The sequence below is a fragment of the Pandoraea sp. PE-S2R-1 genome (assembly GCF_002179865.1).
GTDB lineage: Bacteria > Pseudomonadota > Gammaproteobacteria > Burkholderiales > Burkholderiaceae > Pandoraea.
Map to the genome: position 1 here is coordinate 1 of NZ_NGUR01000016.1, position 57,671 is coordinate 57,671.

51 protein-coding genes (1 of these 51 running past the window's edge) are annotated in these 57,671 nt (G+C 61.4%); 42 read left to right on the top strand and 9 right to left on the bottom strand.

Features of this window, described 5'->3' with window-relative positions; all coding sequences use genetic code 11:
- The 4 genes from CDV44_RS22720 to trpS all read left to right on the top strand — a co-directional run.
- A partial coding sequence (locus tag CDV44_RS22720) for an indolepyruvate ferredoxin oxidoreductase family protein (RefSeq protein ID WP_141118792.1) occupies window positions 1-2,155 on the top strand: 2,155 nt, incomplete at its 5' end.
- Window positions 2,156-2,303: 148 nt separating this feature from the next.
- Window positions 2,304-2,477 carry a hypothetical protein gene (locus tag CDV44_RS28105; RefSeq protein WP_170936081.1) on the top strand — a complete coding sequence of 58 codons (174 nt, stop codon included), beginning with the start codon at window positions 2,304-2,306 and terminating at the stop codon, window positions 2,475-2,477.
- Window positions 2,443-2,961, top strand: a complete 519-nt coding sequence (locus CDV44_RS22725) for an AAA family ATPase (protein WP_249277674.1) — start codon at window positions 2,443-2,445, stop codon at window positions 2,959-2,961. Before CDV44_RS28105 ends, CDV44_RS22725 begins: the two co-directional genes overlap by 35 nt.
- Before the next feature lie 226 nt (window positions 2,962-3,187).
- On the top strand, window positions 3,188-4,216 hold the full coding sequence (trpS, locus tag CDV44_RS22730) for a tryptophan--tRNA ligase (RefSeq protein ID WP_087690855.1): 1,029 nt from the start codon (window positions 3,188-3,190) through the stop codon (window positions 4,214-4,216).
- Window positions 4,217-4,324: 108 nt separating this feature from the next.
- Here the strand turns inward: trpS and CDV44_RS22735 are convergent, their stop codons facing one another.
- The gene (locus CDV44_RS22735; RefSeq protein WP_087690857.1) at window positions 4,325-5,374 is read right to left on the bottom strand and encodes a hypothetical protein; all 1,050 of its coding nucleotides are present in this window, start codon (window positions 5,372-5,374) and stop codon (window positions 4,325-4,327) included.
- 373 nt (window positions 5,375-5,747) lie between these two features.
- Here CDV44_RS22735 and CDV44_RS22740 point away from each other — a divergent pair, with 373 nt between their 5' ends.
- Window positions 5,748-7,127 (top strand): DASS family sodium-coupled anion symporter, encoded by a 1,380-nt coding sequence (locus CDV44_RS22740; protein ID WP_087690859.1) that lies wholly within the window; start codon window positions 5,748-5,750, stop codon window positions 7,125-7,127.
- A gap of 99 nt (window positions 7,128-7,226) precedes the next feature.
- Here the strand turns inward: CDV44_RS22740 and CDV44_RS22745 are convergent, their stop codons facing one another.
- The 5 genes from CDV44_RS22745 to CDV44_RS22765 form a co-directional block, all read right to left on the bottom strand.
- Window positions 7,227-8,459 (bottom strand): amidohydrolase family protein, encoded by a 1,233-nt coding sequence (locus CDV44_RS22745; protein ID WP_087690861.1) that lies wholly within the window; start codon window positions 8,457-8,459, stop codon window positions 7,227-7,229.
- A 117-nt stretch (window positions 8,460-8,576) separates the two neighbouring features.
- Window positions 8,577-9,866, bottom strand: coding sequence for an MFS transporter (locus tag CDV44_RS22750; RefSeq protein WP_087690863.1), 1,290 nt, complete (start codon window positions 9,864-9,866; stop codon window positions 8,577-8,579).
- Between the two features lie 215 nt (window positions 9,867-10,081).
- Window positions 10,082-10,984, bottom strand: coding sequence for a LysR substrate-binding domain-containing protein (locus CDV44_RS22755; RefSeq protein ID WP_058376609.1), 903 nt, complete (start codon window positions 10,982-10,984; stop codon window positions 10,082-10,084).
- Window positions 10,985-11,027: 43 nt separating this feature from the next.
- Window positions 11,028-12,425: a class II fumarate hydratase gene (gene fumC / locus CDV44_RS22760; RefSeq protein ID WP_371328804.1), complete on the bottom strand. Its 1,398-nt coding sequence runs from the start codon at window positions 12,423-12,425 to the stop codon at window positions 11,028-11,030.
- A gap of 273 nt (window positions 12,426-12,698) precedes the next feature.
- The gene (locus tag CDV44_RS22765; RefSeq protein ID WP_087690865.1) at window positions 12,699-13,574 is read right to left on the bottom strand and encodes a LysR family transcriptional regulator; all 876 of its coding nucleotides are present in this window, start codon (window positions 13,572-13,574) and stop codon (window positions 12,699-12,701) included.
- Between the two features lie 238 nt (window positions 13,575-13,812).
- On the opposite strand from CDV44_RS22765, the gene CDV44_RS22770 reads away from it, so the two are divergent.
- On the top strand, window positions 13,813-15,321 hold the full coding sequence (locus CDV44_RS22770) for a CoA-acylating methylmalonate-semialdehyde dehydrogenase (protein ID WP_087690867.1): 1,509 nt from the start codon (window positions 13,813-13,815) through the stop codon (window positions 15,319-15,321).
- A 140-nt stretch (window positions 15,322-15,461) separates the two neighbouring features.
- Window positions 15,462-17,096 (top strand): GMC family oxidoreductase, encoded by a 1,635-nt coding sequence (locus tag CDV44_RS22775; RefSeq protein ID WP_058376605.1) that lies wholly within the window; start codon window positions 15,462-15,464, stop codon window positions 17,094-17,096.
- Window positions 17,097-17,158: 62 nt separating this feature from the next.
- Here CDV44_RS22775 and CDV44_RS22780 read toward each other — a convergent pair whose 3' ends face one another.
- The 3 genes from CDV44_RS22780 to CDV44_RS22790 are packed head-to-tail and all read right to left on the bottom strand — an operon-like array spanning window position 17,159 to window position 19,989.
- Entirely contained in the window at window positions 17,159-18,004 is an 846-nt protein-coding gene (locus CDV44_RS22780) for a hypothetical protein (protein WP_249277675.1), read from the bottom strand.
- Window positions 18,004-19,209 (bottom strand): methyltransferase domain-containing protein, encoded by a 1,206-nt coding sequence (locus tag CDV44_RS22785; protein WP_087690869.1) that lies wholly within the window; start codon window positions 19,207-19,209, stop codon window positions 18,004-18,006. The genes CDV44_RS22780 and CDV44_RS22785 overlap by 1 nt, the downstream gene beginning before the upstream one ends.
- 6 nt (window positions 19,210-19,215) lie before the next feature.
- Window positions 19,216-19,989: a phytanoyl-CoA dioxygenase family protein gene (locus tag CDV44_RS22790; RefSeq protein ID WP_087690870.1), complete on the bottom strand. Its 774-nt coding sequence runs from the start codon at window positions 19,987-19,989 to the stop codon at window positions 19,216-19,218.
- A 587-nt stretch (window positions 19,990-20,576) separates the two neighbouring features.
- On the opposite strand from CDV44_RS22790, the gene CDV44_RS22795 reads away from it, so the two are divergent.
- The 35 genes from CDV44_RS22795 to cheA form a co-directional block, all read left to right on the top strand.
- Complete coding sequence (locus CDV44_RS22795) at window positions 20,577-21,356, top strand: ABC transporter ATP-binding protein (RefSeq protein ID WP_058376604.1); 780 nt, start codon at window positions 20,577-20,579, stop codon at window positions 21,354-21,356.
- An 8-nt stretch (window positions 21,357-21,364) separates the two neighbouring features.
- Entirely contained in the window at window positions 21,365-22,114 is a 750-nt protein-coding gene (locus CDV44_RS22800; protein ID WP_058376603.1) for an ABC transporter ATP-binding protein, read from the top strand.
- Window positions 22,115-22,209: 95 nt separating this feature from the next.
- Window positions 22,210-23,409, top strand: coding sequence for an ABC transporter substrate-binding protein (locus CDV44_RS22805; RefSeq protein WP_087691186.1), 1,200 nt, complete (start codon window positions 22,210-22,212; stop codon window positions 23,407-23,409).
- 88 nt (window positions 23,410-23,497) lie between these two features.
- Complete coding sequence (locus tag CDV44_RS22810) at window positions 23,498-24,382, top strand: branched-chain amino acid ABC transporter permease (RefSeq protein WP_087690872.1); 885 nt, start codon at window positions 23,498-23,500, stop codon at window positions 24,380-24,382.
- Between the two features lie 11 nt (window positions 24,383-24,393).
- Complete coding sequence (locus tag CDV44_RS22815; RefSeq protein ID WP_087690874.1) at window positions 24,394-25,392, top strand: branched-chain amino acid ABC transporter permease; 999 nt, start codon at window positions 24,394-24,396, stop codon at window positions 25,390-25,392.
- A gap of 239 nt (window positions 25,393-25,631) precedes the next feature.
- Complete coding sequence (locus tag CDV44_RS22820; RefSeq protein WP_087690876.1) at window positions 25,632-25,928, top strand: hypothetical protein; 297 nt, start codon at window positions 25,632-25,634, stop codon at window positions 25,926-25,928.
- On the top strand, window positions 25,922-26,701 hold the full coding sequence (locus CDV44_RS22825) for a TSUP family transporter (protein WP_087690878.1): 780 nt from the start codon (window positions 25,922-25,924) through the stop codon (window positions 26,699-26,701). The genes CDV44_RS22820 and CDV44_RS22825 overlap by 7 nt, the downstream gene beginning before the upstream one ends.
- A gap of 174 nt (window positions 26,702-26,875) precedes the next feature.
- Entirely contained in the window at window positions 26,876-28,021 is a 1,146-nt protein-coding gene (locus tag CDV44_RS22830) for an ABC transporter substrate-binding protein (RefSeq protein ID WP_087690880.1), read from the top strand.
- Between the two features lie 302 nt (window positions 28,022-28,323).
- The gene (gene hpaR, locus CDV44_RS22835; protein ID WP_371328805.1) at window positions 28,324-28,761 is read left to right on the top strand and encodes a homoprotocatechuate degradation operon regulator HpaR; all 438 of its coding nucleotides are present in this window, start codon (window positions 28,324-28,326) and stop codon (window positions 28,759-28,761) included.
- 334 nt (window positions 28,762-29,095) lie between these two features.
- Window positions 29,096-30,151: a branched-chain amino acid ABC transporter permease gene (locus tag CDV44_RS22840; protein ID WP_058376596.1), complete on the top strand. Its 1,056-nt coding sequence runs from the start codon at window positions 29,096-29,098 to the stop codon at window positions 30,149-30,151.
- Window positions 30,152-30,169: 18 nt separating this feature from the next.
- Window positions 30,170-31,966, top strand: coding sequence for an ATP-binding cassette domain-containing protein (locus tag CDV44_RS22845; RefSeq protein ID WP_058376595.1), 1,797 nt, complete (start codon window positions 30,170-30,172; stop codon window positions 31,964-31,966).
- Window positions 31,966-32,712: an ABC transporter ATP-binding protein gene (locus tag CDV44_RS22850; RefSeq protein WP_058376594.1), complete on the top strand. Its 747-nt coding sequence runs from the start codon at window positions 31,966-31,968 to the stop codon at window positions 32,710-32,712. The genes CDV44_RS22845 and CDV44_RS22850 overlap by 1 nt, the downstream gene beginning before the upstream one ends.
- 1,765 nt (window positions 32,713-34,477) lie before the next feature.
- Entirely contained in the window at window positions 34,478-36,442 is a 1,965-nt protein-coding gene (gene mnmG / locus CDV44_RS22855; RefSeq protein ID WP_087690881.1) for a tRNA uridine-5-carboxymethylaminomethyl(34) synthesis enzyme MnmG, read from the top strand.
- A gap of 11 nt (window positions 36,443-36,453) precedes the next feature.
- Window positions 36,454-37,134 (top strand): 16S rRNA (guanine(527)-N(7))-methyltransferase RsmG, encoded by a 681-nt coding sequence (gene rsmG, locus CDV44_RS22860; RefSeq protein WP_087690883.1) that lies wholly within the window; start codon window positions 36,454-36,456, stop codon window positions 37,132-37,134.
- Window positions 37,131-37,721 (top strand): lipocalin family protein, encoded by a 591-nt coding sequence (locus CDV44_RS22865; RefSeq protein WP_087690885.1) that lies wholly within the window; start codon window positions 37,131-37,133, stop codon window positions 37,719-37,721. Before rsmG ends, CDV44_RS22865 begins: the two co-directional genes overlap by 4 nt.
- 184 nt (window positions 37,722-37,905) lie before the next feature.
- A complete protein-coding gene (locus CDV44_RS22870; protein WP_058376589.1) occupies window positions 37,906-38,676 on the top strand; it encodes a ParA family protein in 771 nt (256 codons plus the stop codon).
- A gap of 27 nt (window positions 38,677-38,703) precedes the next feature.
- Complete coding sequence (locus tag CDV44_RS22875; protein ID WP_087690887.1) at window positions 38,704-39,603, top strand: ParB/RepB/Spo0J family partition protein; 900 nt, start codon at window positions 38,704-38,706, stop codon at window positions 39,601-39,603.
- A gap of 80 nt (window positions 39,604-39,683) precedes the next feature.
- The gene (locus CDV44_RS22880; RefSeq protein WP_087691188.1) at window positions 39,684-40,811 is read left to right on the top strand and encodes an SLC13 family permease; all 1,128 of its coding nucleotides are present in this window, start codon (window positions 39,684-39,686) and stop codon (window positions 40,809-40,811) included.
- 243 nt (window positions 40,812-41,054) lie between these two features.
- Window positions 41,055-41,558: an ATP synthase subunit I gene (locus CDV44_RS22885; RefSeq protein ID WP_058376587.1), complete on the top strand. Its 504-nt coding sequence runs from the start codon at window positions 41,055-41,057 to the stop codon at window positions 41,556-41,558.
- Between the two features lie 67 nt (window positions 41,559-41,625).
- Entirely contained in the window at window positions 41,626-42,477 is an 852-nt protein-coding gene (gene atpB / locus CDV44_RS22890; protein ID WP_087690889.1) for a F0F1 ATP synthase subunit A, read from the top strand.
- A gap of 83 nt (window positions 42,478-42,560) precedes the next feature.
- On the top strand, window positions 42,561-42,827 hold the full coding sequence (gene atpE, locus CDV44_RS22895) for a F0F1 ATP synthase subunit C (protein ID WP_010807762.1): 267 nt from the start codon (window positions 42,561-42,563) through the stop codon (window positions 42,825-42,827).
- A 122-nt stretch (window positions 42,828-42,949) separates the two neighbouring features.
- Complete coding sequence (locus CDV44_RS22900; RefSeq protein ID WP_058376585.1) at window positions 42,950-43,420, top strand: F0F1 ATP synthase subunit B; 471 nt, start codon at window positions 42,950-42,952, stop codon at window positions 43,418-43,420.
- A 2-nt stretch (window positions 43,421-43,422) separates the two neighbouring features.
- Window positions 43,423-43,953, top strand: coding sequence for a F0F1 ATP synthase subunit delta (locus CDV44_RS22905; RefSeq protein ID WP_058376584.1), 531 nt, complete (start codon window positions 43,423-43,425; stop codon window positions 43,951-43,953).
- Window positions 43,954-44,004: 51 nt separating this feature from the next.
- Window positions 44,005-45,546 (top strand): F0F1 ATP synthase subunit alpha, encoded by a 1,542-nt coding sequence (gene atpA / locus CDV44_RS22910; RefSeq protein ID WP_058376583.1) that lies wholly within the window; start codon window positions 44,005-44,007, stop codon window positions 45,544-45,546.
- A gap of 88 nt (window positions 45,547-45,634) precedes the next feature.
- Window positions 45,635-46,522, top strand: coding sequence for a F0F1 ATP synthase subunit gamma (gene atpG, locus CDV44_RS22915; RefSeq protein WP_087690891.1), 888 nt, complete (start codon window positions 45,635-45,637; stop codon window positions 46,520-46,522).
- 61 nt (window positions 46,523-46,583) lie between these two features.
- Window positions 46,584-47,975 carry a F0F1 ATP synthase subunit beta gene (atpD, locus tag CDV44_RS22920; RefSeq protein ID WP_058376581.1) on the top strand — a complete coding sequence of 464 codons (1,392 nt, stop codon included), beginning with the start codon at window positions 46,584-46,586 and terminating at the stop codon, window positions 47,973-47,975.
- A 148-nt stretch (window positions 47,976-48,123) separates the two neighbouring features.
- Window positions 48,124-48,543 carry a F0F1 ATP synthase subunit epsilon gene (locus CDV44_RS22925; RefSeq protein WP_058376580.1) on the top strand — a complete coding sequence of 140 codons (420 nt, stop codon included), beginning with the start codon at window positions 48,124-48,126 and terminating at the stop codon, window positions 48,541-48,543.
- A 264-nt stretch (window positions 48,544-48,807) separates the two neighbouring features.
- Window positions 48,808-50,526: an AMP-binding protein gene (locus CDV44_RS22930; protein WP_087690893.1), complete on the top strand. Its 1,719-nt coding sequence runs from the start codon at window positions 48,808-48,810 to the stop codon at window positions 50,524-50,526.
- A 202-nt stretch (window positions 50,527-50,728) separates the two neighbouring features.
- Window positions 50,729-51,946: a Bcr/CflA family multidrug efflux MFS transporter gene (locus CDV44_RS22935; RefSeq protein ID WP_087690894.1), complete on the top strand. Its 1,218-nt coding sequence runs from the start codon at window positions 50,729-50,731 to the stop codon at window positions 51,944-51,946.
- A 473-nt stretch (window positions 51,947-52,419) separates the two neighbouring features.
- On the top strand, window positions 52,420-52,737 hold the full coding sequence (flhD, locus tag CDV44_RS22940) for a flagellar transcriptional regulator FlhD (RefSeq protein WP_010807753.1): 318 nt from the start codon (window positions 52,420-52,422) through the stop codon (window positions 52,735-52,737).
- A gap of 66 nt (window positions 52,738-52,803) precedes the next feature.
- A complete protein-coding gene (gene flhC / locus CDV44_RS22945) occupies window positions 52,804-53,418 on the top strand; it encodes a flagellar transcriptional regulator FlhC (RefSeq protein WP_058376577.1) in 615 nt (204 codons plus the stop codon).
- Between the two features lie 117 nt (window positions 53,419-53,535).
- On the top strand, window positions 53,536-54,396 hold the full coding sequence (gene motA / locus CDV44_RS22950) for a flagellar motor stator protein MotA (protein WP_058376576.1): 861 nt from the start codon (window positions 53,536-53,538) through the stop codon (window positions 54,394-54,396).
- Between the two features lie 12 nt (window positions 54,397-54,408).
- Window positions 54,409-55,416 (top strand): flagellar motor protein MotB, encoded by a 1,008-nt coding sequence (gene motB, locus CDV44_RS22955; protein ID WP_058376575.1) that lies wholly within the window; start codon window positions 54,409-54,411, stop codon window positions 55,414-55,416.
- 29 nt (window positions 55,417-55,445) lie between these two features.
- Window positions 55,446-55,826 (top strand): response regulator, encoded by a 381-nt coding sequence (locus CDV44_RS22960; protein ID WP_058379975.1) that lies wholly within the window; start codon window positions 55,446-55,448, stop codon window positions 55,824-55,826.
- A 48-nt stretch (window positions 55,827-55,874) separates the two neighbouring features.
- Window positions 55,875-57,671 carry the 5' portion of a chemotaxis protein CheA gene (cheA, locus tag CDV44_RS22965; protein WP_087690896.1) on the top strand. Its footprint extends 408 nt past the window's final position, so the window shows 1,797 of its 2,205 coding nt (coding positions 1-1,797); it begins with the start codon at window positions 55,875-55,877; its stop codon lies off the right edge, out of view.

A 57,671-nucleotide genomic window follows, 5' to 3' on the forward strand; every position in this document is an offset into this window, starting at 1 on the left:
CGGCGAAGGTGTCGACTGGGCCGCGCACTCGAACTTCACCAAACGTCCTCACGTTTTCCAGAATCTGGGCGACGGCACGTACTTCCACTCGGGCTTGCTTGCCATTCGTCAGGCGGTCGCCTCGAAGGCGAATATCACCTACAAGATTCTCTACAACGACGCGGTCGCGATGACCGGCGGGCAACCCGTCGACGGTTCGATTTCGGTGCCGCAGATCGCGCGTCAGGTCGAAGCCGAGGGGATTGCCAAGCTGGTGGTGGTGAGCGACGAGCCGGAGAAGTACGTCGGACACGAAGGTCAGTTTCCGAAGGGCACGACGTTCCATCACCGCAGCGAACTCGACGCCGTGCAGCGCGAATTGCGCGAGATTGCGGGCGCGACCGTGCTCATCTACGACCAGACCTGCGCGGCGGAAAAGCGCCGTCGCCGGAAGAAAAACGAATTCCCGAATCCGGATCGCCGTCTGTTCATCAACGAAGCGGTTTGCGAAGGCTGCGGCGATTGCGGCGTGGCATCGAACTGCCTGTCGGTCGAGCCGGTGGAAACGGCCATGGGCCGCAAGCGCCGCATCGATCAATCGTCATGCAACAAGGACTTCTCGTGCGTGAACGGCTTCTGCCCGAGCTTCGTGTCGGTCAAGGGTGCCGCGTTGAAGAAGGCGCTCGCTGCGGCGTTCGATCAGGCCGCGTTTGAAGGGCGTCTGAACGCGCTGCCGCAGCCGGCTGCGCTTGCTGGCGATGCACCGTTCGACATCATGGTCACGGGTGTGGGCGGTACGGGCGTGGTCACGATTGGCGCGCTCATCACGATGGCGGCGCACCTCGAAGGCAAGAGCGCTTCGGTGCTCGACTTCATGGGCTTCGCGCAGAAGGGTGGCGCTGTGCTGTCGTTCGTGCGTTTTGCGAACACGCCGCAGGCACTCAACCAAGTGCGTATCGACACGCAGCAGGCCGACGTGCTGCTGGCCTGCGACATGGTCGTGGGGGCGAGCGCCGATGCGCTGCAAACCGTGCGCCGCGACCGCACGCGTGTGGTCGTCAACACGCATGCGATTCCGAACGCGACGTTCGTGCAGAACCCCGATGCCAACCTGCATGCCGACGCGTTGCTCGCGAAGATGCGTCATGCGGCCGGCAACGAGAAGCTCGACGCGTGTGATGCGCAGGCGCTGGCGCAGCGCTTCCTCGGCGACACGATGGGCGCGAACATCATCATGCTCGGTTTTGCGTGGCAGTTGGGTCTCGTGCCGGTGTCGCTGGACGCGCTGCAACGTGCGATCGAACTGAACAACGTTGCCGTGCCGATGAACCAGTTGGCGTTGGCTATCGGCCGCCTCGCGGCCGGTGACCCGACGGCACTGACGCAAACGACGGCCAAGGCCGTGAATCAGCCGGTGCATGCGCCGGTGGCGGCGGACATGTCGTTCGACGAGCTCGTCGCGCACCGCGTCGACTTGCTGACGAAGTATCAGAGCGCGGCGTATGCGGCGCAGTTTGCGAGCTTTGTGAAGCAGGTTGCCGATGCGGAAACGCGGGTGGCGGGTGCGCCGGGTCGCGTGTCGCGCGCCGTGGCGCAGCAGCTTTCGCGTCTGATGGCGTACAAGGACGAGTATGAAGTGGCGCGTCTGTATGCCGAGACATCGTTCACCGATGCGCTGGGCGAGACGTTCGACGGCAAGCCTGGCCGCGACTTCCGTCTGGAGTTCCACATGGCCCCGCCGCTCATCGCGCGCGGCAAGGACGGTGGCGCGCCGAAGAAGGTCACGATCGGCCCGTGGTTGTGGCCCGTGTTGCGCGGCATGGCGAAGCTGCGCGGTCTGCGCGGCGGTGCCCTCGACGTGTTCGGTTACACGCTGGAGCGCCGCATGGAGCGTCAGTTGATCGCCGACTACCGTGCGACCATCGGTCAGGCGCTGGCCGGTCTGAACGCCGATACGCTGGCGGACGTCGCAGCGTTGGCGGAAGTGCCGGCGAAGATTCGCGGCTACGGCCATGTGAAGCTGGCGAATCTGGTGATGGCGAAGCGTGTCGAAGCGACCATTGCCGGCCGTCTCGACGTGACGCCGGCCACCGGTGATGCCGTGACCGAGGCACTGGCCCACGCGCGCAGCAGCGGCAAGTCCCTCAAGGGCATTCCGGTGGTGACGGCGCGCTAAGCTAACGTACGCAATAGGCAAGATAAAAAGGGGGGCTTCGGCCCCCTTTGTTTTTGCGCGAAATGGGCGATGATGTCGCCTGAGTTATCAGCCTTTTGCAGGGCCAATTGCCGCGAGGTAAGTGAATATGACGAAGCGTAAGCCATCCATGAACGACGCCGAAAATACCACCATCACCCGCGCCGCTGAGTTGGATGTGGATAGCCCGCCACTCACCGATGCGCAACTGAAGAAGATGCACCCGGCGCGCGAGGTACTGTCGCGGGAGCTCGGCAAGGACAGGACCGATGCGATCCTTAAACGTTTCGAACCTGCTCATTGAAACCTCCATGATGGAAATCGAGATCATTGATCCCGACACGTTTCTGGAGACACCCGCAGGGCGTGTGTGGACACCGGAGCGAAGTCAGGCTGCGTGGGCGAGCAGTTTCGCAGCGCTTGAGGCCGCAGTGAGCCATCGCAAGGCGGTCTTGCCGTGTGTGCTCATCGTCTGCGGCCTTCAAGGGGCCGGCAAGTCGCATTGGATCGCGCATCATGCGCGCAGTTACGCCCCATGTGTTTGCTTCGATGCTGCATTACCCGGTGCGAGACATCGCAAGCCGATCGTCGACGTCGCCAGCCGGCACGGCGCCGCAGTTCACGCCGTCTGGATCGACACGCCCCTCGACGTCGCGAAAGCACGCAACGCGCAACGTCCCACGGATAAGCGAGTGCCTGACGCGAGCATCGAAAGTGTGGCTTCGCTCTTTGAGCCACCAACGGTGGAGGAGGGATTGGCTTCCGTCATCCGAGTGGAATGGCATTAGCCCATCGGGATTCGGATTCACCTTCAGACAACGCCGTTTCCATACCGGCATCCGGCCAACGCGCTACCATTCGGGAGTTACGGTTTACGCGAGTGGGTAGACTCGATGCCGGCTGGGCATGCGACGGAGGGTTTTGGCGCGGCTCGGCGGGTGTGGCCGGCCCACCAATCTGCTAAGTAGCCGGTTGAGTCGTCGGTTCAATAAGCGGTTGATTATGGAGAGAAAAATGAGTGTTTCGAAGTCGCCTGCGGACCGCAAGGTCATTCTCACGGGTGACCGCCCGACTGGCCCGCTGCATTTGGGTCACTACGTCGGCAGTCTGAAGAACCGCGTCGCTTATCAGCACGAATACAAGCAATTCGTGCTCGTGGCCGACGCACAGGCGCTCACCGACAACACGGATGATCGCGGCAAGGTGCATCGCAACGTCTCGGAAGTGGCGCTCGACTATCTGGCCGTCGGCATCGACCCGGATGTGACCACCATCTGCGTGCAGACGTGGCTGCCCGAGCTGACCGAACTCACCTTCTACTACCTGAACCTCGTCACGGTGGCGCGCCTCGAGCGCAACCCGACCGTGAAGCAGGAAATCGGGCTGCGCAACTTCGAACGCGATATTCCCGCCGGCTTCCTCACCTATCCGGTGAGCCAGGCCGCCGACATCACGGCGTTCCGTGCGACGCTGGTGCCGGTGGGCGAAGACCAACTGCCGATGATTGAGCAGACGAACGAAATCGTGCGGCGTCTGAACCGTCTGGCCGATCGCGAAATCCTGGTCGAAACGAAAGCCCTCGTGCCGCCGATCGGCCGTCTACCCGGGATCGACGGCAAGGCGAAGATGAGCAAGTCGCTCGGCAACGTGATCAACATTTCGTCCTCGCCGGACGAGATTCGCAAGGCCGTGAAGAACTGCTACACCGATCCGCTGCACCTGCGCGTAGAAGACCCGGGCCATCTGGAAGGCAACGTCGCGTTCGCATATCTCGATGCGTTCGACGAAGACAAGGAAGGCGTGCAAGCCATGAAAGACCACTACGTGCGTGGCGGTCTGGGCGACTCGAAGGTCAAGGCACGTCTGGAAGAGCGTCTGCAAGAGATGCTGCGTCCGATGCGCGAGCGCCGCGAAGAATTCGCGAAGAATCCGGATTACGTGTGGGATATGCTGCGTGCCGGCACCGAACGTGCCCGCGAAACCGTGTCGCAAACGCTGGACGACGTGCGCTCGGTATTCGTCACGCCGGGCTGGAAGAAGTAACGTCTTACGAGCAAGACACAAGCGCGATATTTACGTGAAGCACGCGCTTCAGATGTCGAGAGGGGCAGTCCGAGAGGGCTGCCCCTTTTTTTGTTGATGCCATCAAATTTACGTCGAGCGGGCAGCTTCAAAATCTTTTCGCATGCGCTCCATCGTGGCATTCATCGCGTCCATTGAGGAACGAAGGTTGCTGATGTCATTCCCCATCGTTGTCGTTCGTTTATCGATATCGTCCGTTGCGCGTCCGAGACGCCTGACGTCATTGCGCAAGTTTCCCGTTTCTTGTGTGAGATGTTCGATGCCTTTGAGCGTGCGATAGGAATTTACGGTGTTCATGCGTTGCTCCAGTTGTGTGATGGTCAGATCGTGCAGCTTGTCGATGGATTTGGAGAACTCGTTCCAGCCGGCATCTCGCTGGTAGAAGCGTTGATTGAGAATGGTGTTGAGCGCACTGGCTAACGTGTATGCGATGCCGAAGGCCACGGCTGCGACAGCGATTGCCCCGCCAGACAGCACGAACGCAGATACCGTGATGGCGATGGACGTGGCCGCGAGCATCACGATCACCGCAGCTTTTGTGTTGAGCCGATTCTTTGACGAGGGCAGGCATTTGCGGGCGGCGTCGAGGTGCGTGCGTAATTCACTGAGCAAAGTGGCCTGTGTCACGCTGTTGTCCGCGCTTTCCTTGCTTTCACACAGCGTCGATGTCGTCTTCAGCAGAGCGTTCAATGCGCCGTCTATTTGCCGCAGACTCTCGTGGAGATTGCGTACCGACTTCGACAGATTTTCCGCATCGTGCCGATCGTTTTGCTTGCGCGCATACCGGCGAAAACAATGCAGCGGATTTTGATGACGACCCGGCGTGCCGGTCTTGTCCCACACGGTCGCATCGAGCTTCTTCATCGCCTTGTCGAGGCCCTCGATGGCGACGTCGATTTGCGCTGGCGGGACTGCCTCGAAACGATTTTCGCCCAGTTGCCAGGCAACGTTTTTTACTCCCTCAAGCTTTGCGACGATGTCGCGATGTAATCCGTTGGTTGACCGCCCTGCGGCAACCGAGGGGTGATGCACTTTGGTGTCAAGCAGCGACGCATCAAACGGGGAATAGACATCGGAACTCCAAGGTTTCCATGGGGTGAATGAAAATTCGGATGACATGTTGAGTGGCTTCCTCCGACGGCGTTTGCAGTTTCAGGAAATGCTTCGTCACGTGCCGACGCTATCTGACGTAGCCGGGCCAATTTTTCTGCCGTTCGATGCGACGCGCTTTCGGTTTCCCCGTTCGTGTTTCGCCAAGTGGACATTGCCGGTCCCCTCTGCGCTCCCCCTGATTCCCCGCCCAAAACGTGTTTGGGCCTTTTCCTTGGCGTTACTTCGGCAAATTGGCATCTAACGTACGCGCGCGAGTCACGGCTGCTTTGCTCCCCCGGGGTGAAGTGCCGGGCGAACTCGCCGTGTGGCCCTCGATCACCCCCCCAAAGCGGTCAGGGCGCCGCCAATCAAAACGACTACATGGATCGAGGTATAGGAGATGAACGATATTGTTGGAAAGGTGGCACGCACCTGGGCCGTGTCCACACGCGATATGTGGGTGCTGGCGGCCAGTGCCCTGATGATGGTGACGATGATTCTCGTCTTGCCGTTCGAAGACAAAACCAACCGCGGCCTCGCATTGGCCGCTTTCGTCGCGGTGTTGTGGCTATCGGAGGCCGTGCATCTCACCATGACGGCGTTGATGGTGCCTGTGCTGGCGGTTCTGCTGGGCATTCTGGAGACACCGGCGGCCTTGCAGTCGTTCGCACATCCCATCGTGTTTCTGTTCTTCGGCGGGTTCGCGCTGGCGACGGCGCTGCGCGTGCAGGGACTCGACCGTTTTCTCGCCAACCGGCTGTTGCATCTGGCCGGTGGTCGCATGAACCGCGCGGCGTGGATGTTGTTCGGGGCGACGGCCGCCATGTCGATGTGGGTGAACAACACCTCCACCACGTCGATGATGTTGCCGCTCGCGCTCGGCATCCTTGCGCAACTCGACACGCGGGACGACCGCAACACCGTGGCGTTCCTGCTGCTCGGCATTGCGTACAGCGCCAACATCGGCGGCTTGGGCACCATCGTCGGTAGCGTGCCCAACGCGATGGTGGCGACACATTTGGGTATCGACTTCCTGACGTGGGCGAAATTTGGAGTACCGCTGGTTGCGGTGTTGTTGCCGCTGATGGTGGTCACGATGTATGTCGTGCTGCGCCCGCGACTGGACCAGCGGATCGAGACGACGACGGAACCCATGGTCTGGACCGCGCAACGCGTCGTCGCCGTGACGATCTTTGCGGGCACCGTACTCAGTTGGATCTTCAGTCAGCAGATCAGCCAGTTACTCGGTGGCGTGAAGCAACTGGATACGCTCATTGCGTTGTCAGCAGCGGTCTTGATCGGCATGACGGGCGTGGCCAGTTGGAAGCAGATTCAGGAGCACACCGATTGGGGCGTTCTGTTGCTGTTCGGTGGTGGTCTGACGTTGAGCGTGGTGCTGCGCAATTCGGGCGCGAGCGTGGTGATGGCGGAAGGTGTGTCGAGCGTCTTCGCGATGAGTCACACGCTGGCAGTCTTGCTGATCACTGCGGCGTTCATCGTGTTTCTGACCGAGCTCACCAGCAACACGGCCAGCGCGGCAATTCTGGTGCCGATCTTTGCAACTATTTCGGTATCCTTAGGTTTTCCAGAGGCGTTGCTCACGATGGTGATCGGCATCGGCGCGTCGTGTGCCTTCATGCTGCCGGTGGCTACGCCACCTAACGCCATCGTGTTCGGTACCGGACAAGTGCCGCAACGCCGAATGGTGCATGCGGGCTTTTTCATCAACCTGATTTGCGTGGTGGTGATCACCGCATTCGCATGGACGTTGTGGCGATAAAGCGCAGCGCATCGAAGTAGCGACACAATGAAAAACGCCGTGACGTGTAGAACGTCACGGCGTTTTCTCATGCCCTCGCAAGCGAGGCTGCTACGGCGATTACTTCGGCTGCTTTGCGACCTTGCCGTCCTTGAACACCCACTGGATGCCTTCGCCTTGGCCGGTCAGCACGCCGATGGTTTCCAGCGGATTGCCGTCGACGACGAGCACGTCGGCGAGTGCGCCCGGTGCGATCACGCCCAGCTCGCCCGCGCGGTTCAGAATCTCTGCGCCGATGACCGTTGCCGAGCGCAGCGTCTCGGCGGCACCCAGCACGTCGGCGCGAATCGTCAGTTCATCCGACTGGTACTTGTGCATGTCGCCCAGCAGGTCGGAACCGAAACCCATCTTCACGCCCGCGTCGCGATAGATCGACAGCGACTCGCGGCCCGCACGTTGCACGCTCTCGACCTTCGCCACCGATTCCGGCGGCAGGCCCAGCGATTCACCATCCTTGGCGAGTGCGTCATACGTCACGAGCGTCGGCACCACATACGCGCCTTTCTCCGCCATGAGCTTGGCCGTCTCGGCATCGCACAGGTTGCCGTGCTCGATGGTGCGCACGCCGCAGCGTACGGCGCGTGCGATCGCCTTCGGCGTGTACGCGTGGGCCATCACATACGTTTGCGCGGCTTCGGCTTCTGCCACCGCTGCGCGGATCTCGTCTTCCGAATACTGCGTGTTCGCAATCGGATCGACCGGCGAAGCGACACCGCCCGACGCCATCAGCTTGATCTGCGTGGCGCCCTTTTGGATCTCTTCACGCACGGCCAGACGGATCGGGTCGACACCGTCGACCACGCGGCCGATGGCGCCTGCACGGAACGCGCACGAACACGGCTCCAGCACGTCGCTGCGCGGACGGAAATCGCCGTGACCGCCGGTCTGCGAAAGTGCCTTGCCCGACGGGAAGATACGCGGGCCCGGAATCACGCCTTGTTCGATGGCCTGTTGCAGCGCCCAGTCGGCACCGCCGGCGTCGCGCACGGTGGTGAAGCCGCGGTTGAGCATGCCCTGCATGATCGGCAGCGACTTGAGCACGGTCAGCACGTTGGGCTGGCTGGCATTGGTGCCGAGGTTCGGATGCGAGGCGAGTACGTGCACGTGGCAGTCGATCAGGCCGGGCATGACGGTCTTGCCGGTCACGTCGATGACGGTCGCGCCATCGATGTCGAGCGGCGTCGCGGAGACGGCGGTGATGCGGTTGCCCTCGATGGCGACGTCGTGGCGCGCGAGCAAGCGGCCGGCGGCAGCGTCGAGCACATTGCCGCCGCGAAGCAGGGTAACGGACATGGGGGAGTTCCTTGGACGTTGTTGGAGTGTTGGTGCAGAGGTGCAGCGAATTGCAGCGAAATTCAGCGAAATGACAAAAAGGCGCGCCGGTGAGGGCGCGCCTTTTCTATGAAACGGTCAGGCCTTGGTTTTGTACGGCAGCGGCTTGACGAAGCGGGTGCCCACGAAGCTGATGGCCGCCGCGATGATCACGTAGATCGCCGGGGCCATGTTGCTGCCCGTGCGGGCAATCAGCCACGTGATGATCAGCGCAGCGAAGCCGCCGAAGATCGTGACCGCGAAGTTGTACGCCACCGACAGGCCGGTCGACAGCACCTGCGGCGGGAACAGCTCCGAGAATGCCGCGAGAATCGGGCCCGTGTAGCAGGCGATCAGCAGGCCGAACACGATCTGGAACGTCAGCAGCGATTGCAGACCCGGTGCCACGTTCAGATACGTGAACATCGGCCACGCGAGCAACAGAATCAGCAGTGCGGAACCCGACAGGAACGGACGGCGGCCGTAGCGGTCTGCCAGACGTCCCACGACCGGTGCGAACACCAGAATCATGGCACCGCCCACCATGCCTGCGGTGAAGCCATTGGCGGCCGGCAACTTCAGCACGCGTTGGGCATACGTCGGCATGTAGAACAGCAGCACGTAGGTGCAGATCGTCCACAGCACGACCATCGAGAAGCTCGCGAGCGTTTCGCGCGGGTACTTCGAGAACACGTCGCGCAGCGGCGTATTCGACTTCTCGGCGTGCTGGAACGTCGGCGTCTCGTCGACCTTGCTACGGATGTAGAAGCCGACCGGGCCGATCAGCATGCCCACGATGAACGGCACACGCCAGCCCCACGATTCGAGCGAAGCCTTGTCCAGTTCCGTCGTCACGAACGTGCCCACGGCCGCGCCGAGCAGCACGGCAAAACCGATGCTCGACTGAATCCATGCGGAGTAATAGGCGCGCTGATTGGCCGGCGCATATTCGGTGAGGAACGCCGTGGCGCCGCCCATTTCGCCACCGGCCGAGAAGCCTTGCAGCAAACGCGCGAGCACGATGATCACGGGGGCGGCCAGGCCGATCTGGTCGTAGGTCGGTGCGAGACCGATCATGGCCGTGCCGGCAGCCATCAACAGGATGGTGAGCGACAGCGCTGCCTTGCGGCCGACGCGATCGGAATACACACCGAGCACGATGCCTCCGACCGGGCGCATGAAGAAGCCCACGCCGAACGTGGCCACGGCCAGCAGGAACGACGAGAGGTCGTCGCCGGTGGGGAAGAATTGCTTGGCGATAATCGCCGCGAAGAAGCTATAGACGGTGAAGTCGAACCATTCCAGACCATTGCCGATCACCGTCGCCACAATGGCGTGACGGCGTTGGCGGTCCAGGTTGGCTTGAGGCACTGCGTACGTCGCCTGCATCTGGGTCTCCCGGAGGATGGGTGGCGTCCGTTGCGTGCGAGAAGTCACGTCATGCCGGTAATACGCCTGCTTTTTTGTCGGATCACGTTCGCCCTGCGGCACGAACATGCGCGGATGAACCACAACATAGGTCAGACAAAATGACAGGAAAAACGATAATTCCGCATGTTGCCATGCGTGCAGCGCATAGCAACTTTGTCAGATGCCCTCTAACCCTATGACGGCAAACGGGTTTGTGAGTAGATCCAATTGCGGAAAATTCGGGCTGCAGCATGCTCATGGCGCTCGGCAGGCCACACGAGATAGTAGCCGCCGCCCAGACTCGCACGTGCGTCGCACGCCGGGACGAGCAGACCCGCCTCAAGGCAGGGGTCGATCATGTGACGCCAGCCCATCACCAGACCGCCGCCTTCGATGGCCATCTGCACGAGCAGCGGGTAGTAATTGGCGCTGACCATGCGCGGCGACTTGGGCGCGCTCACGCCTTGCAGCTCGAACCAGTCTTGCCACGACATCCACTTGCGCTGACCGTCTTCGATGAAGAGCAGCGTCTCGTTGACGAGATCGGCGGGTTTGAGCGTGCGGCCGTCGAGATAGGCGGGGGAGCAGACGGGAAAGACTTCTTCGTCGAAGAGCCGCCGGCCCGCAAAGTCGGGCGGCAGATCGTTTCGCACGTAATAGACACCGAGATCGAATTCCGACGCAGAGAGCGACGTGAGGCCGTCTTTGACGATCACGCGAATCTTGACGTCGGGGTGGGCCGCGCGAAAGCGCATGAGTTGCGGCGTCATCCACAACACGGCGACGCCGGACGAACACGCGACCGTCAGTTCGAGGTCGCCGCGACGCTTCATCAGGTCGGCGGTGGCCTCGGCACATTCGTTGAGCAGGCGTTGAATCTGTTCGGCGTAGCGCTGGCCGGCAACGGTGAGGCGCAGCGTGCGATGTTCGCGCGTAAAGAGGGTGCGGCCGAGAAATTCTTCAAGCTGCGCGATCTGACGGCTGACCGCGCTTTGCGTGAGATTGAGCTCCGCCGCCGCGCGGGTGAAGCTCGCGTGCCGCACGGCAGCGTCGAACGCGACGAGACAGTGCAGTGGCGGCAACGGCGAGATGGGCATGCGCGGCGGGGTCTCCTGTGAGCGTTAGGGGGCAGCGCGATGCTTAGCGCTTGCCGACCATTTGCTCCGGGCGCACCCAGGCGTCGAACTGCTCGGACGTGACATGGCCCGAGGCCAGTGCCGCCGCCTTGAGCGTGGTGCCTTCCTTGTGCGCCTTCTTGGCGATGGCGGCCGCCTTGTCGTAGCCGATGTGCGGGTTGAGTGCCGTCACCAGCATGAGCGACTCTTCGAGCAGGTTGCCGATGCGCGCGCGGTTCGGCTCGATGCCGATGGCGCAGTTATCGTTGAAGCTCACCGAGCCGTCGGCCAGTACGCGCACGCTTTGCAGGAAGTTGTGGATGAGCATCGGCTTGAACACGTTCAGCTCGAAGTTGCCCATCGAGCCGCCGATGTTGATCGCCACGTCGTTGCCCAGCACCTGACAGCAAAGCATGGTCATCGCTTCGCATTGGGTCGGGTTGACCTTGCCCGGCATGATCGAGCTGCCCGGCTCGTTTTCCGGAATCTGCAATTCGCCGATGCCGCAGCGCGGGCCGCTGGCGAGCCAGCGCACGTCGTTGGCAATCTTCATCAGGCTGGCAGCGAGCGTCTTCAACGTGCCGTGTGCATTGACGATGGCGTCGTTGGCGGCGAGCGCTTCGAACTTGTTCGGGGCGGTGATGAACGGCAGGCCGGTGTCGCGCGCGAGCGCTTCGGCCACTTTCTGCGCGAATTCCGGGTGGGCGTTCAGGCCGGTGCCCACGGCGGTGCCGCCGAGTGCGAGCTCTGCCACGTGGGGCAGGGCGTCGTCGACGTGCTTCAGGCCGTGATCGATCTGCGCGACCCAGCCCGAGATTTCCTGACCGAGTGTGAGCGGCGTGGCGTCTTGCAGGTGGGTGCGGCCGATCTTGACGATGCTGTCATACGCATGGGCCTTCGCAGCGAGCGTGTCGCGCAGTTGGCCGACGCTCGGCTTGAGGTGGTTGATCAGCGCGTCGAGGGCGGCCACGCTCATGGCCGTCGGGAACACGTCGTTCGACGACTGGCCCTTGTTCACGTCGTCGTTGGGGTGCACGAGACGCTCTTCGCCGCGCACGCCGCCGAGCAGTTCGCTGGCACGGTTGGCGAGCACTTCATTCATGTTCATGTTCGACTGCGTGCCCGAGCCGGTCTGCCACACGGCCAGCGGGAATTCGTCGTCATGCTGACCGGCGACGACTTCGTCGGCGGCCTTGATGATGGCATCGGCCTTCTTGGCGTCGAGCACGCCCAGACCCTTGTTGACTTCGGCGGCGGCGCGCTTGACGCGGGCCAGTGCGCGCACGAGTTCGCGCGGCATCTTTTCCGAGGAAATCTTGAAGTTTTGCAGCGAACGCTGCGTTTGCGCACCCCAAAGACGATCGGCAGGCACTGCAATTTCGCCGAAAGTATCGCGTTCCATTCTCACAGACATGATCAACATCCTTGTAGAGAGACAAGCGCCTGCCCCGCTGAAATGGGTAGGGGCGGACTCTGAATTGTAGAACTTCAATGACGATTCGACATGACAGGCATCCCGGGGGAAAACCGTGTCATGAGAATGAATTGCGGGGGCCTCGCGTGTTCGGGTGGCGGCTTTTGCGGGCTCTGATGCCACGTCTGGTGGTGATTCGGCTGCTATTTCAGCCGCCTTTCAGCCACCTTTCAGCCGCTTTACAGCCGCTTTACAGCCATCTTCTGCGCCGCCGGTATTCTGTCACGCCCAGACCGCCGCGACCAGTTGCAGCGCAGCGGCAATGGCGGGTTCGTCCCGGCGCGCGGCCAGTGTGACGAATGTGAGTTCGGTGGGCACGGCCACGCCGTCGGCAATGACCAGCCCGTGGGCACGGGCTTCGCGCAGCGCGATCGAGTCGCGCATGAGCGACAGGCCGATGCCGGATTTCACCAGATCGAGCATCGACGGCTCCTGATCGACCTCCGCCACTTTCACCGGCGAGACGTCGAGTGCGCCGAATAGCGCCGAAAGCAGGCGGTTGTGGGCGGATTCGGGCGGCGTCCAGATCCACGGCAGGGCGGCCAGCTCGCGCCAGCCGCGCCGGGCCACGCGCTCGCGCCAGCCCGCCGGGGCGAGCACCTGATAGGAGAACGGCGTGAGGGTAATCGTATGAAAGCGATCGCCTTCGGGGCGGCCCAGATAGAAGCCGACATCCAGCTCACCGCGTGCGATCTGTTGCAGCACCGAGCCGGACATGCCGTGGCGCAGCGCTGTTTCAATCTGTGGATACGACTCGACCAGACGCTTGAGAAAGGCGCCCAGCCGCGTGAATTCCGGATCGAGGATCGTGCCGATGCGCAACCGGCCGCGCACCGTCTCGCGCAACGCGCCAGCAGCTTGTTGCAGATCGGCCAGCGCGGCCAGCATGCGCTCGGCGAGCGGGAGCAACGCCTGCCCGTCACGCGTGAGCGCCAGCCCTTGAGCGGTGCGCGTGAAGAGTGTGAGGCGCAGGGTTTCCTGAAGGGCTTTGACTTGCAGGCTGACCGCCGGCTGCGTGAGGTGCAGGCGCTGCGCGGCACGTGTGAGGTTGCCCTCATGGGCGATGGCAACGAAGGCGCGAAGATGAGCGAGTTCCATGCGGCGGTGGTCAGAGCCTGTGGCAACGGGGCGGCGAAGCGCAGAAATCCGCCGCTTCACGCCCCGCAATATAAGGGCATCTTATATTGCTTTTCATAATTTCTCATTGGATCGCACCGCCATCCGGCAGTACGCTAGGCAATCACTTTGGCGGATGGCGTTGTGTTGCGGTGCGGCACAACGTCAATTCAGGCCAGTTTGCCATTCCACGCAGAGACCGGATTCAGGGAAAACCAACATGAGTAGCGCTGATATTGCAACCGTGCAGCACTTCATTGGCGGCCAACAGGTGGCCGGCCGCAGCGAGCGCTTTGCCGATGTGTACAACCCCGCAGAAGGCACCGTGACGGCCCGTGCGGCGCTGGCGAGCGAGGCGGATGTCGATGCCGCGGTCGCCGCAGCAAAGGCGGCCTTGCCTGCGTGGTCGGAAACGGCGCCGCTCAAGCGCGCCCGCGTGCTGTTCAAGTTCAAGGCGCTACTCGACGCGCATCAGGACGACCTCGCCCGGATCATCTCGCGCGAGCACGGCAAGGTGTTTTCCGACGCCCGAGGCGAAGTCACGCGCGGCATCGAGATCGTCGAATACGCGTGCGGCGCACCGCAATTGTTGATGGGCAAGCACAGCGACAACATCGGCGGCGGCATCGACAACTGGCATTTGCGTCAGCCGGTCGGTGTGTGCGCTGGCATCACCCCGTTCAACTTCCCCGCGATGGTGCCGATGTGGATGTTCCCGGTGGCGATCGCGTGCGGCAATACGTTCGTGCTCAAGCCGTCCGAGCGTGACCCGTCGGCGAGTCTGCTGATGGCGGAACTGCTGCGCGAAGCGGGCTTGCCCGATGGCGTGTTCAACGTGGTGCAGGGCGACAAGGTCGCTGTCGATGCGCTGCTCGCGCACCCCGACGTGGAAGCGCTGTCGTTCGTGGGCTCCACGCCGATTGCCGAATACATCTACACGGAAGGCACGCGACGCGGCAAGCGCGTGCAGGCGCTCGGCGGCGCGAAGAACCACCTCGTGGTGATGCCCGATGCCGATCTCGATCAGGCGGTCGATGCGTTGATCGGTGCCGCTTACGGCTCGGCCGGCGAGCGTTGCATGGCGATTTCGGTCGCGGTTGCGGTGGGGCAGGTGGCCGATCGCCTCGTCGAGGCGCTGGTGCCGCGCGTGAAGGCGTTGCGCATTGGGCCGGGTTCCGACGACGCTTCGGAGATGGGCCCTGTCGTCACCGGTGCGCACAAGGCGAAGATCGAGGGTTATATCGCCGAGGGCGTGAAAGCGGGCGCCGAGTTGCTCGTCGATGGTCGCGGCTTGCAGGTGCCGGGGCACGAGAAGGGCTTCTTCATCGGTGGCACGCTGTTCGATCACGTGACGTCCGACATGACGATTTATCGCGAAGAGATTTTCGGGCCGGTGCTTGCGGTGGTGCGTGTGCCGGATCTCGCCGCGGCCATCGAACTCGTCAATGCGCACGAGTACGGCAATGGCGTGTCGTGCTTCACGAGCGATGGCGGCGTGGCGCGTGCGTTCTCGCGTCAGGTGAAGATCGGCATGGTCGGTATCAACGTGCCGATTCCGGTGCCGATGGCGTGGCAATCGTTCGGCGGCTGGAAGCGCTCGTTGTTTGGCGACCATCACGCTTACGGTGAAGAAGGCGTTCGCTTCTATACGCGCTTCAAGAGTGTGATGCAGCGTTGGCCGGACAGCATCGCGAAGGGCGCGGAATTCACCATGCCGGTGGCGAAGTAGCGCGACGGGATAGACTGCGTCACACGACACGATAAAAATGAACCCGGTGGTGGTGGCGGCAGTCCACCACACTCGGGCGCCGCACCAGAGCCGGCGTCGCTATCTGGCGAACGCTGCGCCATCGACGGAGACAGGCGGGAATGAGCAAGCAGGCAGCAAAGGAAGAGACCTTCGATTACGTGATCGTAGGGGCAGGATCGGCCGGCTGCGTGTTGGCCAATCGTCTGACGCAGGACCGTGACGTCAACGTGCTGCTGCTCGAAGCGGGCGGCAAGGACGACTATCACTGGATTCACATTCCCGTCGGCTATCTGTATTGCATCGGCAATCCGCGCACCGACTGGCTCTATCGCACGCAAGCCGAAGCGGGCCTGAACGGCCGCTCGCTCGCGTATCCGCGCGGCCGCGTGCTGGGCGGCAGTTCGTCGATCAACGGCATGATCTACATGCGCGGTCAGCGCGAGGATTACGACGTGTGGGCCGACGCGACCGGCGACGATGGCTGGCGCTGGGACAACGTGTTGCCGCTGTTCAAGCGCAGCGAAGATCACTACAAAGGCGGTTCGGAATTCCACGGCAGCGGCGGTGAATGGCGCGTCGAGAAGCAGCGCCTGTCGTGGCGCGTGCTCGATTCCTTCGCCGATGCCGCCGAGCAAATGGGCATTCCCAAAACGGACGATTTCAATCGCGGCGACAACTTCGGTATCGGCTACTTCGAAGTGAATCAGCGGCGCGGTGTGCGCTGGAGTGCCGCGAAGGGGTTTCTGCGACCGGCCAGCGAGCGACCGAATCTGACGGTGATTACGGGCGCGAGCGTGAGCAAGTTGTTGTTCGAGGGCACGCGTTGCACGGGCGTAGCGTATCGCGGCGGCAATGACGACTACACGGCGCTCGCGCGTGCGGAAGTCATTCTCGCGGCAGGCGCGGTGAATTCGCCGCATCTGCTGGAGGTCTCGGGCATTGGCGATGGCGAGCGTCTGCGTGGTTTCGGTATCGACGTGGTGTCCGATCTGCCCGGTGTCGGCGAGAACTTGCAGGACCATTTGCAACTGCGCACGGTGTACAAGCTGCGCGGCGTCACGACGTTGAATCTCACCGCGAACAGTCTGTGGGGCAAGCTCAAGATCGGCATGCAGTATGCGTTCGCGCAGCGCGGGCCGATGAGCATGGCGCCGTCGCAACTGGGCGCGTTTGCGAAGAGCCGCGAAGACGTGGCGAGGCCAGATCTCGAATATCACGTGCAGCCGCTCTCGCTCGACAAGTTCGGCGAGCCGCTGCACAAGTTCAACGCGTTCACGGCGTCGGTGTGCAACCTGCGCCCGACATCGCGCGGCAATGTGCATTTGACGTCGCCCGACGCGCGCGTGGCACCGGCGATCGCACCACACTACTTGTCGACGGAAGCCGACCTTGCGGTGGCCGCCGATGCCATCAAGCTCACACGTCGCATCGTGGGCGCGCCGGCATTTGCGCGCTACGAGCCGCGCGAGTATCTGCCGGGGCCGTCGTATCAGAGCGATGAGGATCTGAAGCGCGCCGCGGGGGATATCGGCACGACGATCTTCCATCCGGTAGGCACCTGCCGCATGGGACGCGCCGACGATCGCAACGCGGTGGTCGATGCCGAACTTCGCGTGCGCGGCGTGCAGAACCTGCGCGTGGTGGATGCCTCCGTCATGCCGGTGATCACCTCAGGTAACACCAATTCGCCGACGATCATGATTGCCGAGCGTGCGAGCGACATGATTCGCGCGGCGCGCAAAGCAGGGCGGTGAGGAGGCTCACAAACTTTCATAATGGTTCGTCCAGACATACCTTCCGGACGAACCATTACTGTCTAAGCAAACGAAATGTGAATTCCGCAGGCATCATCTCGCTGCTTGATTCCATTTGGACGGGTTGATGTGGTCGCTTCGAAAGTTCGCAGCACTCGCATCAGTGACGGCAAGCCCCGTTCCGTGACGACGTCGAGCGCTTCTTCGCTTGTCATGATTTGATAGGTGTCCCAGATCCGGGACAATCCGTCGCTACCGAGTACGATGTGTGCCGGAGTGTGAATTGTCCTGTGTTCTTCGACGGCGTTGCGCGCGCTGTCGGGATTCAGCGTTAGCGCCGTACCGCATTCGTTGGCTTGTTGCCGGCAACGACGTTGTAGTAGCTGTTCGAGCGTTTGACCTTGAAAGCCGGAAAACGGCTTCCAAGGGTCGTAGTCGAGAGGCAACTGCGGAAGTGGCCACGCGACGTTCATGTCTCGGTAAGCTTTTTTTTGCGACACCAGTGCAAAGCAATCTGCGTAGGAATAGCTATGTAGTTGTAGCTGTCGTGGACTGGTTTGATTGATCTCCAAGATAATCGCGGCTGCCACGGGCCACGCACTTAGTGACGGCGTTTCGCGCGCGTCGATGAGATATTGCTCGCGCAGGATTTGGAGGCCGCGATGAAGTTCCATCATGTCAAATGGCCTTTCGCGGAATTTTGCTTTGAGCAGATCGGCAAGTGCTCGCGCGAGCCATCCAGCATCGGATACGTCTTCGTACGTCGTGAAGGGGGATTCGGTGAGCGTGGATGCACCATCAATCGCCCAAGCCAACAGCGAGTTTTTTCGCGTTAAACATCCCACAACATCTTCGGTTGGGATGGACTCGTAAATACCTTGCGATACCCATTCAACATTTGCTCTCATTATCGTGATTTTCCGGTGGCGGAAAGCGCGAGGTGCAAGGTGCGCAGTCCACAAGAGATGACACGGTCATCCATGTATTCATGGCGAAGTGATCGAGAAATGACTTCTGCTCGCCCGGCATCCAAAAGGTCTTGCTTTACGAGTTCAGTCTTGAATTGCTCGAAGGACAAGTAGACAAGTGCTTTGTGCTCTTTTGCCCAGATGGTCGGCTGGCTAAAGGATGCCTCTCGAATATCGACATCGAGTCCGGAAGCAATAGACCATATATCTTCGATGCAATCGTAATCAATGCCGTTCTTCTTTCCGAGCGCCACGATCGCGGCGTTGGCGTCTTCGAACACTTGTAGGTGCGGCACGCAGAATAGGCTGGTCAACGACGGTTCCTCTATAGCTAACGTTCCGCCTGGGCACAGAAAGGCAACCAGTGATTGAATGATTTCGGCACGCTTGTCGGTGTGCAACAGTGTGAATCTGCATGTGATGAGATCAAAGTACGCGTTCGGGGGGAGCGTATTTTCGAGCCGCCTTACATCGCCGACCTGAAAAGTAAGATTCTGGAGTCCAGATCCGGTGGCGGCGGATGTCGCCAAGGCGATCTGGTTGGCACTGACGTCAAGTCCGAGGACCGTTGATAGGGGGCTGGTTTTTGCTATCCATTGCGCGATCTGCCCGTGGCCACACCCCACGTCTAGAATGCGCCCGGTCGAGGGAACGTACTTGCGTAGAAATTCGATCGTGACCGGGTCGTAGATCTCCGACGTTATTTGAAGCCGTCGGCGATCCAACTCTCCTGTGAGCAACGGATACGAGGTGGAACTTGCGGTTTCCGATGCGATGCAATCCACACTTTTGCAGAAGCTCCAATAGAAATCTGGAAGAGTTTCTGGTCGGTCTGCATTTATGTCGACCCATTGGTAAGCCGTGTGTTCATTACTGAGGACGACGGGTTGGCCGTTGTATTGACAATAGAAAAAGACAAGTAGGACGTGTTTGCCCGGAATGACCTCGCACGACTTGCTTCCGGCATATTTCGGGTCAGACATGTGCAGACCGCATTCCTCTTCCATCTCACGTATCAATGCGACCTCCAAAGCTTCGCCGTAGTCGGGACGTCCTCCAGGCAACTCCAGTTCATTTCTCGGATTTCTGAGAAATAGGACGCCCTTGGGACCTTGCACTATGACTTTGACGCTAATCGGATTCATGTCGGCTCACCCTCTCACGGGGCCGTGGCCTCTTGCGTACGCTGGTTCGGTCGCCAGTTGTCGCTGACGGGGAGTCATCGCGTTCGAGGTGAAAATCGGTGCGTCGCATTCGGCGTGATTCGGCGTGGGCGGTAGCGACACAATCGCGTGATGTGCCAAGGGTTTTCGAAAGTAGGAATGGTTATTCATGTACCGGGCGAACACTGATCGCCGAGTGCGGGAGTTCGTGACCTGATAGGTGCCGTGAACAAGCGCCTCCGAGAAAACCAGCGCGTCCCCGGCGTTGAGAAATACGTGTCGTAGCAACGTGTTGTTCGAGGCGTCCCTGAAACGATCTGGCACTGGGAAATTGGCACGATGTGAACCGGGAATGCAGCAGAAGTGATTCTCGGTCGCTGTAACGTCAGAGACAGCGTACTGAACCGCCATTAGCCCACTGTGAATCCGTTGATTCCGTACCCAGTAATAGATACCTTCATCAAACATGTCCGCCTCGTGATGAAGGTTGCCACCACTGCTGACGAATCGCTCGTCCGCACAGAACATATGGTCAAGTCGGAATTTCGATCGATATACCGAAGCTAGAAATGAATAGACAGCGTCAAGATCAATCAGGGCGCGCCACTCCTCTCCCCAATCGAAATCGACGTCGTGCAATAGGCGCGAAGTCAGATGTTCTGTCCAAAACGTCTGAAGACGTTGCAGGTGGGGGGCTGCTATCGCTCGAGGAATGACGACGTATCCGTTGAGATCGAATTCATAGATATGTTCAGGATTCATTTCTTATCGCCCAAGTTCGTTGTTGAGGAACTTCGATGCTGTCACGTGGACGCTGGCGGTTGATTGGCGTTATTCCGAATCTCGGCTCAGTTTGGCGGGGGAGTGAGCGGATTTCGAAAAGTCGGCGGGTAATACCGATAATTTGGCAGCGATACGGATTCCGGATTTCCAGACTCGCCGCCAAAACTTACGTAGTAATACCTAATGTTGGTCGAGCACCCTGCTGCGCGCTCATCGACTTTAGCTATCGCACCTGCATTTGCGTGTGCCGCAAAAGCCTTATGCCACAAGGCCGGGAGAGGTGCGTGCGCATTGTTACCGAGTGGTCTGCAACACGTGCAGACATGCGTGTTTCAGGCGGTGCGAAGCCTAGTGCAAATCCCAATGATCGCGTTGCAGCAATCCGCCCACAATAACGTTTCCCTATGTGCGACCGAACCAAGAATTCGGCGCGACGCGAGGGACGCGAGAGATTCGTCGGGCAACGCAAATGACAGCGTCACCTGAGTGCCTCGCGGTTGTCACAGACGATGGTGCCGGGGCCAACCAATCGCCTCACACCGCCAACCAGGAATGTGGCAGGAGACATGGCGAACAACGATTACATTCTCGAAACCCGCGGACTCACCAAAGAGTTTCGTGGCTTCACCGCCGTGAACGGGGTCGACCTGCGCGTTGCGCGCGGCACCATTCACGCACTCATCGGGCCGAATGGCGCAGGCAAGACGACCTGCTTCAACCTGCTCACCAAATTCCTCGTGCCGAGCGCCGGCACCATCACGTTCAACGGCGAAGACATCACGCGTGAAGCGCCCGCACAGATCGCGCGGCGCGGCATCATTCGCTCGTTCCAGATCTCTGCCGTGTTCCCGCACTTGTCGGTGCTGGAGAACGTGCGCATCGGCCTGCAACGCAACCTCGGCACGGCATTTCACTTCTGGCGCAGCAGCGATTCGCTGCATCAGCTCGATGCACGTGCCATGGAGTTGCTCGCCGAAGTCGGACTCACCGAATTCGCTCACACTCTCACCGTCGAGTTGCCCTACGGCCGCAAGCGTGCGTTGGAAATCGCCACCACACTTGCTATGGAACCCGAACTAATGTTGCTCGATGAACCCACGCAAGGCATGGGTCACGAAGACGTGGATCGCGTGACGGCACTCATCAAGAAGGTGTCGGTCGGCCGCACGATTCTGATGGTCGAACACAACATGAACGTGGTGGCCGGCATCTCCGACACCATCACCGTGCTGCAACGCGGTGAGGTGCTCGCCGAAGGGCCGTATCACGAAGTCTCGAAGAATCCGCAAGTGATGGAAGCCTATATGGGCACCGCGGACAGCGAATTGCAGGGAGCCCACGGGTGAGGACGGCTATGTACGGTAACGGCGGCGGCAATGTGCCCGCACTCGAAGTCGAAGGACTGCAAGCCTGGTACGGCGAATCGCACATCCTGCACGGCGTGGATCTGACCGTGGGCCGTGGCGAAGTCGTCACGCTGCTCGGTCGCAACGGTGCGGGCCGCACCACCACGCTGCGCGCGATCATGGGCCTGACCGGGCAGCGTCAGGGCTCGATTCGTGTGGCCGGCGAAGAAACGATTCATCTGCCGACCTATAAGGTCGCGCATCACGGCGTGGGCTACTGCCCCGAGGAACGTGGCATCTTCGCGAGCCTGTCGTGCGAAGAGAACCTGATGCTGCCGCCATATATCGGCATGCGCGGCAATCGGCGCGAAGACGGCGGCAAGGGCATGTCGATCGAAGAGATCTACGACATGTTCCCCAACCTGAAGGAGCGTCGCCATAGTCAGGGCACGCGACTCTCGGGCGGCGAACAACAGATGCTGGCCGTCGCGCGCATTCTGCGCACGGGCGCGAATCTGCTGCTGCTCGACGAGATCTCGGAAGGTCTCGCACCGGTCATCGTGCAGACACTCGCCCGCATGATTACCACGCTCAAATCGCGGGGTTACACGATCGTGATGGTCGAACAGAATTTCCGTTTTGCAGCACCGCTTGCCGATCGCTTCTATGTGATGGAGCACGGCAAGATCGTGGAGCGCTTTGGCGCGCCCGAGCTGGAAACGAAGATGCCGGTGCTGCACGAATTGTTGGGCGTATGAGGTGAGCTACCCGGCGCGTTGCCGTGCGCTGCATGGCGCGCACGCCGGGCGATGGACCCAGGCGATATAAATCCACGAAGGAGACGAAGATGACGATGCGGATGAAGGCGTTGGCGGTTGCGGCTGCGATCGGTTTTGCGGCAATGGCCTCGCAGGCCCAGGCCGATGGCAACACGGTGAAGATCGGTTTCATTACCGACATGTCGGGTCTGTACACCGATATCGACGGACAAGGCGGTGCGGAAGCCATCAAGATGGCGATCTCCGACTTCGGCGGCAAGGTGCTCGGCAAGCCGATCGAACTGGTCACGGCCGATCACCAGAACAAGGCCGACGTGGCCGCGTCGAAAGCCCGCGAATGGTTCGATCGCGGCGGCGTCGACATGCTCATCGGCGGTACCAACTCGGGTACCGGCCTCGCGATGAACAAGGTCTCGGCCGAGAAGAAGAAGGTCTACATCAACGTGGGTGCCGGCTCGGACGCCCTCACCAACGATCAGTGCCAGCCGTACGGCGTGCACTACGCGTACGACACCGTCGCACTCGCACGCGGCACCGGCTCGGCCGTGGTCAAGGCGGGCGGCAAGTCGTGGTTCTTCCTGACCGCCGACTATGCGTTCGGTCACGCGCTGGAGAAGGCAACCGTCGACGTGGTCAAGGCCAACGGCGGCACGGTCAAGGGCGCGGTCCGTCACCCGCTGTCGGCCTCGGACTTCTCGTCGTATCTGTTGCAGGCGCAGTCGTCGAATGCACAGGTGCTGGGTCTGGCCAACGCCGGTGGCGACACCATCAACGCGATCAAGGCCGCCAAGGAATTCGGCATCAAGAACAAGATGCAGATCGCCGGTCTGCTGGTGTTCATCAACGACATTCACTCGCTCGGTCTGGACAACACCGAAGGCATGTATCTGACGGACAGCTGGTACTGGGACAAGGACGACAAGACCCGTGCCTTCGCCAAGCGCTACTTCGACAAGATGCGCAAGATGCCGTCGAGCCTGCAAGCGGGTGACTACTCGGCCACGATGACGTATCTGAAGGCTGTGCAGGCCGCCGGCAGCACCGACGCCGACAAGGTCATGGACGAGCTGCACAAGATCAAGATCGACGACATGTACAGCAAGGGCTACATCCGCAAGGACGGCACGATGGTCCACGACATGTACCTGATGCAAGTGAAGTCGAAGAAGGAATCGAAAGAGCCGTGGGACTACTACAAGGTCGTCGCGACGATTCCGGGCGACAAGGCGTTCACCACCGTGGCGGAATCGACCTGCCCGTTGATGAAGAAGTAAGCCGGGTTCGCATCGTCATCTGACAGTGCACTGAAAAGCGGCGGGACGTGTGTCCCGTCGCGGTCTTTCTCCCAGAGAATCGATTTCGATGGAATTACTAGGCATCCCCCTGCCGGCGCTGTTGAGCCAACTGCTGCTGGGACTGGTGAATGGCTCGTTTTACGCCATGCTGAGTCTTGGCCTGGCGGTGATTTTCGGTCTGCTCAACGTGATCAACTTCGCGCATGGCGCGTTGTTCATGCTGGGTGCCATGCTCGCCTGGATGGGCGGCAACTATCTTGGCCTCAATTACTGGGTCATGCTGATTCTCGCCCCGATCGTGGTGGGCATTATCGGCATCATCATCGAGCGCACGATGCTGCGCTGGATTTACAAGCTCGATCACCTCTACGGGTTGCTGCTCACGTTCGGTATCACGCTCGTACTCGAAGGCGTGTTCCGCTCGATGTTCGGTGTGTCCGGGCAGCCTTACGACGCGCCGGAAGCGCTCTCGGGCGCGACCAATCTCGGCTTCATGTTCATGCCGAACTATCGCGGCTGGGTCGTGGTGGCTTCGCTGATCGTGTGCTTCGCCACATGGTTCGTGATCGAGAAGACGAAGATCGGCGCGTATCTGCGGGCCGGCACGGAAAACCCGAAGCTCGTTGAAGCGTTCGGCGTGAATGTGCCGCTCATGATCACGCTGACGTACGGCTTCGGTGTCGGGCTGGCCGCATTTGCGGGCGTGCTCGCCGCGCCGGTCATCCAGATCTCGCCGCTGATGGGCCAGTCGATGATCATCACCGTGTTCGCCGTGGTCGTGATCGGCGGCATGGGCTCGATCATGGGGTCGATCATCACCGGTCTGATGTTGGGTGTGATCGAAGGCTTCACCAAGGTGTTCTACCCGGAAGCGTCGGCGACCGTGGTGTTCGTGATCATGGTGATCGTGCTGCTGCTGCGCCCGGCAGGGCTGTTCGGCAAACAAAAGTAAGGGGCACAGCAATGCAACATCGTATGCAACAACGGGTGCTCTATGCGCTCTTGCTACTGGCGCTGATCGCGGCGCCGTTTGCCGGGGCGTATCCGGTCTTCGTCATGAAGGTGCTGTGCTTCGCGCTGTTCGCCTGTGCGTTCAATCTGCTGTTGGGTTTTACGGGACTGCTGTCGTTCGGGCACGCCGCGTTCTTCGGCAGCGCAGGGTATGTGACGGGCTACGCGATTCGCAACCTCGGCTTCACGCCGGAAGTCGGCATTCTTGCCGGCATGGTGGCGGGCGCGGCGCTGGGGCTGGTGATCGGTTTGCTGGCGATCCGGCGTCAGGGCATCTACTTCGCGATGATCACGCTGGCACTCGCACAGATGCTGTACTTCCTGTGTCTGCAAGCGCCGTTCACGGGCGGGGAAGACGGTCTGCAAGGCGTGCCGCGCGGCAGCCTGTTCGGTGTGTTGCCGCTCGACTCGGACCTCACGCTGTACTACGTGGTGCTGGCGATCTGCGCGCTGGGTTTCCTGCTCATCATGCGTGTGGTGCACTCGCCGTTCGGTCAGGTGCTCAAGGCGATCAAGGAGAACGAGCCGCGCGCCATTTCGCTGGGTTACGACGTCGACCGGTTCAAGCTGCTGGCGTTTGTTTTGTCAGCCACGCTGGCAGCCCTCGCGGGGTCGACCAAGACGGTGGTGCTGGGCTTCGAGACGCTGACCGACGTGCACTGGACGATGTCGGGCATGGTGATTCTGATGACGCTCGTCGGCGGCCTCGGCACGATGCTCGGACCGGTGGTCGGTGCGGTGCTGATCATCGTGCTGGAGAACAAGCTGGGCGACATCGGTAACTGGCTCGCTACCGCAACGGGTGTGACTTGGTTCCAGACGCTCGGCGAGTCGGTGACGATCGTCATCGGCGCGATCTTCATCATCTGCGTGCTGGCGTTCCGGCGCGGGCTGGTGGGGGAGTTGATCGCGCGCAGCAAGTTCTTCCGGCGCGTGGCGCAGCAGTCATGACGGCAGGCGGAAGCCGGGGGATTGCACCGAAGTGGGGCGTCTAGCCATACCCCCGGCGCCACCCCGGCGCACGAATGTCGGAAAAATGCCCATTCGTAGGGGTAAATGCTGACTTGTGGTGCATTGGGTGCTCCTTTATTCTCACCCCTAGTTCGCGTCACAGCAGGATATAGGGGCGAGGAACGAGGAGACAATAAGCGCGATAACGCGCACCGCCAAAAAGGAAGCGCTGTTGGAGAATGCTCCAACAGCGCTTTTTTATATTGTGCTTCGATATCGTGCTTTTCATTGCGCTCCACGTCGCGTTTCACGTCTCGCCGCATGCCGCGCTGGCTTTCGCGCTGTTCTCCACAGCGTTCGCCGCAATATTCCTTGTGATTCCCATTCTGACGCCGGTCATTCCCGGCGCGTGCTTTCCTTCCCCCATGCTTCACGTCATGCCTCGCATTGCTTTGGTCATTGGTTCGCTCGTTGCTCCGCTCATTGCTCCGCTCATTGCCCCGTTTAACGTTGGCTCAGGGCGGCCGTCATGCTGAGCTCGCTCGCGCTCCCTGATCTCCTGATGCTCGCTGGCGGGGCGTTTCTCGCCGGTCTCGTGGATGCCGTCGTGGGCGGTGGCGGACTCATCGCCGTGCCCACGCTCTTCGCCGTCTTTCCCAACGCCGCGCCACCGCTGTTGCTGGGCACCAACAAGATGGCCGGTGTCTGGGGCACTGCGTCGGCGGCGTGGCGTTTCGCGCGCGGCGTGCAACTGCGCTGGGCGATCCTGCTGCCCGCGACGGTCACGGCGTTCGTCTTCTCGTTCTGCGGCGCTTTCGCCGTCACCCATCTGCCCGCCGATGCGCTGCGCAAGCTGCTGCCGTTCGTGCTGGTTGGCGTGGCGATCTACACCCTGCGCAAGAAGGATTTCGGGACCGTACACGCGCCTGTCAAAGGTGGCACGGGGGTCACCCTTGCCGCAGTGGGCGTGGGGGCGGCTATCGGCTTCTACGACGGTTTCTTCGGCCCGGGCACGGGCAGCTTTCTCGTGTTCCTGTTCGTGCGGCTGTTCGGACAGGATTTCGTCAATGCGTCGGCGTCCTCGAAGATCGTCAACGTGGCGACGAATCTGGCCGCATTGCTGCTCTTCGGCATGGGCGGCCACGTGTGGTGGCAGCTCGGGCTGGGTATGGCCGTGATGAATGTGCTGGGCAGTCAGATCGGCAGTCGTCTGGCACTGCGGCACGGTGTCGGTTTCGTGCGCCGGATGTTCCTTTGTGTGGTTGGCGTATTGATCCTGAAGACGGGTTACGATGCCTTCCTGCGCTAGGTTTTGCCCTTCGCAGTGCAACATGCCGGGAAAACCCCTTGTGGCAATTGCCACATTTGGGGAAACCGCACTTTACGAGACGGTACGGGTGCCCGTAAGATGGGCGGCAATTCACCGACTGAGCGGTCGGTTAATGTAAGAAGAACGAATTCGAAATTTTGTGAGGAGACCCAAATGAAACTGAAGTTGCTGTGCATGGCATCGGCGATGATGCTGGCTGCGGGCGTCGCGCACGCTCAAGTGAAGATTGGCGTGTCGCTGTCGGCGACGGGTCCGGCGGCATCGCTGGGCATCCCCGAGAAGAACACGATCGCGCTGATGCCGAAGACGATCGCAGGGCAGACGGTGCAGTACATCGTGCTCGACGATGCGACCGACACCACGACCGCCGTCAAGAACATGCGCAAGCTCATCAGCGAAGATCACGTCGACGCCGTGCTCGGCTCGACGGTCACGCCGAACTCGCTGGCGATGGTCGACGTGGCTGCGGAAACGCAGACGCCGGTGATCTCGATGGCCGCAGGGGCTGCCATCGTCGAACCGATGGATGCCAAGCGTGCCTGGTCGTTCAAGACGCCGCAGAACGACATCTTGATGGCCACCGCCATTGCCAAGCACATGGCTGACACCGGCGTGAAGACTGCCGCGTTCATCGGCTTCTCGGATGCGTACGGCGAAGGCTGGTACAAGGAATTCCTGAAGGCCGCCGACCTGAACAAGATCAAGATCGTCGCCAACGAGCGCTTCAACCGCGCCGATACGTCGGTGACCGGTCAGACGCTCAAGATCATGGGCGCGAACCCCGACGCCGTGCTGATCGCCGGTTCGGGCACGCCGGCCGCACTGCCGCAACGCTCGCTCAAGGAGCGCGGCTACAAGGGCAAGCTGTACCAGACGCACGGTGTGGCCAACAACGACTTCCTGCGCGTGTGCGGCAAGGACTGCGAAGGCACGTTCCTGCCGGCGGGCCCGCTGCTCGTCGTCGACCAACTGCCGGCGGACAACCCGGTGAAGAAGTCGGCTGCCGCGTACAAGGCCACTTACGAGAAGGCCTACGGCGCCGGTTCGATCTCGACCTTCGGCGGCCACGCCTGGGACGGCGGTCTGCTGCTGCAAACGGCCATTCCGGTCGCGCTCAAGAAAGCCAAGCCGGGCACCCCGGAATTCCGCGCCGCACTGCGTGAAGCGCTGGAAAACGTGAAGGAAATGCCGGGCACCGCCGGTATCTTCAACATGAGCAAAAACGACCACAACGGTCTGGACCAACGCTCGCGCGTTATGGTGCAAATCGTCGACGGCAAGTGGAAATTGGCGAACTGATACGCCGCGGGGCTGCCTATAGCACACAGGCATGCTCCGCTTTCTCATCTGCGGTATCTGCGCCCGGCGTGAGTTTGGGCGGAAGAACGGGCGTTCGCGCCCGTTTTTTTTGAGCGTGGTAGTTTCGCGCTTCGCAAAGAGTCGGCAGGACATGCGAAACGAGCGGCACATGAGAGGCCGCGTTGTCCCAACCTGATCGCCGCAGCCGGGGGGCTGTCCGCGCGATCCTTTCGAGCGTAAATCCATGACGGGTGAATTCGAGCACCGCAATTCTGGTGTTGTTGCAGTCGCGTGAAGCGGTGATGGGGCTGTTCCGGCCCTTGCTCAATCGTTACGACATCACCGAGCAGCAATGGCGCGTGATCCGTACCGTAAATGACAGTGAATCGGGGGAGATGGAAATCGGGCAGGTGGCACGCGAGTGCTGCATTTTGAGCCCGAGCCTGTCGGGCATGCTGGAGCGTATGGAGGCCGCCGGCCTCATTCTGCGCAAGCGCGTGTCTTCCGATCAACGCCGGGTGATGGTGTCGCTGACACCGGCGAGCCGGGCGTTGTGCAAGAAGCTCGGCCCGTTGGTCGAAGAGCGATACGGCTATCTGGAAGACAAGGTCGGGCGCGACACGCTCGCCGAAATCTACCGCTTGCTTGACGTGGTGCGCGAGGCGTTGCCGCCCGAAGTGCTGGCCGACGCACCATCGCTGCCGGCCAAACCGCGCCGCCGCCGCAAGGCTGCGCCTTGATTTGTACGCATATGTGTTGCCGGACGTTGGGGTGTAAAGCCCTAATGTCCGTGGTGGTTGGTTGACGTTGTCCGGGGTTATCGACGCAGGCGGGGTGCCTGACCGGTCGATTTATGAAGGGCGGGTGACAAGGAGACGGGCGTTATCTCAGTAGTCACCCGGGTTTTACCAATGCATAACCGTTTATACAATTCATAATTCGCTGCATCACTCCTTGGAGACCGGGAGGATGTGTCGAAGTGAAGGGGAACGGGGCGGCAGCGCGCCGCGCCGTGCATCACACCGGCTGTCTCGCCAGCCGGTTCAAGAAGTACTCAAACGAAGTGAGAGGAGCATGGATCTTTCGATTGCCGCCATCCTGGCGCAGGACGGCATCACTACGGGTGCGATTTATGCCTTGCTGGCATTGGCCCTCGTACTGGTGTTCTCCGTTACCCGCGTCATCTTTATTCCGCAGGGCGAGTTCGTGTCGTATGGCGCACTCACGCTCGCGGCCCTGCAAACCCAGAAATTCCCGCTGACCAGCTGGCTGCTCGTGGCCATGGGCGTGTGCACGTTCATCGTGGAGACGGCCGGTGTGTTGCGCCATAGCGAACGCCGCAAGCTCGCGGGCCGACTGGTGCCGGTGCTGGCGGGCAAGTATCTGGTGTTCCCGATTGCCGTGTTCTTCGTGGTGAAGGCGCTGGCACCGATGACGCTGCCGATGCTCGTGCAGATCGCCATCACGCTGCTGCTGGTCGTGCCGATGGGCCCGATGCTCTATCGCCTGGCCTATCAGCCGCTGGCCGAAGCGAGCACGCTGCTGCTGCTGATCGTCTCGGTGGGCGTGCACTTTGCGCTGACCGGGCTGGGTCTGGTGATGTTCGGGGCCGAAGGCTCGCGCACGCAACCGTTCTCGGATGCCAGCTACAACATCGGCTCGGTGATGATCTCGGGCCAGAGTCTGTGGGTGCTCGGGGTGTCGGTGGTCATGATTCTGGCGCTGTACTTCTACTTCGACCGTTCGCTCTCGGGCAAGGCACTGCGCGCAACCGCCGTGAATCGTCTGGGCGCGCGCCTGGTCGGTATCGGCACCGTGCAGGCCGGCCGATTGGCGTTCACGCTGGCGGCGGCACTGGGTGTGCTGTGCGGCATTCTGATTGCGCCGATCACGACCATCTATTACGAGTCGGGCTTCCTGATCGGTCTGAAGGGCTTCGTGGGCGCGATCATCGGTGGTCTGGTGAGTTACCCGGTCGCGGCGCTCGGCGCCATTCTCGTGGGCCTGCTTGAGTCGTACTCGTCGTTCTGGGCGAGTGCGTACAAAGAGGTCATCGTGTTCACGATGATCCTTCCGGTGCTGCTGTGGCTGTCGCTCACAAGCAAGCACGTGGAAGAGGACGAGGAATAAGCCGGGGCGGACCACAGAATGAAAAACAAATACTTCCTGATTTTTCTGGTGCTACTGGCCGTGTTGCCGGTACTGCCTGCGCCGGTACGTCTGCCCGAATACTGGGTGACGCTGCTCAATTACATCGGCCTCTACAGCATCGTGGCCATCGGTCTGGTCTTGCTCACGGGCGTGGCCGGCATGACGTCGTTCGGGCAGGCCGCTTTCGTCGGCTTGGGTGCCTATGCGACGGCTTATCTGACGACGGCCTACGGCGCATCGCCGTGGCTCGGTCTGGTGGTCGGCATTGTCATCACGGCCGCTGCGGCGCTCGTGATCGGCGCGATCACCATGCGTCTGTCGGGTCACTTCCTGCCGCTCGGTACGATCGCGTGGGGTCTGGCGCTGTACTACCTGTTCGGCAACCTCGAGTTCCTCGGCAAGTACGACGGCCTGAACGACATTCCGACCATCAACGTGTTCGGTGTCGAGCTGGCGAGCGGCCGTCAGATGTTCTATCTGATCTGGGTCGTGGTGGTGCTGGCGGTGGTGTCGGTCAAGAACCTGCTGGATTCGCGTCAGGGCCGTGCGATTCGCGCGCTCAAGGGTGGCGGCGTGATGGCCGAAGCCATGGGCGTGAACACCGCGTGGATGAAGGTGGTGGTGTTTGTCTACGCCGCCGTGCTCGCCGCGATTTCGGGCTGGCTGTACGCGCACTTGCAACGTGCGGTGAACCCGACGCCGTTCAACCTGAACCACGGCATCGAGTACCTGTTCATGGCGGTGGTGGGCGGTGTCTCGCACGTCTGGGGTGCAGTGCTTGGCGCGGCCATCCTGACGGTGCTCAAGGACTACCTGCAAAACATCCTGCCGGTGTTGCTGGGTGCTAACGGCAACTTCGAGACGATCGTCTTCGGGGTGCTGCTGGTGTTGCTGCTGCAATACGCACGCGATGGCGTGTGGCCGTTCTTCGCGAAGATCTTCCCGGCACGCCGCGTGGCCCGAGCGCCTGAGCAAGCGGACGCGCTGGGCCATCGCGCCAAGCCGGCCGTGGGTGAAGTGGTGCTCAAGCTGGAGAAAGCGCGCAAGGAGTTTGGCGGGCTGGTGGCGGTCAACGATGTGTCGTTCGAAGTGAAGGCCGGTGAAATCGTCGGCCTGATCGGCCCGAACGGCGCGGGCAAGTCGACCACGTTCAATCTTGTGACCGGCGTGTTGCAGGCCACGCGCGGCGAGATTTCGTTCCTCGGCGAGCGTATCGATCGTCTGCCGTCGCGTGAGATCGTCAAGCGCGGGATCGGCCGGACCTTCCAGCACGTGCGGTTGATGCCGCATATGAGCGTGCTGGAGAACGTGGCGATCGGCGCGTATCTGCGTGACAAGAACGGTCTGCGCCGTCGTCCGCAGGGCGGTGTGTGGTCGAGCGTGCTGCGTCTGGACCGCCACGAAGAAGCCATGCTGCTGCACGAAGCCGCGAAGCAGATCGAGCGTGTGGGCCTTGGCGCGCACATGTACGACGAAGCGGGCAGTCTCGCGCTGGGGCAGCAACGGATTCTGGAAATTGCGCGCGCCCTGGCGTGCGATCCGACGCTGCTGCTGCTCGATGAGCCGGCCGCTGGCTTGCGTTACAAAGAGAAGCAGGCGCTGGGCGATTTGCTGCGCAAGCTCAAAGATGAAGGCATGAGCGTGCTGCTGGTCGAGCACGACATGGATTTCGTGATGAACCTGACCGATCACCTGGTGGTGATGGAGTTCGGCACCAAGATCGCCGAGGGGCTGCCCGAAGACGTGCAGAAGAACCCGGCGGTGCTCGAGGCGTACCTCGGAGGAGTGGAGTGATGGCAGAGGCGATTCTGGAGGTCAAGGACCTGGCGGTAGCCTACGGCAAGGTCGAGGCAGTACATGGGGCACACCTGCGCGTGGAAGCCGGTCAGATCGTCACGGTGATCGGTCCGAACGGCGCAGGCAAGTCGAGCATGCTCAACGCGATCATGGGCGCGCTGCCGCACAACGGTTCGAGCCGCGGCAGCGTGGCGTACCTCGGGCACGAGATGTCGGCGCTGAGTATCGAGACGCGCGTGGCGCGCGGCATGTGTCTGGTGCCGGAGAAGCGCGAGTTGTTCTCGACGATGACGGTCGAAGACAACCTGCTGCTCGGCGCATACCGCCGCAAGAAGGCCGGGGAGAAGAACTTCCTCGACCAGATGGAAGTGGTCTACGCGCTGTTTCCGCGCCTGAAAGAGCGCCGTGTGCAGCAGGCCGGCACGCTATCGGGCGGTGAGCGCCAGATGCTGGCGGTGGGCCGCGCGCTGATGGCCAAGCCGCAACTGCTGATGCTCGACGAGCCGAGCCTGGGGCTCGCGCCGCTGATCGTGAAGGAAATCTTCCACATCATCAACGACTTGCGCAAGACCGGCGTGGCAACGCTGCTGATCGAGCAGAACGCCCGTGCAGCCTTGCAGGTGGCCGACTACGGTTACGTGATCGAGACTGGTGAGCTGGCGCTGGAAGGCCCCGCACAAGAGCTGGCAAGCAACCCGAAGGTGATCGAGACGTATCTGGGGCTTGCAAAGAAGGCTGCCTGATACTCGTAATCGGGCACGCTATCGATGCCCGGCCGAAGCGGCGTTGCTGCCGATGTTGAATAAGAAACCCGCCCCCGGCGGGTTTTTTTATGGGCGCGTGTTGGGGGCGAGTCGTGAGGGTGGCGAGGGGTGAACGGTCGGCTTTTCGGTGGTCGCGAAGGGCGATGAAAGATTGTCGCGAATATGATCCGGCCCCAATTTTGAGATGCTCCATAAAGCGAGTTATCCACGACAACGAGAACTCACTTATTCACAGTTGCTTGTGGATAGTTATGCAACGCGCAAATCTATGGCGCACTGCCGCAATAAGGGGTTCGGCGATTTTTACGATTTTCGAGTGAATTCGTCGCTTAGGGTTATCCACAGAAAAGCAATTTCTTGTTTGCGGTTTAGCGAGGGGGGAGGTGGTGTGGATAACGGGGCGTGTCTCCCCACTTTGTTCGACGAAATTGCGGTGCCAAAGTATTTGGTTTTGGCGAACGCGATTGCGGTTTTTCGTGTCCGCCGACTCGGTTAAACGAAAGCGAGTGATGTCTGGTGGGGGAGAGATTTTTGCGTGTCCGGTGTTTCACGTGGAACGCGCGATGCTGTGGTTGTATCCAGTGGTCGAGGGTGGAATCTCGGCGGTGTAGATTTCGTCGTTGGGTATCTGCGAGGCGAATTTCTGTTGCCGTGTTTTTTGGATGAGTGCGGCGCCTGTGTTTGCATCCAGTGATCGTCGGTGGCGTTACTGGATGGATAGTCAGGTTTTGAGTTTCCGGATGCTGTCGTGGGTGTTTTGGTTTTGACGGTGCTGTGGAGTAGGGACTTTATTCTCGAATCCGGCATCGCGTTCGGGAACGCCTCGGCTTGGTTTTTGTTTTTGCGGAGGCAGATGCAAGAACGACTGCCGAGGCAACTGAAGGGGAAGCGGCGGAATATTTTTCGGTACGCGGGGTGTTGGGTTGCTATTGCCCGCCGAACGTTATTTTGGGTTTTGATTTCCGGGTGCGAATACGTAGCGAGACTTCGAACGGCGAGTCCCCGGCGAATCACCTGAACCGAAAGCGTTTCCCTTTGCGCTATCGCTGTTTCACGTGGAACAGGGGAGGGGTGGTTCCTTGCATCAACTCATTCGCTACGGAGCAGCCATCCCAGTCGCTCATACGACGGGAGGTATCGATGGACGGGCAGGCATTTAATAACGAAGTCGACACGAGACGGGCAAATCTTCGTAATCGGGAGCGCTGGAATTCGGGGTTGTTGTGGATATCGGGTTCGGCGTTGATTCGCTCGGGGGAAAGGGGCCGGGAATTTTCGGGGCGTGTTTCACGTGAAACGTACGTCACTACGATCCTAGGCGCGCCCGGTGGGCGATTTCCGTAGCTGTTTCACGTGAAACATAAAATCTGGCAGCGACGTCGTTCAAACTTGCCGGAAGGCGGTGGGGTGAAGGTAGCTCGGTTGGTCGTGTGGTTTTCACCGCGTCGAGGACTATCGGCGATAGGGGACAGGCCTATCCGGCACGCACCGATATCGAATGTTTCACGTGAAACGCGAGTCGAGCGACTGCGATCTTGGCACGATCGTCGCCGCGCATCCGATCTCGATATGCCCTCAATGCTTCGACCCTCCCCAATGTTCCACGTGGAACAGTCTCCAATATCGTCGTTTTCCACTCACGTTCCACGTGAAACATGGCGTGGTTACAAATGATGCATCGCAATACCGCTATAATTCCGCAATTACCGAATCCAGAGAGTTTGCCGCGCGCGGCAAAATTGCGATGCTTTATCCAACCGAGTTCGATGTGATCGTAGTGGGTGGCGGCCATGCCGGCACTGAGGCTGCGCTCGCCTCGGCCCGCATGGGCTGTAAAACCCTTTTGCTTACCCACAATATCGAGACGCTCGGTCAGATGAGCTGTAACCCCTCGATTGGTGGGATTGGCAAGGGCCATCTCGTCAAGGAAGTCGATGCCCTTGGTGGCGCCATGGCGGCGGCGACCGACGAGAGCGGCATCCAGTTTCGCATCCTGAATTCGTCGAAAGGGCCCGCCGTACGTGCGACACGGGCCCAAGCCGACCGCATTCTCTATAAGCAGGCGATCCGCCACCGGCTGGAAAATCAGCCGAATCTCTGGCTGTTCCAGCAAGCCGTCGAAGACCTGATCGTCGAAGGTGACCGCGTTGTCGGTGCCATCACGCAGGTCGGACTGCGCTTCCGCGCCCGTGCCGTGGTGCTAACCGCCGGCACGTTCCTCGACGGCAAGATCCACGTCGGCCTGAACAACTACGTCGGCGGTCGTGCCGGTGACCCGGCGGCCATCAGTCTGTCGGCTCGCCTGAAAGAGTTGAAACTCCCGCAAGGTCGCTTGAAGACCGGTACGCCGCCGCGTATCGACGGCCGTTCGATCGACTTTTCCGTGCTTGAAGAGCAGCCGGGTGACCTCGATCCGGTGCCGGTGTTCTCGTTCTTGGGCTCTGCGGCTCAGCATCCACGCCAAGTGCCGTGCTGGGTGACGCATACCAATGAGCGCACGCACGACATCATTCGTGGGGGACTCGATCGCTCGCCGATGTACACGGGTGTGATCGAAGGGGTAGGGCCGCGCTATTGCCCGTCGATCGAAGACAAGATTCATCGCTTCGCCGATAAAACATCGCACCAGATTTATCTGGAGCCGGAAGGGCTGACGACCAACGAGTTCTATCCGAACGGCATCTCCACGAGCCTGCCTTTCGACGTGCAGCTCGAACTGGTCCGCTCGATGAAGGGGATGGAGAACGCGTATATCCTGCGTCCCGGCTATGCCATCGAGTACGACTACTTCGATCCGCGCGGGCTGCGTAGCTCGCTGGAAACGCGCGTGATTTCGGGCCTGTTCTTCGCCGGTCAGATCAACGGCACGACAGGTTACGAAGAGGCCGCAGCGCAGGGGCTGCTCGCCGGTATGAATGCTGCGCTTCAGGTGCAGGGCCGCGAAGCCTGGTGCCCGCGTCGCGATCAGGCCTATCTGGGCGTGCTCGTCGATGACCTGATTACGCGTGGGGTGTCCGAGCCGTATCGCATGTTCACCAGCCGCGCCGAATATCGCCTGTCGCTGCGTGAAGACAATGCCGATATGCGCCTGACCGAGGTTGGCCGCGAACTGGGCGTGGTGGACGACATTCGCTGGGAAGCCTTCTGTCGTAAGCGCGATGCTGTTTCACGTGAAACAGAACGCCTCAAGACGACGTGGGTGAATCCCAAGACATTCCCGGCGGAAGATGCCGTGCCGCTGCTCGGCAAGGCCATCGATCACGAGTACTCGCTCGCCGATCTGCTGCGCCGTCCGGAAGTCAGCTACGACGCGTTGATGGCAGTGCAGGGTGGTCGACTCGCCCCCGAGAGCGCGCTGTCCGACGATCCGTTGCAGGCCGGGCAGATTCGCGAGCAGATCGAGATTGCCGCCAAGTATCAGGGCTACATCGATCGTCAGGCAGACGAGATCGTTCGCAAGGAAGCCAACGAGAACACCGTGCTGCCCGCGAGCATCGACTACAACGAGGTGCGAGGTCTGTCGATCGAAGTGCGCCAGAAACTCGCTGCCCAGCGTCCCGAGACGTTGGGGCAGGCGTCGCGCATCTCCGGGGTGACACCGGCGGCAATCTCGCTGCTGATGATCCATCTGAAGAAGGGGCTGGGACGCCGTCGCGCGTCGGGCGAAACAAGTGCGGGCGCCGATGACGGCGACCAGCACGCCGCCTGACCGGAGACGACATGACGGCTTCAAGAAACACTGCCGCGCAAGGCGGCAACGAACTGGCTGCGCTATTGGCCGACGGCATCGCGCAACTCGGCCTGTCCATCAGCGCCGAGCAGCAAGTGCGGTTGCTCGAGTTTCAAGCGTTGCTGGCCAAGTGGAATGCCGCTTTGCAGATGACCTCGATTCGCGATCCGCGACAGATGGTCGTCAAGCACCTGCTGGACTCCCTCTCGATTCTGCCGCGCCTCGACCGTGAGCCGATTTCACGTGTACTTGACGTGGGCTCAGGCGGCGGTCTGCCGGGCGTGGTGCTGGCTATCGTGCGCCCGGACTGGCAGGTGACAGTCAACGACATCGTGCACAAGAAGACCGCGTTCCTGACGCAGGCGCGGGCCACGTTCAAGCTGACCAACCTCACCGTCGTGACTGGCCGTGTCGAGTCGCTGGTGATCGGCAAGGAAGTGCCGGCAGCCTTCGACGCCATCGTGTCGCGTGCCTTTGCCGAGCTGAACGACTTCGTGACGCTGGGGCAGAATCTGCTGGCCCCCGATGGCAGCTTCTGGGCCATGAAGGGTGTCGCCGCCGAGAGCGAACTGGCGTTGCCGCCGGGTTACGCACTGGTCGAACGCTTGCCGCTGCAAGTGCCATTCCTCGACGCCGAGCGTCATTTGCTTCGCGTGAAGGTGGCTGCATGACCGGAATTACCCGCTGGATTGGTGCTGCGATCGTTGGTTTTTCGCTGCTCGCCGCCGTCGCCTGGGCGCAAACCGGCCAAGAATCGCTGACCACACGGGTACGCCCGGTCGCCGCGATCGATAAAACGCGTTATGTCGGCACCTGGTACGAAATAGCGCGCTATCCGAATTTCTTCGAGCGAAAATGTGTGTCGGACGTGACCGCTGAATACGTAGCGCGCGCCGATGGCAGGATCGAAGTCACGAACAAATGCCGCAAAGACGATGGCACCTGGGTCAGCGATGCAGGCCTCGCACGCACCGACGGGCAGGGCACCGGCACCGCGCGGTTCAAGGTGACCTTTGCACCGGACTGGTTGCGCTGGATTCCCTGGCTTTGGGCGAACTACTGGGTTATCGTGCTCGACGGCGACTATCAGTATGCCGCTGTCGGAGAGCCGGGCCGCGAGTATCTGTGGATCCTGTCGCGCACGCCGACCATCGACGAGAACACGTTGAATCAAATGCGCGCGCAGTTGCGCAAACAAGGCTACGACACCGACAAGCTCGTGTTGACGCCGCAGAAAGCCAGCACCGGCAATAACTGAGCATTGCTCAGGTAATCGAATTCATCGAATTTGCAGTATTTATCGGCAAGTCAGCCATCGACCGGCCGCGTGACCATGTCATGCTGTCGAATCGTTCGCCGACTTGGCGGCACGACCTGCATCACCCCGCTTCATCAGCATCAACCGCGCTTGAACAAGGCAGCATTCGGAGGACTACATCGGCATGGCGAAAATTTTCTGCGTGGCCAATCAGAAGGGCGGCGTCGGCAAGACGACCACCACGGTGAACCTCGCCGCCGGTCTGGCGTCGCACGGACAGCGTGTCCTGTTGGTCGACCTGGATCCGCAGGGCAACGCGACAATGGGCAGCGGCATCGACAAGGGTGCGCTCGAGACGAGCGTCTACGAGGTGCTGGTCGATGGCACCGACGTGAGCGTGAGCCGTCAGCGTTCGGAGACGGGTAACTACGACGTGTTGCCCGCCAACCGCGAACTCGCGGGGGCCGACGTGGAGCTGGTGTCGCTCGAGAACCGCGATACGCGTCTCAAGCAGGCACTCGAGAAAGTGGACGACGCGTACGATTTCGTCCTCATCGATTGCCCGCCGACGCTCTCGCTGCTCACGCTCAACGGCCTGTGTGCCGCGCACGGCGTGATCATTCCGATGCAGTGCGAGTACTTCGCGCTCGAAGGGCTCTCGGATCTCGTCAACACGATCAAGCAGGTGCACGCGAATCTGAACCGTGACCTGAAGGTCATCGGCTTGCTGCGCGTGATGTTCGATCCGCGTATCACGCTGCAACAACAAGTCTCGGAGCAGCTCAAGCAGCACTTCGGCGACAAGGTTTTCAACGCGATCATTCCGCGCAATGTGCGGCTCGCCGAGGCGCCGAGTTACGGCATGCCCGGCGTCGTCTTCGACCCCGCATCGCGTGGCGCGCAGGCGTATCTGCAATTCGGCGCAGAGATGATCGCGCGCATTCAAACTATGTAAGGCGCATTCGCGCAGGAACGCATTGTCATGGCGACCAAGACCAACGCACTCAAAAAGAAGGGCCTGGGCCGCGGCCTCGAAGCGCTGCTCGGCGCACACGCCGATAACCATAACGGCGCCGACGAAGCCTCGGCCGAAGGCGCACCGTCGGTGATGGCGCTCGACCGCTTGCAGGCGGGCAAGTACCAGCCGCGTACGCGCATGGATGAAGGCGCATTGCAGGAACTCGCCGCGAGCATTCGCGCGCAAGGGCTGATGCAGCCGATCCTCGTGCGCCGTATCGATGGTGAGAAGTACGAAATTATTGCCGGCGAGCGGCGCTTCCGTGCCGCCCGCATGGCCGGGCTGTCGGAAGTGCCCGTGCTCGTGCGCGATGTGCCCGATGAAGCCGCCGCCGCGATGGCGCTCATCGAGAACATTCAGCGCGAAGATCTGAATCCGCTGGAAGAAGCGCAGGGCATTCAACGCCTGCTCGGTGAATTCAATTACACGCATGAACAGGCCGCTGAATCGCTCGGCCGTTCGCGTAGCGCCGTGTCGAATCTGCTGCGCCTGCTCAACCTCGCGCAACCGGTGCAGACGATGCTGCTCGCCGGCGATCTCGATATGGGGCATGCACGTGCGTTGCTCTCCGTCGATGCCGCCACGCAGATCACGCTCGCCAATCAGGTGGTGAACAAGCGGCTTTCGGTGCGCGACACCGAGCGCATCGTCAACGCGTCGCTCAAGCCGCAAGGCGATGGCATTCGCCGTCGTTCGGCGGAAGAGGGCGGTCGCGATGTGACGCGTCTCGAAGAAGAGCTGTCCGATTTGCTGGCGTCGAACGTGAAGATCAAGGTCGGCCGCAAGGGCGCCGGTGCGCTCACCATCGAATTCGGCAGCCTCGATGCGCTCGACGGCATTCTCGCGCGCATCCGTGACGAATAATGTCGGTGTCCTGATTATCTGAATATCCACACATGACCGATGACGCGCAGCATCAGACGGCACCCGCGCGGTTGACGCTGATGAAGCGCACATTGGGTGCGTTGGGTGTGTTGTTCGAACGGGTGCGCAGCGATCGCGTGCTTGTGATTTTGCTGATCGCGTTTGTCGCGCTACAGATACTTCGACCGGCAAGTGCCGGTGCGTTGTTTGCGCGGATCGATCAGCACACCATCCTCACGCTCGCCGGCCTGCTGATGCTTACGCGGGCCATCGACCAGAGCGGCTTTCTCGATTGGCTCGCGCAACGATTGTTGCGATGGTTTCGCACCGAACGGCGCCTCGCGTTGTTGATGGTGAGTTTTGCGGCGGTGTTGTCCACGCTGCTCACCAACGACGTCGCGTTGTTCGCGGTGGTGCCGCTGGCGTTGTCGCTGGCACGCATTGCGCCGGTGCGCATCGAGCGGCTGATCATCTTCCTCGCACTGGCGGTCAACGCCGGGTCGAGTCTCACGCCGCTGGGCAACCCCCAGAACCTCTTCCTGTGGCAGCACAGCGGGATGGGCTTCGGTGGGTACGTCGTCATGATGACGCCGATCACCGTGGCGCTCATGGCGCTTCTGCTGGCCGTCTGTGCGTTCGCATTCGACTCGCGGGCCCTGCATTTTCAGCGGGGGGGGCCGTCGCACGAGGTGCGCTGGCCGCTGCTGTGGACCGCACTCGTATTGTTCGTCGCGTTCGTGGCGCTGGCCGATCACGGTCTCGCCGGCTGGGCGTGTGCCGGGGTGGCGGTGGTGCTGTTGCTGGCGCGCCGCAGTGCGGTGCTTGGCATCGACTGGCTGCTGCTGACGATCTTCGTGCTGATGTTCGTGGTGTTGCGCGGCGTGGCCGAGATGCCGGAAGTGCGCACGCTACTGGGGCATGTGGATTTTTCGGGCACCCTGGCGGCTTATCTGGGCGGCGCCGTGTTGTCACAATTCATCAGTAATGTGCCCGCAGCGATTTTGCTCGCGGAGTACACGCAGAACTGGCCTGCGCTCGCTCACGGCGTTGCCGTCGGGGGCTTTGGCCTGGCCGTCGGGTCGTTAGCGAACCTAATTGCATTGCGCATGGCGAAATCGAGCAAAATCTGGTGGCACTTTCACTGGATTTCGATACCGTTTTACCTGGTGGCACTGGGGCTGGGGTTCGCTGCCCTGAAATGGGTCTGATCATGCCCTCGAAGCGGCGCAGATGTCGTGATTGCGCGGCCTTCCGGACGAATGCCGCGCTGCACCATGCGAGAATGCGCACTCCGTGAGAGTTGGCGCCAAATCGAAGCATGCACTGCACAGTTTCGGCGAATTTGTTGCGTGTTTCAATTGACTGGCGTTCGTAATCTCCCGTAAAATCTCGCGGGTTTAACTGCTTGAAGAGCCCATTCGTTTTGCACGAGTCGGGCGGGGAGGTACGAGATGGCCGATGAAATACGGTCGAACTTGGAACCGAAACCGCAAGCGCCGGCGCATGCAACAGATGATGTTTGGGACGACGAGCAGGAGCAAGAAACAATCGTTCCGCTCACGCGTGCGCAGGCCGAGCGCCTGTTCGGTCCCAATGTGGGGCGCGCATCCCGTGTGACTCCATTCAGAGTGGTGGGTGCCCAAGTACTGTTGTCGCTCGCGGCGACACTGGCTTGGTGGGTACTCTCGGCATCGCCCCAAGAGGCTGCGGTGTCTGCATGGCTGGGCGGAATGATGGGTTGGGTGCCGGGCGCATTGTTTGCGCTGCGGCTAAGAATTTCAGGTGATCGCCTCTCCGTCGGTTCATTGGTGGCGGGGGAAGCGGTCAAGGTAGCAACGACGATTGCGTTGTTGGTGGCCATAGCGTTCGGTTACCCGGGAGTTCACTGGGTAGCGTTGCTGGTCACCTTCGTGCTGACGCTGAAGGCCTATTGGCTGGCGATGGCATTCAAGTAGCGGTCAATTCCGCTCACGCGTCGCGCGCTGCCGTGTGCGGATTTTCATAATTGGGTGTTTGATCGCTATGTCAGTAGAAGCCGGTAGCCACGCTCCGAACCCGTCGGAGTACATTTCGCACCACCTGCAAAACCTCGCGAGCTCGACGCAGACGAAGATCGTCGACTTCTCGATCATCAACTGGGACACCATGTTCTGGTCGATCGCGATGGGCGCGCTGGGCTGCTTCGTGCTTTGGTTGGCCGCTCGTAAAGCCACCTCGGGCGTGCCGGGCCGTTTCCAGGCTGCGGTCGAAATGCTCGTCGAAATGGTCGAAGACCAGTCGAAGAGCATCGTGCACGGCAATCGTGCCTTCATCGCGCCGCTCGCGCTGACCGTGTTCGTCTGGGTCGCGCTCATGAACTCGCTGGACCTGTTGCCCGTCGACCTGCCGTCGAAGGTCATCGGCTGGGTCGGTCTCGGCTCGATCATTACGCACCACCGTATTGTCCCGACGGCCGATTTGAACGGCACGCTCGGTATCTCGTTTGGTGTGCTGATCCTGATGCTCTTCTACAGCTTCAAGATCAAGGGCGCCGGCGGCTTCATGCATGAGCTGTTCACGGCACCGTTCGGTAACCACTTCCTGCTGTGGATTCCGAACCTGCTGCTCAATCTGATCGAATTCTGTGCCAAAACCGTGTCGCTCGGTATGCGACTGTTCGGCAATATGTACGCCGGCGAGCTGGTGTTCCTGTTGATCGCGCTGTTGGGCGGTATCTGGAGTTTTGGTGCAGATGCGTCGGTGCTGGGGTTTGTCGGTCATGTCATCGCCGGCACCGCATGGGCAATTTTCCACATCATGATCGTGCTGCTGCAGGCGTTCATCATGATGATGCTCACGCTGGTGTACATCGGCCAGGCGCACGACCATCACTGATCGGTTGTCGTGGTCGTTACCTGTTTCCCGGTTTTTCGTTTTTCAAATTTAAAGTTTCAAGTCTCTAACCAATAGGAGTAATCATGCAAGCTTTCATCGCTAACATCCAGGGTCTGACCGCCATCGGTATCGGTATCATCATCGGTCTGGGTGCCATCGGCGCCTGTCTGGGTATCGCGTTGATGGGCGGTAAGTACATCGAAGCATGCGCACGTCAGCCGGAACTGATGAACCCGCTGCAAACGAAGATGTTCCTGCTGGCTGGCCTGATCGACGCCGCATTCCTGATCGGCGTGGGCGTTGCCATGCTGTTCGCATTCGCGAACCCGCTGCTGTCGAAGCTCGCTTAAGTTTCTTTCGGATGGTCGCGCACTGATCCGCGCGACCTGGACATGAACGGCGCGCCCAAGCCAGCAGGCACAATGGGGCGCGCTGTTTTGCCAATCGACTCGCAACACCGAAAGGGAACACCGTGAACATCAACGCAACTCTGTTCGCGCAAACCGTCGTGTTTCTGATCCTGGCATGGTTCACGATGAAGTTCGTGTGGCCGCCGCTGATCAAGGCTATTGACGAACGCGCGAAGAAAATCGCTGACGGTCTGGCTGCTGCCGATAAGGGCAAGGCCGAACTCGAAGCCGCCAACAAGCGCTCCACGCAAGCCCTCACGGAAGCCCGTGACGAAGGCGCGAAGCGTATTGCCGACGCTGAAAAGCGCGCGCAAGCCGTGGCCGAAGAGATCAAGCAGCAGGCTCAAGCCGAAGCCGCCCGTATCATCGCCAACGCCAAAGCTGAAGCCGAGAACCAGGCCGTCAAGGTCCGTGAATCGCTGCGCGAAGACGTTGCCGGTCTGGCAGTCAAGGGCGCCGAGCAGATCCTGAAGCGCGAAGTTGACGCCAAGGCCCATGCTGACCTGCTGAACCAACTCAAGGCAGAGCTCTGATCATGGCCGAACTCGCAACCATCGCTCGTCCGTACGCTGAGGCGTTGTTCCGCGTGGCCAAGGCCGGTGATCTGAATCGCTGGTCGGAGCTGGTGCGCGAACTGGCGCAAGTGGCAGCGCTTCCCGAAGTGGCCAATCTGGCCGACGATCCCAAGGTAACGCCGGCGCAAGTCGTCGACGTGCTGACGGCTGCCGTGAAATCGACCGACGCTGAAGTGCGTAACTTCGTCGCCGCTGTGGTCGAAAACGGTCGCCTGGCTGCCATGACGGAAGTCGCCGAGCAGTTCGAGGCGTTGAAGAACGCCGCCGCCGGTTCGGCGGATGCCACGATCGAAAGCGCCTTCCCGCTCGACGGTGAGCAACTGACCTCGCTGGTCAAGGGCCTCGAGCACAAGTTCGGCCGCAAGCTCAACCCGAGCGTGACGGTAGACCCGTCGCTGATCGGTGGCGTGCGTGTGGTGGTTGGCGACGAGGTGCTGGACACTTCGGTGCGCGCCCGCCTGGCGGCCATGCGGACGTCGCTGACGGCCTGACGGCCGGCGCGAATCGCCTGCGACGGCAAGAATTGAATATCAGGAGCACATATGCAACTCAATCCCTCTGAAATCAGCGAACTGATCAAGAGCCGGATTCAAGGTCTCGAGAGCGGCGCCGAAGTCCGTAACGAAGGCACCGTGATTTCGGTGACTGACGGTATCTGCCGCATTCATGGCCTGTCGGACGTGATGCAAGGTGAAATGCTCGAGTTTCCGGGCAACACCTTCGGTCTGGCACTGAACCTCGAGCGCGACTCCGTCGGCGCCGTGATTCTGGGTGAATACGAGCACATCTCGGAAGGCGACACCGTCAAGTGCACGGGCCGCATTCTGGAAGTGCCGGTCGGTCCGGAACTGAAAGGCCGCGTCGTTGACGCGCTGGGCGTGCCTATCGATGGCAAGGGCCCGATCAACGCCAAGATGACCGACGCAATCGAAAAGATTGCCCCGGGCGTGATTTGGCGTAAGTCGGTGTCGCAGCCGCTGCAAACGGGTACCAAGGCTATCGACGCCATGGTGCCGATCGGCCGTGGCCAGCGCGAGCTGATCATTGGTGACCGTCAGACGGGTAAGACCGCTGTGGCCATCGACACGATCATTTCGCAAAAGGGCAAGGGCGTGACCTGCGTCTACGTCGCGATCGGCCAGAAGGCTTCGTCGATCATGAACGTGGTGCGCAAGCTCGAAGAAATGGGCGCGATGGAATACACCATCATCGTGACCGCTACCGCTTCGGACTCGGCCGCCATGCAGTTCATCGCACCGTACGCCGGTTGCACGATGGGCGAATACTTCCGCGACCGCGGCGAAGACGCGCTGATCATTTATGACGACTTGACCAAGCAAGCTTGGGCGTACCGTCAGATCTCGCTGCTGCTGCGCCGCCCGCCGGGCCGTGAAGCTTACCCGGGTGACGTGTTCTATCTGCACTCGCGTCTGCTCGAGCGTGCCGCTCGCGTCTCGGAAGAGTACGTCGAGAAGTTCACGAACGGCGCGATCAAGGGCCAAAGCGGCTCGCTGACCGCACTGCCGATCATTGAAACGCAAGCCGGTGACGTGACCGCGTTCGTTCCGACGAACGTGATTTCGATTACCGACGGCCAGATCTTCCTGGAAACCGACCTCTTCAACGCAGGTATCCGTCCGGCAATTAACGCCGGTATTTCGGTGTCGCGCGTCGGTGGTGCTGCCCAGACCAAGGTCATCAAGAAGCTGTCGGGCGGTATCCGTACCGACTTGGCCCAGTACCGTGAGCTGGCTGCGTTCGCGCAGTTCGCTTCGGACCTGGACGAAGCCACCCGCAAGCAGCTGGAGCGCGGCCGCCGCGTGACGGAGCTGCTCAAGCAGCCGCAGTATCAGCCGCTGCAAGTGTGGGAACTGGCCGTGTCGCTGTTCGCCGCCAACAACGGTTATCTGGACGATCTCGAAATCGCTCAGGTCCTGCCGTTCGAAAAGGGTCTGCGCGAAGTTCTGAAGACCAGCCACGCTGCGCTGATCGGCCGTATCGAAGAGACCAAAGATCTCTCGAAGGACGACGATGCTGCCCTGCACGCTGCGATCAAGGACTTCAAGAAGACCGGCGCTTACTAATCCGGTTGAATCGGTAACTATTCAACGGACCCGGGAAGGCGCGATGTTCAGGCAAGAGCGGACGTCGCGCCGAGACAAGGAGTAAGCAATGGCTGGAATGAAGGAAATTCGCGGCAAGATCAAGAGCGTGCAAAACACGCGCAAGATCACCAAGGCCATGGAAATGGTGGCCGCGTCGAAGATGCGCAAGGCGCAGGAACGCATGCGCCATGCCCGGCCGTACGCTGAGAAGGTACGCCAGATCGCTGCGCATATGGGCCAGGCGAATCCGGAATACCACCACCCGTTCATGGTGAAGCATGCCGACGCGAAAGCGGCCGGCATCATCGTGGTGACGACGGACAAGGGTCTGTGCGGCGGCTTGAATACCAACGTGCTGCGTGCCGTGGTGAGCAAGCTGAAGGCGATCGAAGCGCAAGGTTTGAAGATTGAAGCCACCGCCATTGGCGGCAAGGGCTTCGGTTTCCTGAACCGTATCGGCGCGAAGGTGGTCTCGCACGTGGTGCAACTGGGCGACACCCCGCACCTCGACAAGTTGATCGGCGCCGTGAAGGTGCAGCTCGACGCGTACGCCGAAGGCAAGCTCGATGCCGTGTATCTGGCCTACAACCGCTTCGTCAACACGATGAAGCAGGAAACCGTGGTCGAACAACTGCTGCCGCTGCCCGAGAAGTTCGAAGGCCAGTCGGAAGACGCGAGCGCAGTGCCGGCAACGCATTCGTGGGACTACATCTACGAACCGGACGCAAAGTCGGTGGTGGATGCCCTGCTGGTGCGTTACGTCGAAGCGGTCGTGTATCAGGCAGTCGCAGAGAACATGGCGTCGGAGCAGTCCGCCCGTATGGTGGCCATGAAGGCCGCATCGGACAACGCGAAGACCGTGATCGGTGAATTGCAGATGGTCTACAACAAGGGCCGTCAAGCATCGATTACGAAGGAACTGTCCGAAATCGTGGGTGGCGCTGCCGCTGTTTAAGCGGTGGCACGGGCCGATGCGCCGCAAGGCGAAATGAATTTGAGTATCTAAAGGAAAAGCGATGAGTACTGCTTTGATTGAAGGCAAAATCGTACAGTGCATCGGCGCCGTGATCGACGTGGAGTTCCCGCGCGATAGCATGCCGAAGATCTACGACGCGCTCATTATGGACGGTTCGGAACTGACGCTTGAAGTTCAGCAGCAGCTGGGCGACGGCGTGGTTCGTACCATCTGTCTGGGTTCTGCCGAAGGCCTGCGCCGCGGCATGATGGTGAAGAACAGCGGTCTGCCGATCACTGTGCCGGTCGGTAAGCCGACGCTGGGTCGCATCATGGACGTGCTTGGCCGTCCGATCGACGAAGCCGGTCCGATTGCACGCGATCACACGCGCTCGATCCACCAGAAGGCTCCGGCATTCGACGAGCTGTCGCCGTCGACGGAACTGCTCGAAACCGGCATCAAGGTTATCGATTTGATCTGCCCGTTCGCCAAGGGCGGCAAGGTGGGTCTGTTCGGTGGCGCCGGTGTGGGCAAGACCGTGAACATGATGGAACTCATCAATAACATCGCCAAGGAACACGGCGGTTATTCGGTGTTTGCCGGCGTGGGCGAGCGTACCCGTGAAGGGAACGACTTCTACCACGAAATGAAGGACTCGAACGTTCTGGATAAGGTCGCGCTGGTGTACGGCCAGATGAACGAGCCGCCGGGCAACCGTCTGCGCGTCGCGCTGACCGGTCTGACGATGGCCGAGCACTTCCGTGACGAAGGTCTCGACGTGCTGTTCTTCGTGGACAACATCTACCGTTTCACGCTGGCCGGTACCGAAGTGTCCGCACTGCTCGGCCGTATGCCGTCGGCAGTGGGCTATCAGCCGACGCTGGCTGAAGAAATGGGCAAGCTGCAAGAGCGTATTACGTCGACCAAGAAGGGCTCGATTACGTCGGTGCAAGCCGTGTACGTGCCTGCCGATGACTTGACCGACCCGTCGCCTGCAACCACCTTCGGCCACTTGGACGCTACCGTCGTGCTGTCGCGTGACATCGCCTCGCTGGGTATCTACCCGGCAGTCGATCCGCTTGACTCGACCTCGCGTCAGATCGACCCGAACGTGATTGGCGAAGAGCACTACACGGTCACCCGTCGTGTGCAGTCGACGCTCCAGCGCTACAAGGAATTGCGCGACATTATCGCGATTCTGGGCATGGACGAACTGTCGCCGGACGACAAGCTGGCAGTGGCACGCGCTCGTAAGATCCAGCGTTTCCTGTCGCAGCCGTTCCACGTGGCAGAAGTGTTCACGGGTTCGCCGGGCAAGTACGTTCCGCTCAAGGAAACGATCCGCGGCTTCAAGATGATCGTCGACGGCGAATGCGACCACCTGCCCGAGCAGGCGTTCTACATGGTCGGCACGATCGACGAAGCGTTCGAAAAAGCCAAGAAGATGCAGTAAACGGTTGAGTGCCGGGTGATGGCGGAGGTCTCTCACGAGACTTGCGCTGCACCGGCAGGTGACTGTCGAACGGCGAGGTAGCGGGGCGAGGGCGGTAACGACCGCGCTCGGTGCCTCTGCCGCTTCATCACACTCAACGGGAGCGATTATGGCAACCATTCACGTAGACGTCGTCAGCGCAGAAGAGCAGATCTTCTCGGGTCGTGCGCGCTTTGTGGCGCTGCCGGGCGAAGCCGGCGAGCTGGGCATTTTGCCCGGTCACACGCCGCTGATCACGCGCATCAAGCCGGGTGCCGTGCGCATCGAGGACGAAGCAGGTAACGAAGATTTCGTCTTCGTCGCCGGCGGCATTCTCGAAGTGCAACCGGGCACGGTGACCGTGCTCGCCGACACCGCCATCCGCGGCAAGGACCTGGACGAGGCAAAAGCTGCCGATGCCAAGCGTCGCGCGGAAGAAGCGCTTGCGAACAAGGATTCGAACATCGAGTACGCGAAAGCCCAGGCCGAATTGGCCGAAGCCATCGCCCAACTCGCTGCGATCAGCAAGCTGCGCAAGGCAAAGCTGTAAATTGGCGTTGTCGTAGTACCGGCCCCAACGCCGGTGTTGCGAACGATGCAGAAAGCTCCATGCATGAAAGTGCGTGGAGCTTTTGTTTTTTCCGATCACCGCATTCTCTCAGGGCCATCCCCACTCGTTACGTCACGTGAATTACGTTAACGTAAACGTCAACGCAGCGTGACGCGCTATTGTTGTAAAGACCCGCCAATAGCAGCGTCGGGCACGACAGCATTTCGCCATTTCAGCATTGCTTCAGTATCAGGAGACAAAAGCATGGAAAGCCGGGAAGGTGCAGGCGTAGTCCCACGTAATGGGTTGTCGTATGTGAAGGGCGACACGACGGTGCCGTTGTCGTCGCTCACGGTGTTTGGTCTGCTGGCCGAGACGGCCTCGACGTTTCCTGAGCGTCAGGCCGTGGTGTTTCGAGAGCAGGGCGTGGATTGGACGTGGCGCGAATTCATCGCGCACGTCGACACGTTCGCCGCCGGTCTGCTGGCATTGGGACTGAAGAAGGGCGACCGGGTGGGCATCTGGTCGCCGAATCGCGTCGAATGGCTCGTCACGCAATTCGCGACCGCACGCGTCGGGCTGGTGCTGGTGAACATCAACCCGGCCTACCGCCTGGCCGAGCTGGAGTACGCGATCAACAAGGTCGGCTGCAAGGCGCTGGTGGCCGCCGAGTCGTTCAAATCGTCGCGCTATCTCGACATGCTGAACACGCTCGCCCCCGAGCTGGCGCAAAGCGAGCCGGGCCTGCTGAAGTCGGCGAAACTGCCCACCCTCACCACGATCATCCGCATGGGCACCGGCATCACGCCGGGGATGATGAATTTCAGCGACGTCGTGACCCTCGGCGCCGACGCGAGCCTCGAGACGCTGCGCAGCATTTCCGACGGTCTCGATTGTCACGACCCGATCAACGTTCAGTTCACGAGCGGCACCACGGGCAGCCCGAAGGGAGCGACGCTCACGCACCACAACATCGTCAACAACGGACGCTTCATTGCGATGGCGATGAAGTTCACGGAGCACGACAGCCTGTGCATCCCCGTGCCGTTCTATCACTGCTTCGGCATGGTGCTCGCGGTGCTGGCATGCGTCTCGACGGGCGCGACGATGGTCTTCCCGGGCGAGGCGTTCGACCCGAAGGCCACCATGGCCGCCGTATCGGAAGAAAGCTGTACGGCGCTGCATGGCGTGCCGACGATGTTCATCGCGCAGCTCGACCATCCGGACTTCGGCAACTATCACTTCGATTCGCTGCGCACCGGCATCATGGCCGGGTCGCCGTGCCCGATCGAGACGATGAAGCGCGTGATCAGCCAGATGCACATGAGCGAAGTGACGATCGCCTACGGCATGACGGAGACGAGCCCGGTCTCGTTCCAGACCACCACCACCGACCCGCTCGAAAAGCGCACGAGCACGGTGGGCCGTGTGCAGCCGCACCTCGAAGTGAAGCTGGTCGACGCGGCGGGCGAGATCGTGCCGGTGGGCGAGAAGGGCGAGCTGTGCACGAAGGGTTACTCGGTGATGCTGGGCTACTGGGATGACGAACCGCGCACGCGCGAGGCGATTCGCGACGGCTGGATGCATACGGGCGACCTCGCGACGATCGATGAAGACGGCTACTGCAACATCGTCGGCCGCGTGAAGGACATGCTCATCCGTGGCGGCGAAAACATTTACCCGCGCGAGATCGAGGAATTCCTGTTCCGCCATCCGAAGATTCAGGCGGTGCAGGTGTTCGGTGTCCCCGACGCGAAATACGGCGAAGAGGTCTGTGCGTGGATCGTGCTGAAACCGGGCCAGAGCGCCACGGAAGACGACATCCGTGAGTTCTGCAAGGACCAGATCGCCCACTACAAGGTGCCGCGCTATATCCGCTTCGTCGACGACATGCCCATGACGGTCACCGGCAAAGTGCAGAAGTTCATCATGCGCGAGCAGATGGTGGAATCGCTGGGATTGAGCGAAGAAAAGACCGCCTGATCTGCCCATGTCGATCGATGTGGATCGATCTCAGCCGATCTATTTCCTCTCTGACCGGCGGACACGGAACGATGGATGTCCCCGCAACCAATGCCCGCCCGCAAGGCGGGCATTGGCCTATCTGGTGTTATCCGCGTGTCGCCCTGCCGACGGGCACACGGACAATGCCGTATGATTCGGGATTACCCTAGGTGCCCCGGCCATGTCTGCCCACTATTTCCGTTCGGTGTTTGTTCTCGGCATTCTGTCTGCCATCGGCTCGTTGTCGATCGACATGTATCTGCCGGCGTTGCCGAGCATCGCACGAGAACTGAACACGACGGATGCGGCAGCGCAATTCACGCTCGCGTCGTTCTTCATCGGGCTGGGCCTCGGACAATTGCTGCACGGCCCGCTGGCCGATCGCTTCGGCCGCAAGCGTCCGCTCTATGCCGGTCTCGCGCTCTATACCATCGCGTCGGCCGGCTGCGCACTCGCCCCCAACATCGAAACGCTGATCGTCTGCCGGTTCATTCAGGCGGTGGGCGGCTGCGCCTGCTTCGTGATCGCCCGGGCGATGGCGCGCGACCTGTTCGATACGAATACCGTGGCCCGCGTGCTCTCGCGCATGACGCTGATCATGGGCGCCGCGCCAATTCTCGCGCCGCTCGTCGGCGGTCAGGTGCTGATGTTTGTCGGCTGGCGCTGGATCTTCTGGGGCCTGACGGTGTTCGGCGTCATCTGCTTCGCGATGGCCGTCTACTGGCTGCCCGAGACGCGTCACGCGGCCAAGCAGGCGCGCCACTGGCTGGCCACGGCATGGCACAACTACGGCGCGCTGGTGCGTGACCGCGAGTTCATGGGCAACGCGCTGGCAGGCGGTGTGGCACAGGCCGGCATGTTCGCGTACATCACCGGCTCACCGTTTGTTTTCATCAACCTGTATGGCGTGGACCCGGCCCACTACGGCTGGCTGTTCGGCCTGAACGCGTGCGGCATCATCTTCGGCTCGCAGGTCAACGCGCACTTGCTGCGCAAACGCCGGCCGGCCGATGTGTTGCGCCGTACCAACAATCTGGTCGCCATTCTCGGGCTGGTGCTGTTGGCAGTGGCGGCGCTCAAGCTCGGCGGACTGCCCGGTTTGATGGTGCCGCTCTTCGCCTACGTGGCGAGTCTGGGCTTTTCGCAGCCGAACGCCGTGGCCGAAGCGCTCAATCGCCAGCACCAGCGGGCGGGCGCGGCCTCGGCGTTGCTCGGTGCCCTGCAATTCCTCGCGGCAGCCAGCGCAGGGGCGGCGGTAGGGATGTTGCACGCACGCTCGGCGGTGCCCATGGCGGCCGTGATTGCGGTGTGCGGCGTGCTGTCGTGGTGCTTGCACACGCTGTTGATTCGCCGCGCCGGTCCGCCGGCGGCGCTGCCGCCCGCACCGGAAAACGTGTAAGCGCGGTCTGTCGCAGCAGGCGAACGTCGGCGTATTTAGGGAACTTTGCCCGAAGTTTTCTTCCAAACCTGAGATTCGGCACAGGTCACTACATCTGTAACACTTTGTAATTGCACTGTTCCGGCGTGAAACGGGTCGGCAAAGTACGATCCAGCCGCTTCGCAAAAGCCCCCCAAATCTTTTTGCAAAGACGGCTAAAGTTCGGCGCAAAACGGCCGAAATACAGACGAGTAGTAGAGCGCAGCTTCGTGTCATTTGCGTGAAGCCACCGTCTTTTCACACCGATCATTCCCCCCGAATGCATCGCAGGGGCCGCTCGCGCCCCACGTGTAGGAAAAACTCCTACAAAAAACTTCCGCTTTTCTTGCCCTTCTATGTAGTTTTTCTCCGATTTCTTTATCTTTCGCCTTTATCCACAATGCGAGGGAAAACGGAGTAGTACCGCAAGATCATCCATTGCGCCGGGGGGCCGCATGCGAAACAGCGAAACACTGAATGAGATTCGTGAATTGAATCTCTCCTACCTCGTACTGGCTCAGCGCCTGATTCGCGAGGACCGTGCCGCGGCGATGTTCCGCCTTGGCATCAGCGACCAACTTGCCGACGTGCTCGGCAGTCTCACCTTGGCTCAACTCGTCAAATTCGCGGGGTCGAACCAGCTTCTGTGCCGATTTCGCTTTGACGACCACGTGATTCTTTCGACCCTTACGCACGGTGCGAAGGACGTGGGTATGCAGCAGTCGCACGCATCGATTCTGCTCGCGGGGCAACCCGTCGAGCAGATCGGCTAAGTACGCGATGTAATTCGCGCGCTACCCGGGGGTAGCGCGCCGCGTCACCTGCCAGGAAGCCTGCATATGCGTACCAAAAGCGTCGTTCTCGAGGCCCGCGAGATCCAGTTGGCCATCGAACTGATCGAACTCGGCGCCCGCCTCCAATTGCTGGAAGCGGAAACGAGCCTCAGTCGGGATCGCCTCATCAAACTCTACAAAGAGCTCAAGGGGGCTTCGCCGCCCAAGGGCATGCTGCCGTTCTCGACCGACTGGTTCGTGACCTGGCTGCCGAACATCCACTCGTCGCTTTTCCACAACATCTATCGCCATCTCGTGCACCACGGCGGTTGCCAGGGCATCGAGGCCATCGTCAAGGCCTACCGGTTGTACCTGGAACACGTCGAACTGCATGGCTGGGAAGCCGTGCTCGGGTTCACCCGCGCATGGACGCTGGTGCGTTTCTTCGACAGCAAGATGTTGCAGATGACGCCGTGCACGCGTTGCGGCGGCCATTTCGTCACGCACGCTCACGAGCCTCACGGCCAGTATGTCTGCGGCCTGTGCGCGCCGCCGTCGCGTGCCGGTAAGACGCGGAAAGCAAAACATGCACACGCCGCCGATCTGGCGCCGGTCGAGGCCGAAGCCCCGGCGGGCGTGCCCGGGCCCGGTGGTACGGACATTTCGCCGTTGGCTGCCTGAGCGGCACATTCGTCACGAGGACGCATCCCCTACAGTTTCCCTGCTTGTCTGCCGTTAAGCCCTCTGAACAGGAAGGACATTTTTCCGTAGACGTATTTTTGCGAGAGGTATCCGGCAGTGCTTGTCGTCATTGGTTACATCATCGTTCTTGCCTCGGTCTTTGGCGGTTTCGTCATCGGCGGAGGTCACTTGGGCGCGCTGTTTCAGCCGACCGAGCTGCTGATCATCGGTGGCGCGGGCGTCGGCTCGTTTGTGGTGGGCAACAACAGCAAGGCGATCAAGGCGACGATGAAGGCGCTGCCGATGCTGTTCAAGGGCTCGAAATACACCAAAGAGCTGTACATGGAGCTGATGGCGCTGCTCTACGTGCTGCTCGCCAAGGCGCGTAAGGACGGCATGCTCGCCATCGAAGGCGACGTGGAAGACCCGGCATCGAGCCCGGTGTTCTCGCAATACCCGCGCATTCTGAACGAGCCGCGCATCATGGAATTCCTGACCGACTATCTGCGCCTGATGGTCAGCGGCAACATGAACGCGTTCGAGATCGAGAACCTGATGGATCACGAAATCGAAACGTACCGTCACGAAGGCGAGGTGCCTGCCCACTGTCTGCAAAAGACCGGCGACGCGATGCCGGCGTTCGGCATTGTGGCCGCAGTGATGGGCGTGGTGCACACGATGGCCTCGGCCGACCAGCCGCCGGCCGTGCTGGGGGCACTGATCGCACAGGCACTCGTGGGGACCTTCCTCGGCATTTTGCTGGCGTACGGCTTCATTTCGCCGCTCGCCCAATTGATCGAGCACCGCATCAACGAGTCGGTCAAGCTTTACGAGTGCATCAAGGTCACGCTGCTGGCGAGCCTGAACGGCTACGCCCCGGCGCTGTCGGTGGAATTCGGCCGCAAGGTGCTGTATTCCACGGTGCGCCCGTCGTTCGCCGAGCTCGAAGAGCACGTGCGCCAGGTCAAGGCACGTTGACGGACGGCAGCAATGAGCGAGAAAGACGAGCGGCCCATTATCGTCAAGCGCCGCAAAGCCGGCGGGCACGGCCACCATGGCGGTGCGTGGAAGATTGCCTACGCCGACTTCATGACGGCGATGATGGCGTTCTTCCTGCTGATGTGGCTGCTCAGTTCCGTGAGCAGCAAGGAACTGACAGGCATCGCCGAATACTTCCGTACGCCGCTCAAGGTTGCCCTCACGGGCGGGCGTAATGCAGCGGACAACAGCGGCGTGATTCCCGGTGGCGGCACCGACACGACGCGTACCGATGGCCAGAAGTCGCGCGGCGATCAGGTCCGCTCGCGTCAGGCCACGACGGCCGAGTTGGCCGAGCGCGCCGATGCGCAGCGTTTGCGCGAACTCAAGGCGCGGCTCGAGAAGGCGATCGAAAATAACCCGACGCTCAGGCAATTCCGCAAACAGTTGCTCATCGACGTGACGACCGAAGGCTTGCGCATTCAGATCGTCGACGATCAGAACCGGCCGATGTTCGCCAACGCGAGCGCGCAGGTGCAACCGTATATGCGCGACATCCTGCGCGAGATCGGCAAGTCGCTCAACGACGTGCCCAATCGCATCAGCCTCTCGGGTCACACCGACGCGACGGCGTATGCGCAGGGCGACAAGAGCTATAGCAACTGGGAGCTGTCGGCCGATCGCGCGAACGCCTCGCGTCGCGAGTTGATCGCGGGCGGCCTCGATGGCGAGAAGGTCTTGCGCGTGGTGGGGCTGGCCTCGACCGTGCCGCTCGATCGCGACGACGCTTACAACCCGATCAACCGACGCATCAGCATCATCGTGCTCAATCGCCGTGCCGAGGCTTCTGTGAAGCACGAGGGCGATCAGCCGACGATCGATGCGACGAACGCCCGAGGCTCGGGCGCCGACGCCGTCAACGCTGCCATTAGTGGCGTGTTGCCGCCGGGCGTACCGTCGCCGCCGGCACCCCCCGCAGCCCCTGCTGCGCCGGGTGCAAACGGCGCAGCGGCGAGATAACCGATAAGAAGAGGAGACGCATGGAGGCCATGCAGGCACGCAATACGATTCTCGCGGTCGACGACTCCGCGTCAATGCGTCAGATTCTGGCGGCCACGCTCGATGAAGCCGGCTATGCCGTGACGACCGCGCGCGACGGACAGGAGGCACTGGCACTGGCATCGAATGCGAATTTCGATCTGGTGCTGACCGACCAGCACATGCCCGGTATGGACGGGCTGTCGCTGATTCGTGCCCTGCGGGACCTCGATGCGTTCGCACAAACGCCGATTCTGGTGCTCACCACAGAAGTTGACGGCGCGTATAAGACGGCGGCCCGTGAAGCGGGGGCAAGCGGCTGGCTGATCAAGCCGGTCGACCCCGAGGCACTGGTCGACGTGGTGGGCTCGCTTGTCGGCGCGGGCACATGACGATGTTGATGGCGTCGACGGCACAACCAAGTTAGGACGAGGAAACCGGTGGATATCACCCAGTTCTACCAGACCTTTTTCGATGAAGCGGAAGAGTTGCTCGCAGAGATGGAGCATCTCTTGCTGGCGCTCGACGTGAGCGCGCCGGATAACGAGCAGCTCAACGCGATCTTTCGCGCCGCGCACTCGATCAAGGGCGGGGCCGCGACGTTCGGCTTCACCGCGCTCACCGAGACCACTCACCTGCTGGAAAACCTGCTCGACCGCGCGCGTCGCGGCGAGTTGCAGTTGCGCACCGAGATGGTCGACACCTTCCTGGAAACCAAAGACGTGTTGCATCAACAGTTGAATGCCTACCGCGCCTCCAGTGAACCCGATGTCGAGGCGATGACGCGCATCTGCGCGGTGCTCCAACGCTTGGCCGCAGAAGAAAGCGGCGAGGCGCCGTCGGCCGCGCCGGCTTCGCCTGCTGCCCCGGCCCCCGTTGCGGCGGCCGCGCCTGCGGCGCCCGAAGCCACGACCGACGCGAGTGGCGCACCCACCAGTCCGGTCGCACCCGGGCAGACTCGCCTCAAGGTCACGCTCACGGGCGTGAGCGAAAAGGACCAGACCCTGCTTGCCGAAGAACTCGGCAACCTCGGTCACGTGGCCGGTCGCCAGTCGGTCGACAACGCATTGCACCTGTGGCTCGACACCACCTGCGGCGCCGACGACATTCTCGCCGTGTGCTGCTTCGTGATCGAGCCGTCGCAGATCGACGTGCAGGATGCCGCTGCGGTCGCCGCGCTTGCTGCCGCGACTCCCGCTGCGCCGGTTGCGCCTGCCGCGCCCGTTGCTGCGGCCCCGGTCGCACAGCCCGCCGTCGAAATCTTCGAACCGATCGCCGCCGCGCCCGCCCAGATCGAAGTCCCCGCCGCTGCCCCGGCAGCCGCGCCTGCACCCGAGCAGATCGTGGTGCCGCCGGCCCCCGTCGCGCAAGCCGGTGCCAGTGGTGGAAATGGCGGCAATGGCACCCATCCGCCGGAAAAGCGCGCCGCGGCCCCGGCCGCCGGCGGCGCTGCCGGTCACGAGAACAGCTCCATTCGTGTGGGTGTGGAAAAGGTCGACCAGCTCATCAATCTGGTGGGCGAACTGGTGATCACGCAGGCCATGCTTGCGCAGACGGCCAGCAGCCTCGACCCGATGCTGCACGACCGTCTCTTCAACGGCATGGGCCAGTTGGAGCGCAACGCGCGCGACCTGCAAGAAGCGGTCATGTCCATCCGCATGATGCCGATGGACTATGTGTTCTCGCGCTTCCCCCGCCTGGTGCGCGATCTCGCGACCAAGCTCGGCAAGCAGATCGAACTGGTCACGTTCGGCCAGGCGACCGAACTCGACAAGAGCCTGATCGAGCGCATCATCGATCCGCTCACGCACCTGGTGCGTAACAGTCTCGACCACGGTATCGAAACCTCGGAAGCGCGTCTCGCCTCGGGCAAAGACCCCGTGGGCCAGCTCGTGCTGTCTGCCGCGCATCAGGGCGGCAACATCGTGATCGAAGTGAGCGACGACGGTGCCGGCCTGCGCCGCGAGAAGATTCTCGCCAAGGCGCAGCAGCAAGGCATGAACGTGTCCGACTCGATGGCGGACGAGGAAGTCTGGCAACTGATTTTCGCGCCGGGTTTCTCGACGGCCGAAGCCGTGACCGACGTGTCGGGCCGTGGCGTCGGTATGGACGTCGTCAAACGAAACATCCAGCAGATGGGCGGCCACGTGGAGATTCTGTCCACGCGCGGCAAGGGCACCACCATCCGCATCGTGCTGCCGCTTACGCTGGCGATTCTCGACGGCATGTCCGTCAAG

Bases quoted from the DNA above. Each gene is read 5' to 3' on its own strand.
- CDV44_RS28105 (WP_170936081.1), top strand. From the start codon at position 2,304: ATGAACGACGCCGAAAATACCACCATCACCCGCGCCGCTGAGTTGGAT.
- CDV44_RS22725 (WP_249277674.1), top strand. From the start codon at position 2,443: ATGCGATCCTTAAACGTTTCGAACCTGCTCATTGAAACCTCCATGATG.
- trpS (WP_087690855.1), top strand. From the start codon at position 3,188: ATGAGTGTTTCGAAGTCGCCTGCGGACCGCAAGGTCATTCTCACGGGT.
- CDV44_RS22735 (WP_087690857.1), bottom strand. From the start codon at position 5,374: ATGTCATCCGAATTTTCATTCACCCCATGGAAACCTTGGAGTTCCGAT.
- CDV44_RS22740 (WP_087690859.1), top strand. From the start codon at position 5,748: ATGAACGATATTGTTGGAAAGGTGGCACGCACCTGGGCCGTGTCCACA.
- CDV44_RS22745 (WP_087690861.1), bottom strand. From the start codon at position 8,459: ATGTCCGTTACCCTGCTTCGCGGCGGCAATGTGCTCGACGCTGCCGCC.
- CDV44_RS22750 (WP_087690863.1), bottom strand. From the start codon at position 9,866: ATGCAGGCGACGTACGCAGTGCCTCAAGCCAACCTGGACCGCCAACGC.
- CDV44_RS22755 (WP_058376609.1), bottom strand. From the start codon at position 10,984: ATGCCCATCTCGCCGTTGCCGCCACTGCACTGTCTCGTCGCGTTCGAC.
- fumC (WP_371328804.1), bottom strand. From the start codon at position 12,425: ATGTTGATCATGTCTGTGAGAATGGAACGCGATACTTTCGGCGAAATT.
- CDV44_RS22765 (WP_087690865.1), bottom strand. From the start codon at position 13,574: ATGGAACTCGCTCATCTTCGCGCCTTCGTTGCCATCGCCCATGAGGGC.
- CDV44_RS22770 (WP_087690867.1), top strand. From the start codon at position 13,813: ATGAGTAGCGCTGATATTGCAACCGTGCAGCACTTCATTGGCGGCCAA.
- CDV44_RS22775 (WP_058376605.1), top strand. From the start codon at position 15,462: ATGAGCAAGCAGGCAGCAAAGGAAGAGACCTTCGATTACGTGATCGTA.
- CDV44_RS22780 (WP_249277675.1), bottom strand. From the start codon at position 18,004: ATGAGAGCAAATGTTGAATGGGTATCGCAAGGTATTTACGAGTCCATC.
- CDV44_RS22785 (WP_087690869.1), bottom strand. From the start codon at position 19,209: ATGAATCCGATTAGCGTCAAAGTCATAGTGCAAGGTCCCAAGGGCGTC.
- CDV44_RS22790 (WP_087690870.1), bottom strand. From the start codon at position 19,989: ATGAATCCTGAACATATCTATGAATTCGATCTCAACGGATACGTCGTC.
- CDV44_RS22795 (WP_058376604.1), top strand. From the start codon at position 20,577: ATGGCGAACAACGATTACATTCTCGAAACCCGCGGACTCACCAAAGAG.
- CDV44_RS22800 (WP_058376603.1), top strand. From the start codon at position 21,365: ATGTACGGTAACGGCGGCGGCAATGTGCCCGCACTCGAAGTCGAAGGA.
- CDV44_RS22805 (WP_087691186.1), top strand. From the start codon at position 22,210: ATGCGGATGAAGGCGTTGGCGGTTGCGGCTGCGATCGGTTTTGCGGCA.
- CDV44_RS22810 (WP_087690872.1), top strand. From the start codon at position 23,498: ATGGAATTACTAGGCATCCCCCTGCCGGCGCTGTTGAGCCAACTGCTG.
- CDV44_RS22815 (WP_087690874.1), top strand. From the start codon at position 24,394: ATGCAACATCGTATGCAACAACGGGTGCTCTATGCGCTCTTGCTACTG.
- CDV44_RS22820 (WP_087690876.1), top strand. From the start codon at position 25,632: ATGCTCCAACAGCGCTTTTTTATATTGTGCTTCGATATCGTGCTTTTC.
- CDV44_RS22825 (WP_087690878.1), top strand. From the start codon at position 25,922: ATGCTGAGCTCGCTCGCGCTCCCTGATCTCCTGATGCTCGCTGGCGGG.
- CDV44_RS22830 (WP_087690880.1), top strand. From the start codon at position 26,876: ATGAAACTGAAGTTGCTGTGCATGGCATCGGCGATGATGCTGGCTGCG.
- hpaR (WP_371328805.1), top strand. From the start codon at position 28,324: ATGGGGCTGTTCCGGCCCTTGCTCAATCGTTACGACATCACCGAGCAG.
- CDV44_RS22840 (WP_058376596.1), top strand. From the start codon at position 29,096: ATGGATCTTTCGATTGCCGCCATCCTGGCGCAGGACGGCATCACTACG.
- CDV44_RS22845 (WP_058376595.1), top strand. From the start codon at position 30,170: ATGAAAAACAAATACTTCCTGATTTTTCTGGTGCTACTGGCCGTGTTG.
- CDV44_RS22850 (WP_058376594.1), top strand. From the start codon at position 31,966: ATGGCAGAGGCGATTCTGGAGGTCAAGGACCTGGCGGTAGCCTACGGC.
- mnmG (WP_087690881.1), top strand. From the start codon at position 34,478: ATGCTTTATCCAACCGAGTTCGATGTGATCGTAGTGGGTGGCGGCCAT.
- rsmG (WP_087690883.1), top strand. From the start codon at position 36,454: ATGACGGCTTCAAGAAACACTGCCGCGCAAGGCGGCAACGAACTGGCT.
- CDV44_RS22865 (WP_087690885.1), top strand. From the start codon at position 37,131: ATGACCGGAATTACCCGCTGGATTGGTGCTGCGATCGTTGGTTTTTCG.
- CDV44_RS22870 (WP_058376589.1), top strand. From the start codon at position 37,906: ATGGCGAAAATTTTCTGCGTGGCCAATCAGAAGGGCGGCGTCGGCAAG.
- CDV44_RS22875 (WP_087690887.1), top strand. From the start codon at position 38,704: ATGGCGACCAAGACCAACGCACTCAAAAAGAAGGGCCTGGGCCGCGGC.
- CDV44_RS22880 (WP_087691188.1), top strand. From the start codon at position 39,684: ATGAAGCGCACATTGGGTGCGTTGGGTGTGTTGTTCGAACGGGTGCGC.
- CDV44_RS22885 (WP_058376587.1), top strand. From the start codon at position 41,055: ATGGCCGATGAAATACGGTCGAACTTGGAACCGAAACCGCAAGCGCCG.
- atpB (WP_087690889.1), top strand. From the start codon at position 41,626: ATGTCAGTAGAAGCCGGTAGCCACGCTCCGAACCCGTCGGAGTACATT.
- atpE (WP_010807762.1), top strand. From the start codon at position 42,561: ATGCAAGCTTTCATCGCTAACATCCAGGGTCTGACCGCCATCGGTATC.
- CDV44_RS22905 (WP_058376584.1), top strand. From the start codon at position 43,423: ATGGCCGAACTCGCAACCATCGCTCGTCCGTACGCTGAGGCGTTGTTC.
- atpA (WP_058376583.1), top strand. From the start codon at position 44,005: ATGCAACTCAATCCCTCTGAAATCAGCGAACTGATCAAGAGCCGGATT.
- atpG (WP_087690891.1), top strand. From the start codon at position 45,635: ATGGCTGGAATGAAGGAAATTCGCGGCAAGATCAAGAGCGTGCAAAAC.
- atpD (WP_058376581.1), top strand. From the start codon at position 46,584: ATGAGTACTGCTTTGATTGAAGGCAAAATCGTACAGTGCATCGGCGCC.
- CDV44_RS22925 (WP_058376580.1), top strand. From the start codon at position 48,124: ATGGCAACCATTCACGTAGACGTCGTCAGCGCAGAAGAGCAGATCTTC.
- CDV44_RS22930 (WP_087690893.1), top strand. From the start codon at position 48,808: ATGGAAAGCCGGGAAGGTGCAGGCGTAGTCCCACGTAATGGGTTGTCG.
- CDV44_RS22935 (WP_087690894.1), top strand. From the start codon at position 50,729: ATGTCTGCCCACTATTTCCGTTCGGTGTTTGTTCTCGGCATTCTGTCT.
- flhD (WP_010807753.1), top strand. From the start codon at position 52,420: ATGCGAAACAGCGAAACACTGAATGAGATTCGTGAATTGAATCTCTCC.
- flhC (WP_058376577.1), top strand. From the start codon at position 52,804: ATGCGTACCAAAAGCGTCGTTCTCGAGGCCCGCGAGATCCAGTTGGCC.
- motB (WP_058376575.1), top strand. From the start codon at position 54,409: ATGAGCGAGAAAGACGAGCGGCCCATTATCGTCAAGCGCCGCAAAGCC.
- CDV44_RS22960 (WP_058379975.1), top strand. From the start codon at position 55,446: ATGCAGGCACGCAATACGATTCTCGCGGTCGACGACTCCGCGTCAATG.